The organism is Stenotrophomonas sp. TWI700, from assembly GCF_039673645.1.
In the GTDB taxonomy this organism is placed as follows: domain Bacteria; phylum Pseudomonadota; class Gammaproteobacteria; order Xanthomonadales; family Xanthomonadaceae; genus Stenotrophomonas; species Stenotrophomonas maltophilia_AA.
The window spans coordinates 1-54,429 of record NZ_JBDJMB010000023.1 but is presented as its reverse complement, the minus strand read 5'-3'; the positions used below and the strand labels follow the sequence as shown (position 1 = coordinate 54,429).

Genomic DNA, 54,429 nt, shown 5'->3' with positions numbered 1-54,429 from the left:
CTGGTGCTCAAGCCCCAGACCGAGCCGCTGCGCCTGATCGACATGGACACCATGACCTCGCCCGGCTCGGCCAGCGCGGCCCTGCACGCGGCCGGTGCCGGCGTGGCGGCGGTCGATGCGGTGATGCTGGGCGAGGACCCGGTGGCCTTCTGCGCGGTGCGCCCGCCCGGCCACCACGCCAGCGCCAGCACCGCGATGGGCTTCTGCCTGTTCAACAACATCGCCATCGCCGCCGCCTATGCGCGCGACCGCTATGGGCTGGAGCGGATCGCCATCGTCGATTTCGATGTCCACCACGGCAACGGCACCCAGGACATCTTCATCGCCGATCCCGGCGTGGCCTACTACAGCACCCACCAGGCCGGGCTGTTCCCCAACTCGGGACTGCGCCGCGACCGCGGGGCCGGCAATCTGATGAACATCCTGCTGCCGCCGGGCAGTGGCGGCTTCCGTTTCCGCAACACCTGGGCCGACGAGATGCTGCCGGCCATCGACGATTTCCGGCCCCAGCTGCTGCTGATCTCGGCCGGTTTCGATGCGCACATGCGCGATCCGCAGGCCGATCTGATGCTGGAAACCGAGGATTTCGCCTGGATCACCACCGAGTTGCGCGGGCTGGCCCGCCGCCACGGGGCCGGCCGGATCGTGTCGATGCTGGAGGGCGGATACGACCTGCAGGCCCTTGCGGAATGCAGCGTGGCCCACGTCGGCCAGCTGCGCTGATCCGCGCGGACCGGGCCGACGAATGAACCCGGGCCCCTGCGTGGGCGGGACCTTCATTGCCCCTATGCAAGGGATGGGGCAAGCTACTATCCGTTTTCGCCCGAATCCGATACCGCGTGCGCCGAGCCCTCCGCCTGCTGCCCCTCCCCCTCAGTATCGCCATCTGCCTGCCGGCCCTGGCCGACGACAAGCCGGTGAACTGGGGCCTGTGCCCGGTGACCGACGTGCTGCCCGTGTTCGACGATGCGCCCAAGGCCGACAAAGCCGCGGCCGCGACGCGTGACCAGCAGCCGACGGACATCGAAGGCGACCAACTGACCGGGACCTCCGTGGTGCCCAACTACCAGGGCAACGTCGCGCTCAAGCGCGGCGACCAGTTCCTGGGCACCGACAACCTGAGCTTCGATACCGAAAGCGGCAACTACATCGCCGAGGGCAACGTCCGCTACCAGGACTCCTCGATCCGGATGAAGGCCCGTCGCGCCGAAGGCAACCAGGAAAGCGACACCCACAAGATCAGCGACATCCAGTACCAGCTGGTGTCCCGCCGTGGCAACGGCGGTGCCGAGTCGATCGACCTGCAGGGTGCGGTCGGCCAGATGCACCGCTCCACCTACACCACCTGCGACCCCTCGCAGCCGGTGTGGAAGCTGTCGGCGCCGCAGATCGAGGTCGACAACGACGCCGGCTTCGGTACCGCGCGCAACGCCGTGCTGCGTATCGGCAAGGTGCCGGTGCTGTGGGCGCCGTACTTCAAGTTCCCGATCGATGATCGCCGTCAGACCGGCCTGCTGTACCCGCAGATCGGCCTGTCCGGCCGCAACGGCTTCGACTATACCCAGCCGATCTATCTGAACCTGGCGCCGAACTTCGACGACACCCTGATGCCGCGCTACATGAGCAAGCGCGGTTTCATGCTCGACAACGAATTCCGCTATCTCTACGACGGTGGCCGCGGCGAGCTGCTGACCGCCTACCTGCCCAATGACAAGCTGCGCGACAAGGATCGCGGCCGCGTGGAGTTCAGCGGGTACCACAACATCAACGCCAACTGGCAGGCCCGCGCCAGCCTGGCCTGGGTCAGCGATGAGCGCTATCTGGAGGATTTCTCCAATCGGCTGCTCGGGGTGACCACCTCCAACCTGCAGAGCCAGATCGGCATCTACGGCACCGGCGAGAACTGGACCGGCGGCCTGATGGCCGACTACTGGCAGCTCACCGACTACACCCTGACCGAAGCGGCCCTGCCGTACGCGCGCCAGCCGCGCCTGTTCGTCAACTGGGACAAGCCGCTGCTGCCCTGGCTGGAAACCGGAATCTACGCCGAAGCGGTGAACTTCACGCATCTGGATGTGCACGGCAAGATCATCGATGCCGAAGGCGAATACGTCCGCGACGGCCTGCCGCCGACGCGCATGGACGGTGGCTCGCGCATCGACATCAAGCCCTACGTCTCGATGCCGTTCAGCGGCGCGGCCTGGTACGTCACCCCGACCCTGGCCTACCGCTACACTGGCTATGACCTGGAACGTGGCCTGGCTGACAGCATCCGCCGCAGCCAGATGACCCCGGAACAGCTGGCGGTTGCCACCCCGGACCAGCTGCGCGGCAACACGTCGCCGAGCCGCAGCCTGCCGATCGGCACCATCGACGCCGGGCTGTTCTTCGACCGCGAGACCACCATCGGCGACACCCGCTTCCTGCATACGCTGGAACCGCGCCTGTTCTACCTGCGTACGCCGTACCGCGACCAGAGCGACCTGCCGATCTTCGATACCCGTGACTTCACCTTCAGCTGGGGCCAGCTGTTCCGCGATTCGCGCTACTCCGGCGCCGACCGCCAGAACGACGCCAACCAGCTGACCATGGCGGTGAGCACCCGCTTCATCGACCAGGACACCGGCAAGGAGCGCTTCTCGGGCAGCATCGGCCAGATCCTGTACTTCGATGATTCCCGGGTCACAATCAACAGCAGTGAAACCCCGGTCGAACAGGGCAAGTCGGCCTGGATCGCGGACGCCAACTACGCGATCAACGACCGCTGGAACCTGGGCGCCACCTATCAGTGGGATCCCAAGTACAAGCGTGAGGATCTGGCCAGCGTGCGCGCGCGCTACCTGATGTCCAACGATGGCGTGGTCAACCTGACCTACCGCCACCGCCTGAACCCCAACGGCAGCGAGTTGCTGGAGCAGGCCGACCTGTCCTTCCTCTACCCGCTCAACGAGCGCTGGAGCCTGGTCGGCCGCTACTACTACTCCATCCAGGACCGCGCCCCGCTGGAAATCATCGGCGGCGTGCAGTGGGACAGCTGCTGCCTGGCCGTCCGCGCGATCGCCCGCCGCTACGTGCGCAACCGCGAGGGTGAACTCAACAACTCCTTCCAGATCGAGTTCGTGCTCAAGGGCCTGAGCTCCATCGGCCAGAACACGGACCGCACCTTGCGCCGTGCTATTCTCGGGTACTACCGAGACGACCTCTATCTGGTGCCGCCCAGCAACACCGGTGCAGCCCGCGACGACTACGATCCGAATCAGATCCCATGACCAAGACCCTTCCCGTACTCCTCGCCTCCCTGCTGGCGGTCTCCTCCGCGACGGCCCCGTTGCAGGTGCTGGCCCAGCAGAGTCAGCCGCTGGACCGCATCGCGGCGATCGTCGATGAGGACGTCGTGCTGCAGAGCGAACTGGACCGCGCCGTCCAGAACATCAAGGCCCAGTACGCCGGTCGTGAAAACCAGCTGCCGCCCGATGACGTGCTGAGCCGCCAGGTGCTCGAGCGCCTGGTCCTGGTCAAGCTGCAGGTGGCGCGCGCCGAGAGCAGCGGCATCAAGGTCAGCGACCAGGAACTGAACCAGGCGATCAACGCCATCGCCCAGCAGAACGGCTCCACGCTGGACGCCCTGCGCCAGCGCCTGGCCAGCGATGGCCTGGATTTCAACGATTTCCGCAATTCGGTCCGCGACGAGATCACCGTCCAGCGCCTGCGCCAGAGCTTCGCGCAGAGCCGGATCAGCGTCAGCGAAGGTGAAGTGGATGGCGCGCTCAAGCAGCAGGCGGCGGTCGGTACCCAGTACCACCTGGCCCATATCCTGATCGGCCTGCCCGAAGGTGCCACCGCCGAGCAGATCACCACCGGCCAGAAAAAGGCCGATGGCGTCAAGGCTCTGCTGGACAAGGGCGAGATCGACTTCAACGCGGCCGCCGTCCGTTATTCGGACAGCCCGAACGCGCTGGAAGGCGGCGACCTCGGATGGCGTTCGCTGGATGAAATCCCGAACGCATTCGCGCAGATGATGAAAGACATGAAGTCCGGCGACGTGGTCGGTCCGCTGCGTGGCCCGAGTGGCTTCCAGCTGTTGAAGCTGGTGGAAGTGCGTGATGCCAGCGCCGCCGCCGGCGCTGGTAACACCATCACCGAGTACCACGCCCGTCATATCCTGGTCCGCATCACCGACCAGCAGGACAATGCCGCGGCGAAGGCCAAGATCGATACCCTGCGCGCCCGCATCGCCGGCGGCGCCGAGTTCGACGCGGTCGCCAAGGAATCCTCGGAAGACAACAACAGCAAGGGCCAGGGCGGCGATCTGGGCTGGTTCCCGGCCGACGCGTTCGGCCCGGACTTCGGCAAGCAGGTTGAAGGCGTCGCTGACGGCGGCGTGAGCCAGCCGTTCCGCACCGATGCCGGCTGGCACATCGTCCAGCGCGTCGCCACGCGCCAGACCGATGCCACCACCGACAACCAGCGCGCCCAGATCCGTGAAACGATCGGCCGCCGCAAGCTGGAAGAAGAGTACAACCGCTTCCTGCAGGAACTGCGTGGCGAAGCCTACGTGGACATGCGCGGCTACGCCCCGGGCGGCGCCGCGGCCGCCACCCCGCCGCAGTCCTGATCCATGCTCCCGCAGCTCGCGCTGGTACCGGGCGAGCCGGCGGGGATCGGCCCGGAGCTCTGCCTTCGACTGATCCAGCAGCCGCGCACCGATTGCCGGCTGCTGGCCTTCGCCGACCCGGACACGCTGCAGGCTGCCGCCGCCGCGCTGTCGCTGCCCCTGCAGCTCCTGCCTGAAGACGCCATCGCCCGCCAGCCGGGCGATCTGCCGTTGCGCGCGGTGCGCAATGCCGTCCCCTCGCGCTTCGGCACCCCGGACCCGGCCAATGCCGGCGCGGTGATCGGTGCCCTGCGCCAGGCCGGCCAGGCCTGCCTGTCCGGTGAACTCACCGGCGTGGTCACCGGCCCGGTGCACAAGGCGGTCATCAACGAAGGCGGCATCGCCTACAGCGGCACTACCGAACTGCTGGCCGACCAGGCCCGCACTCCGGTGGTGATGATGCTGGCCAACGCGATCGTGCGGGTCGCCCTGGCGACCACCCACCTGCCGTTGCGGTCGGTGGCCGATGCGATCACCGCCGATGGCCTGGCGCTGACCCTGCAGATCCTCCACGACGCCCTGCAGCGCGATTTCGGCCTCGCTTCGCCGCGTATCGCCGTGCTCGGCCTCAACCCGCACGCCGGCGAAGACGGCCATCTCGGCCGCGAGGAGCTCGACCTGATCATCCCGCTGCTGGAGCGCCTGCGCGCTCGGGGCATGGACCTGGTCGGGCCGCTGCCGGCCGATACCGCGTTCCTGCCGGCCAAGCTGGCCGGCTTCGACACGGTGCTGGCGATGTACCACGACCAGGGCCTGCCGGTGCTCAAGTACAGCGGCTTCGAGCAGGCCGTCAACATCACCCTGGGCCTGCCCTACCCGCGCGTCGCGGTCGACCACGGCACCGCCCTCGATCTGGCCGGCCGCGGCATCGCCGACCCCTCCAGCCTCCTCGCTGCCACCGCGCTGTGTGCCCGGCTGGCGCGCCAACGTACACTGGTGCCATGACTTCTTCGTATTCCTCCTCCGGCGCGCCCGGTTTCTCCGGCCCCGCCAAGAAGCAGCTCGGCCAGCACTTCCTCGCCGACCGCAGCTACATCGACAAGATCGTCCTGGCGGTCAACCCGAAGGACGGCGACCGCCTGGTCGAGATCGGCCCGGGCCAGGGCGCCATCACCCTGCCGCTGCTGCGCCGCCACCCGAAGCTGACCGTGATCGAGTTCGACCGGGATCTGGTCGGGCCGCTGGCCGCCGCCGCCGAACCGCTGGGCGAGATGACCATCATCCACCGCGACGTGCTGCAGGTGGATTTCACCGAACTGGCCGCGGGCAGCCCGATCCGCCTGGTCGGCAATCTCCCCTACAACATCTCCTCGCCGATCCTGTTCCATGCGCTGGACCACGCGGCGGTGATCACCGACATGCACTTCATGCTGCAGAAGGAAGTGGTCGACCGCATGGCCGCCGATCCGGGCAGCAAGGTCTACGGCCGGCTGAGCGTGATGCTGCAGGCCTTCTGCAAGGTGACCTCGCTGTTCGTGGTGCCGCCGGGTGCGTTCCGGCCGCCGCCGAAGGTCGATTCGGCCGTGGTCCGGCTGGTCCCGCGCGATCCGGCCACGGTCGGCATCCTGGACCGCAAGCGCTTCGCCCACGTGGTCAAGGCCGCCTTCGGGCAGCGCCGCAAGACCCTGCGCAACGCGCTGCAGAACGTGTGCACGCCCGAGCAGTTCGACGCCGCCGGCGTGCGCAGCGATGCCCGCGCCGAGCAGCTGGACGTGGCGCAGTTCATCGCGCTGGCGAACGTACCCTGCGCCGACGGTGATGCCGCCCCGCAGGGGTGAGCGCGCCGCCGGCGGCCCTGACCGGCCGCGCGCACGTGGAACCGCCCGACCTTCATGACGGGAGCGCCACCCGGGCGGGCGGCACTCATCTCATCGTGCACAACATTCACTAAACTGCCTGCATGAACGACGCTGCAAACTACGCGATCTCCGTCGAGGTCGCCCCCCGCTTCCTCGATGACCAGTCCACGCCGGAGGACGGCCGCTACGCGTTCGCCTACACGATCCGCATCCTCAACCGGGGCCGCGTCGCGGCACGGCTGGTGGCCCGTCACTGGCGGATCACCGATGCCAACGGCCGCATCGAGCATGTCGACGGGGATGGAGTGATCGGCGAGCAGCCGCGGCTGCGCCCCGGTGAAGACTTCCGTTACACCTCCGGTGTCATGCTGGAGACCGAGCACGGCACGATGCAGGGGCACTACGACATGGTGGCCGACGACGGCACCGAGTTCGCCGCCGCCATCGCGCCGTTCGTCCTGACCGTTCCGCGCACACTGCACTGATGGAGGCGCACGCATGAGTGTCTGGGCCATCGGCGACCTGCAGGGCTGCTACGACGTCACCCAGCGGTTGCTGGAAAAAATCAAGTTCGACCCCGCGGTCGACAAACTCTGGTTCTGCGGCGACCTGGTCAACCGGGGCGGGCAATCGCTGGAAACCCTGCGCCTGGTCCATTCGCTGCGCGAGAGCAGCGTGATCGTGCTGGGCAACCATGACCTGTCCCTGCTTGCCGTCGGTGCCCGCACCGAGGAAGAGCAGCGCAAGGTCAACCCGGATCTGCTGCGGATCGTGCAGGCCGAGGACCGCGATGAGCTGCTGGAGTGGCTGCGCCTGCAGAAGCTGGCCCACGTGGACCGTGAGCTGGGCTGGATGATGATCCACGCCGGGCTGGCCCCGAAGTGGACCACCCAGCTGGCCGAGAAGCACGCCCGCGAGGTCGAGCAGCAGCTGCACGGCAGCGGCTACCGCAAGCTGTTCCGCAACATGTACGGCGACAAGCCGAGCTGGTCACCCGGCCTGGCCGGCTACGACCGCTCGCGCGCGATCATCAATCTGTTCACGCGCATGCGTTACTGCACGCCGCGGGGCCGGATCGGGATCGAGGACAAGGGCACGCCGGGCACCCAGGAACAGGGGCTGTATCCCTGGTTCGAAGTGCCGGGCCGCGCCGAGCGCGATCTGAAGATCGTCTGCGGACACTGGTCCGCGCTGGGCCTCACCATCACCCAGGGCGTGCACGCGATCGATACCGGTGCCGTTTGGGGAGGCAAGCTCACCGCGCTGCAGCTGGATACCGAAGAACTGCGCGTGGTGCAGGTGCCGGGCCGCGATGTGCCCAAGCCGGTCTCCGCGCCGCGTCCGCCGGCACGCCGGCCGGCCGCCGAGGGTGCGCAGCCAAACGGGCGCCCACCGCGTCAGGGTCAAGGCCAGGGCCGTGATCGTGGCCGGGGTGGCCAGGGCCGCCAGGGCGGTGGTGCGAAGCCCGCGCAGAACGCCGAGCAGCAGCCGCAGCAACAGCCGCAGAAAAACGACGTCACCAGCGACGCCGAATGAGCCGCAGGCCGGTCAGTGCGACCGGCCTGCCTGCAGCGCCCGCTCAGGCGCGGCGGTAATCCACGAAATCGAACGCGTACGCGTGCCGCTCGTCGGCCGCGTGGTGTTCGCGCGCCACTTCCACCCACAGCGCCGGATCGACCGGAGGGAAGTGGGTGTCGGCCGCCACCGCCGTATCCACCCAGGTCAGGTGCAGGTCGGTGGCCTGCGCCATGACAAGGCGATAGATTTCGCCACCGCCGATCACACACAACTCGTCCGCGCCGGCATCGGCGGCATACAGCAGTGCCTGCTCGAGCGACGTCGCCGCCTGCATGCCCTCGAACGGGACCTGGCCGCTGCGGGTCAGCACCAAGTTGGGCCGGCCCGGCAGTGCACGGCCGAGCGAGAGCGCGGTCTTGCGCCCCATCAGGATCGGCTTTCCCAGGGTCAACGCCTTGAAATGCTTGAGATCGTCGGGCAGCTTCCACGGCAGATCGTTGTCGCGGCCGATGCCATGGTCGCGGTCCAGGGCGGCGATCAGGGAGAGCTTCATGGGTCTGGATACAGTGAGTCGTAGATTTTAAACGCAGAACGTCGCCCCAACTTCACTATAAAAGCGGCCGCGATGAAGAGCGCGAAAAACAGCGCGACAGTGGACGAATCAACTACTTCGATCAAAGCGACCACATTCAACGGCTCTTGCTTGATGAGCTGTGCGAGCGCCAATCCCATCGGGGCAATGAACACTGCTGACGTCAACGCAACCGCTAGTGCGCCCGACATTGACATCAATGTGTCAGCGAGCTTTTCGCGTGACTTCCTCGATTTTCCAGTAGACATAGCTGGCCTCCTCCAGTTGAGGTATCAGATTGCATCCCAAGCTGGCTGAGCATTCGTGACCACGTGCTCAGCTCAGCAAGTTAGAGTCAACGTCACACCGCCACCGGGGCCTTGATCGCCGGGTGCGGGTCGTAGCCATCAATGCGGATGTCGTCGAACTGGAAGCCGAACAGGTCGGTCACCTCGGGGTTCAACCAGAGTTTCGGCAGCGCGCGCGGCTCACGCGCGAGCTGTTCGCGCGCCTGCTCGAAGTGGTTCGAGTACAGGTGCGCATCGCCGAGGGTATGCACGAAATCGCCCACGCCCAGCCCGGTCGCCTGCGCCACCATGTGGGTGAGCAGCGCGTAGCTGGCGATGTTGAACGGCACGCCCAGGAAGATGTCGCCGCTGCGCTGGTACAGCTGGCAACTGAGCTTGCCGTCCACCACGTAGAACTGGAACAGGTTGTGGCACGGCATCAAGGCCATCTGCGACAGCTCACCCACGTTCCAGGCGCTGACCACCAGCCGCCGCGAATCGGGGTTGCGCTTGATCTCGTCCACCAGCCACTGCATCTGGTCGATCGCGCCGCCATCGGCGGTGGCCCAGCTGCGCCACTGCTTGCCGTAGATCGGGCCGAGGTCGCCGTTCGCATCGGCCCACTCGTCCCAGATCCGCACCTGGTTGTCCTTCAGGTACCCGATGTTGGTATCGCCCTTCAGGAACCACAGCAGCTCGTGGATGATCGAGCGCAGGTGCAGCTTCTTGGTGGTGACCAGCGGGAAGCCGTCGTTGAGGTTGAAGCGCATCTGCCAGCCGAACACGCTGCGCGTGCCGGTGCCGGTGCGATCCGACTTTTCCGTGCCGTGCTCCAGCACATGCGCGAGCAGGTCCAGGTAGGCCTTCATGCCTTGGCTCCGGCAGCGGCGGCCGGCAGCACCGGCTGCAGCACCGGTGCGCGACGCGACAGTGCCAGCAGCACCAGGCCGAAGGCGATCAGCGGCACGCACAGGATCTGGCCCTTGGTCAGCCAGCCGAAGGCGATATAGACGCCATTGTCGGGCATGCGCACGAACTCCACCACGAAGCGGAAGAGGCCGTACATCAGCGCGAACAGGCCGGCGATCACGTAGCGGTGGCGCGGCTTGGCCGACACCGCCCAGAGCACCAAGAACATCACCAGGCCTTCCAGCAGCGCTTCATACAGCTGCGACGGATGGCGGGCGTACTGGTTGAGCGCACCGGTGGCGAACTCGGCCTTGAGGGTGGCCAGGTCCAGCCCGTTCAACGGGGCCGGCAGGCCGCTCGGGAACACGACGCCCCAGCTGCCATCGGTGTACTTGCCCCACAACTCGGCGCCGATGAAGTTGCCGATGCGGCCGAAGCCCAGGCCCAGCGGTACCAGCGGCGACATGAAATCGAGGGTGTCGAACAGATGCAGGCGATGCTTGCGCGACCACCACCACGAGGCGAACAGCACGCCGAGCAGGCCCCCATGGAAGCTCATGCCGCCGTCCCAGACCTTGAACAGCAGCAGCGGGTTGTGCAGGAATTCCGAGGTCGCGTAGAACAGCATGTAACCCACGCGCCCACCGACGACGACCCCGAGCATCGCGTAGAACAGCAGGTCGGAGAAGCCGTTGGCATCGACCCCGGGCAGGCGCCCGGCCGCGATCCGCTTGCGCCCCAGCCACCAGGCGGCAGTGAAGCCGAGCAGGTACATGATGCCGTACCAGTGCACCTTGATCGGCCCGAGCGAGATGGCGATGGGGTCGATATCGTGGAAATAGATCATGAAGGGCGCCTTGCAGGGATGCGGATATTCTAGCGCCGCCCGGGAGCGGCCTCGCGGCGGCCGCGATCGCGCGATTGCCGGGCTTCAGCCCAGAATCTGCGGCGTGTCCGGCAGGCCGTCATCCTGTGACCCCGGAACGGGCGGATAGTGCCCGGCCAGCAGGTCCGAGACCTCTTCGATCGCCAGCAGCACGGCCTCCTGCAGGGCGCCCTCGCGCAGCCGCTGCTGCATGTGCGCGCAGATGGCCCGCCACTGCGCCTCATCGATCCGCCCGCGCAGGCCGCGATCGGCGACCAGCTCGATCGCATGGTCGGCCAGCAGCAGGTAGATCAGGACGCCGTTGTTGTGTTCGGTATCCCAGGTCCGCAACTGGGCGAAGGCCTGCCCGGCGCGCTGCTGTGCGGTGATGCCCTGCCACAACGCGGCCAGCGGCAGATCCGCTTCCACCGCGAACATCACCTGGCCACCGTGGCGGCGCTCGCCGGCCGTGATCGCCTCGGTGATCGCCTGCAGATGTGCCGGTGGGAAGGCGCGCCGCACCGAGGGGGAAAACACGTGCCGGAGCCAGCGCATCACCAGCCTCCCGAGGCGCCACCGCCTCCCGAACGTCCACCACCCCCGCCCCAGCCGCCTCCACCGCCGCCGAAGCCACCCCCGCCGCCACCGAACCCGCCACCGCCCCAGCCACCCCCACCCCAGCCGCCACTGCGCGCGAACACGCCGCCGCGACCGGCCGACGTCAGGCCGACCAGCAGGCCCACCACGGCGGCCGCGCCACTGGCGACCACCAGCGAGGTGAACAGGAACGCGGCCACCCCGGCCCCGGCACCGCTCGCCAGCGCGCGCAGGGGGCGCGGCAGCCAGCCCAGGATGCCGCGCAGGAACAAACCGGCGAACAGGCCGATGCCCAGCGCCATCGTCCAGTTGCCACCCGCCGGGGCGTCCTGGGCGCGATGCGTGCTGACCGGCGCAGGCAGCGCCTCGCCGTCGATCAGTTTGACCAGCGCAGCGCTGGCATCGGTGAGGCCACCGGCGTAGTCGTTGCTGCGGAACCGCGGGGCCAGGTACTCCTGGATCACCCGGTTGGCGATCGCATCCGGGATCGCGCCTTCCAGGCCGTAGCCCGGCTCGATGCGGACCCGGCGATCGTCCTTGGCCACCACCAGCAGCACGCCGTCATCCACGCCCTTGCGGCCGATGGACCACTGCTCGAACACCCGTTGGGTGTACTGCTCGATGGTTTCCGGCGCGGTGCTCGGCACCATCAGGATCTGCAGCTGGCTGCCCTTGCGCTGCTGCAGGGCCAGCGCCTGCGCCTCCAGTGCCTGGATCTGCGCCGCGTCCAGGGTGCCGGTGGTGTCCACCACGGGCGAGGACATCGGCGGGATCTCGGCCTGGCGCTGCGCCCAGGCCGGCAACGCCAGCGCCAGGCAGAGCAGCAGGAGCCAGCGCAGCAGGCGCATGGTCACGGGCTCAGTTAGCCGGCTGCGGCTGCGGCTGCGGCGCGGGCGGCTGCGGTGCGGGCGCCGGAGCCTGGGCCGGGGCCTGCGAGCCGAACTTGACCGCCGGCGGCTGCGAGATCTGCGCTTCGTTCTCCACCGTGAAGTTCGGCTTGGTCGCATAGCCGAACAGCTTGGCGGTGATCACCTGCGGGAACTGGCGGATGTAGGTGTTGTAGTCCTGCACCATCTGGATATAGCGGCCGCGCGCCACAGTGATGCGGTTCTCGGTGCCTTCCAGCTGCGCCTGCAGATCGCGGAAGCCCTGGTCGGACTTCAGGTTCGGGTAGTTCTCGGTGACCACCAGCAGGCGTGACAGCGCACCGCTCAGCTCGCCCTGGGCCTGCTGGAACTGCTTGAGAGAGTCGGCATCGTCGGCGTTGACGTTGACCTGCCCCACGCGCGCACGGGCGTTGGTGACATCGGTCAGGACCTGGCGTTCCTGGTTGGCATAGCCTTCCACGGTCTGCACCAGGTTGGGGATCAGATCGGCGCGGCGCTTGTACTGGTTGAGCACCTCGGCCCAACCGGCCTTGACCTGCTCATCCTTCTGCTGGATGGCGTTGTAGCCACAACCGGACAACAGGGAGGCCAGTACGGCCAGGCACAACATACGGGAGAACGATCGCATGGCCGGCTCCGGATCTCGATGAACGGGATCCGGAGCATGCCACGTCCTGGGTAAAGCGGATGTGGTGCCGGCCAGCGGTCGGCACCTACCCCCTTACCAGTTGCCGGCACCCGGCACGTGGTGGGCCACGGCGCGGCGGCGCATCAGCAGGTTCAGCCATTCCACCAGCACCGAGAAGCCCATCGCGGCGTAGATGTAGGGCTTGGGCACATGCACGTCCAGGCCATCCAGGATCAATACCGCGCCGATCAGCAGGATGAAGGCCAGCGCCAGCATCTTCACGGTCGGGTTGGCGTCGATGAAGCGGCCCAGCGGATTGGCGGCCAGCAGCATGACGGCGACCGAGAGCAGGATCGCGGCGACCATCACCGGCACATGTTCGGCGATGCCGACCGCGGTGATGACCGAGTCCAGCGAGAACACGATGTCGATGATGGCGATCTGCGCGATGACCATGCCGAACACGGCCGACGCCTTGGTGGTGGTCGGATCCTCATCCTCGCCGCCGGTGATCAGCTCGCGGATTTCCATGCCGCCCTTGATGATCAGGAACAGGCCACCGACGATCAGCACCAGGTCGCGGATCGAGATGCCCATCCCGGCCACCGTGAACAGGTTGGCCTGCATGTGCGCCAGGTACGCCAGCGACACCAGCAGCAGGATGCGGGTGATGCAGGCCACGGCGATGCCGAGCTTGCGCGCGAACGGACGACGCGCTTCGGGCAGCTTGCTCACCGCGATCGAGATGAACACCAGGTTGTCGATGCCCAGCACGATTTCCAGTGCGCTCAGGGTCAGCAGGGTCAACCAGACATTGGGGTCGGACAACAACTCAAGAAACATGGACTTCCATCCTTACAGGGGGGATGACGCGGGTGACGCGCCAGAAGTTTTAGGTCAGAGAATCTGCGGCAGCAGGATCAGGGTCCAGCACACCAGTACGTTCATCATCAGCACGAAAACGGCGGCCGAGCCCATGTCCTTGGCGCGCCCGGCGAGCTCGTGGAACTCGGCGCCGTAGCGTTCGATCACCGCCTCGATCGCCGAGTTGGCCAGTTCCATGGCCAGCACCAGCAGCACCGAACCGATCATCAGCGCGCGCTCCACCGGGGTCTGGCCGAGCCAGAGCGCCAGCGGGGCGAGCACGATCAGCAGATACACCTCCAGCCGGAACGAGGACTCGTGCAGCCAGGCCGCACGCAGTCCCTGCCACGACCAGACCGCCGCCTTGAAGATGCGCTTGGGGCCGCGCGGCAGGTGCCCGATTTCATCCGCCATGGGCAGGCACCCCGGTCGACAACGCGGGCCGGAACGGCAGGAACAGCACACGGCAGACGGTCATGGGCATCGCTGAATGGGGCAGGCAATCCCTCATTTTGCCATAAGCCGGTCGGGGCATTGTCGAAGGCGGCCAACGCCCGTCCGTGGTAAAGCGCGGCCCGGCGGCAGCTTCTATGATGAACGCCTACCCGTCCGGGCGCCTTCGGTGCCCCACCACAGGAGTCGTCCATGCTGCACCGCCGTGCCCGCCCCCTTCTGCTCGCCCTTGCCCTGGGCGCCGCCCTGCCCGCACTGGCGCGCACGCCGGCCCCCGCCACGCCGCAGGTACCGACCCAGGTCTCCAACGTGGCCTGGGCCGGCGACATGGCGCAGTTCGCGGCACAGGACGCGGCCAGTCCGCCGCCGCGCGGCGGCATCGAATTCATCGGCAGCTCGTCGATCCGGATGTGGGAGAGCCTGGCCGCCGATTTCCCGGGCCAGCCGGTGTTCAACCGCGGCTTCGGCGGTTCGGAAGTACGCGACAGCACCTGGTATGCCGACCGCATCGTGATCCCGTATGCGCCGTGCAAGGTGTTCTTCTACGCCGGCGACAACGACCTCAACAGCGGCCGCAGCCCGGCGCAGGTCCGCGACGACGTGGTGGCCTTCGTCAACCGCGTGCACCGCGACCTGCCGAAGACCACGGTGGAGATCATCTCGATCAAGCCCAGCCCCTCGCGCGCGCAGCTGCTGCCGGCGGTGGTGGAGGCCAACGGGCTGATCAGGAAGGCGCTGGCCACCCTGCCCAACACCGGCTACACCGATGTCTACACGCCGATGCTCGATGCCGGCGGCCAGCCGCGTGCCGCGCTGTTCCGCGAGGACATGCTGCACATGACGCCCGAAGGCTATGCGATCTGGCGGGCTGCGCTGGCGCCCAAGGTGCAGTGCGACTGAGCGCGGCTCAGCGGTAGTGGATCGTGGCCTGCGTGCCCTGCCCGGGCTCGCTGGCCAGGCCGATCTTCCAGCCGAAGCGGTCACACAGCCGGCGCACGATCGACAGCCCCAGCCCGGTGCCCTGCGGGCGGCTGGGCTCGGCGCGATAGAACGGCTCGAAGGCACGGCCCAGCGCTTCGGCGGACATGCCGATCCCCGTGTCGCGCACGACCACGCGGTCGGCCTCGACGTCGACGTCGATGCGGCCTTCGTCGGTATAGCTGCAGGCGTTGCGCAGCAGGTTGCTGACCACCACCTGCAGCACCCGCGGCGGTGCGTGCAGCATCACCGGGCCGCTGCTGTGCAGATGGATTTCCACGGGCCGCCCGGCGATCAGCTCGCGGGCGTTGTCCACCTCGTAGCGGACGATCTCGTTGACGTCGAACAGCTCGACCTGCGGCTCGACATCGGCCTCGCGGGCGAGGATCAGGAAGGCATCGATCACCGCCTCCATGTCGCGTCCGGCGCGCTGGATGCGCTGCAGGCCGCGGCGCAGGCGCGGGGTCATGTCCTGGTCGCCCAGCGCCATGTCGCTGGCCACGCGGATCACGGTGAGCGGCGTGCGCAGCTCGTGGCTGGCATCGCGGGTGAAGTTGCGCTCGCGCGCGACATGCGCGGTGACCTTGGTCGCCAGCGAGTGCAGCGCGGCCGCCAGCTGGCGGGTCTCGCCCTGCATGTCCGCCGGCAGCTTGGCCGGGGCCAGGTCGGCGGCTTCCGGGTGCCCCGGATCCCAGCGCGAGACGCGCCGGGCCAGCCAGTTGACCGGCGACACCAGGCGTTTGGATGCGCGGTAGGTGATCCACGAGGCGCCATAGACGGCCAACAGCGTCAGCAGCACCGGCACGATGCCGAACCAGAACGCCAGCATCTCCGCGCGCGAACGCAGGAACACCAGGTACAGGCGGCCTTCCGGGCGCGCATCGACCAGCACCAGCTGGTCGTCGTCCTTGAGCTCATGGAAGCCGGGCGTGAGCGTGCGCAGGTTGGCCGGCAGGCTCAGCGGCGACTGACCTGTCTCGAGCAGGTAGCCGCGGATGTTCTGGGTATTGGGCGGCGGCTGCACCGGCGAGGCCTCGTGCAGTTGCCAGTAGTAGCCGGCCTCTTCCTTCAGTGCGCTGCTGACCAGACTGTGCTTGATCACCAGCGATACCAGCCAGGCGCCCAGCAGGATGCCCAGGCTGGCGAGCACGGCTTGGAGGATGAAGACGATACGGATCTTGCGCGGCAGACCGTGCGGCATTACGGGGTCCAGGGCGGTTCGCGGCGATTATAGGAAAGCTTGCCGTGAGTCCATCGTGCAAACCATGACAACGGCCCGGCAAACGCCGGGCCGTCATGCTCCAGAGGGTCCCGGAGGATCGGATCGCTCATGCCGCCCGCAGGCGGCCGAGCGGCGATCGACCGCCCATCAGCTCATCGGCTGGGCGATATCGGCAATACGGTAACCGGCACTCTGCACGGTGTGCAGCAGCGGGCGGTCGAACGGCTTGTCGATGATCTTGCGCAGGTTGTACAGATGGCTGCGCAGGGTGTCCGAGTCCGGCAGGCCATTGCCCCAGATCTCGCGTTCGATTTCCTGGCGGGTCACCACGCGCGGCGATTCGCGCATGAGGATCGTCAGCAGGCGCAGGCCGATCGGCGAGAGCTGCAGTTCGGTCCCGGCACGGGTGGCGCGCATGCTGACCGGATCGAGCACGAGGTCGGCAACCTTGAGCACTTCCGAGCCGACCTGGCGACGCTCGCGGCGGATCAGCGCGCGCAGGCGGGCTTCCAGTTCCTGGATCGCGAACGGCTTGGTCAGGTAGTCATCGGCGCCGAACCCCAGGCCGGTGAGCTTGTCGTCCAGCGTGTCGCGCGCGGTCAGCATCAGCACCGGCGTCGACTTGCGGGCGTCGTTGCGCAGCCGGCGACAGACTTCGATACCGTCCAGACGCGGCAGCATCAGGTCCAGCACGACCACGTCGTAGCTGTTCTCGGCCGCCAGACGATAACCGTCCAGCCCATCCTGGGCGTAGTCGACTTCGAAGCCGCGCCCTTCCAGGTACTCGCCGATCATCTCGGAAATATTACGGTTGTCTTCGACCACCAGCACCAGGCCGGAGGTCTCCTTTGTCTGACGCATGGGATTCCCTCTTTCTTCAGCTTTGTGAAACATGCCGCATCGCCGGTGGACGCGGCGTGAAGTTCACCGCACACCGATCACAGCAGGGGTTTGAGCAGCGGCCAGACGTTCTCCAGCACCTGCGGCTGCGCAGCCGCGGTGGGGTGCAACCCGTCGGCCTGCATCAGGTTCGGCTTCAACGCCACGCCTTCCAGCAGGAACGGCAGCAGCGGCACCTTGTACGCCTTGGCCAGCTCCGCATAGGTCTGGCGCAGGCGCTGGCGGTAGGCCGGGCCGTAGTTGGGCGGCACGTCGATGCCCAGCAGCAGCACCTTCGCGCCCGCCTTCTGGCTGGCCACGATCATCTTTTCCAGGTTGCCGCGCAGTTGCGCCGGGGTCAGCCCGCGCAGGGCATCGTTGCCGCCCAGCTCGATCACCACCACGGACGGCCGGTGCTTCTCCAGCAGCCCGGGCAGGCGGGTCAGCGCGCCGGCGGTGGTCTCGCCGCTGATGCTGGCATTGATGATCGCCGGCGGGGGCGTGATCTGTTGTTTGACCCGCTGCTGAAGCAGGTTTACCCAGCCCGACGCGGCCGGGATATTGTGGGCGGCACTGAGGCTGTCGCCGACCACCAGCACCGCTGCACGGGTGTCCGGACCTTTGGCACAGGCCAGCATCGGCATCAGCAGCAACCATGCCAGCAGCCAGCCCATCGAGGCCGCGCGGCCCCTTCCGTTTGCTTGGTTCATTGGAGAATCCTCATCGACAGCCTGTCCCCCCGCAGCGCGCCCGTCGCCATCGCCGCCCACAACGTGGGCAAGTCCGCACGTGGCCCGGAGGGTGAAGTCCACATACTGGACAACATTGACATGACCGTCCATGAAGGCGAGAGCGTGGCGATCGTCGGCGCTTCAGGTTCGGGCAAGACCACCCTGCTCGGCCTGCTCGCTGGATTGGACCTGCCCAGCCACGGCACGATCGCGCTGGCCGGTGCCGAGCTCAACACGCTCGATGAGGAAGCCCGCGCGCAGCTGCGCGCCCGCGAGGTCGGCTTCGTCTTCCAGAGCTTCCACCTGCTGCCGGCCTTGACCGCCGAAGAGAACATCGCGCTGCCGCTGGAACTGGCCGGCCGCGAGGATGCCGCGCGCGTGCGCGAGGTGTTGGAGCAGGTCGGTCTGGGCCACCGCGCACGTCACTACCCGCGCCAGCTCTCCGGCGGCGAGCAGCAGCGTGTGGCGCTGGCCCGCGCGTTCGTGGCGCGGCCGCGCATCCTGTTCGCCGATGAGCCGACCGGCAGCCTGGACCAGGCCACCGGGCAGCAGATCAGCGACCTGCTGTTCGCGCTCAACGCCACCAGCGATACCACCCTGGTGCTGGTCACCCACGACCTGCGCCTGGCCCAGCGCTGCGAGCGCATCTACCAGCTCGATGGTGGCCGACTGGCCGATACCGTTGCCGGCGCGGGCGCATGAACGTCGTGCGCCACGCGGCGCGTGCGCTGCGCCGCGAGTTCCTCGCCGGTGACCTGCTGACCGTGTTCGCCGCGCTGGTGCTGGGCGTGGCGGTGATGACCGCGGTCGGGACCCTGGTCAACCGGGTCACGCTGGCATTGACCAGCAGCGCGGCGGAAATGCTCGGCGGCGACCTCGGCCTGAGCGGGCGCGAGGATGTTCCGCAGACCTTCGCCGATGCAGCGCGCGAGCGCGGGCTGGCCACGACGCGCATGGTCAGTTTCCCCAGCGTGCTGTTCCACGGCGATGACAGCCAGATGGCCAACATCAAGGCGGTCGCCGACGGCTATCCGCTGCGTGGCGAACTGCGGGTCAGCCGCACCCTGCACGACAGCGCCAGTGAAACCACGGGAACGCCGCCGCCGGGCGAAGCGTATGCCGATCCACGGCTGATGCAGGCGCTTGGCCTGCAGGTGGGCGATGCACTGGAGTTCGGTGCGGGCGCGTTGACCGTGACCCGGGTGCTGCAGGCCGAGCCGGACACCTCCGGTGAGCTGATGCAGCTGTCGCCGCCGCTGCTGGTGAACCGCATCGATGTCGATCGCGCCGGCCTGCTCGGGCCGGGCAGCCGCGCGTCCTATCGCATGATGTTCGCGGGTGACCGGGCGCAGATCGAGGCCTTCCGCGAATGGCTCACACCGCAGGCCAAGGGCTACCGCATTGTCGGCACCGCCGACGCCCAGCGCGGTGTACGCGGCGCGTTCGATCTGGCCGGGCGCTTCCTCTCGCTGGCCGCGTTGCTGGCGGTGTTGCTGGCCGGTGTCGCCACCGCACTGGCGGCCAACCGCTTCGCGATGCGACGCATCGACCAGGTCGCGATCCTGCGCTGCCTGGGCGCGCGCCAGCGCGACATCCTCTCGGCGATGGCGCTGCAGCTGGTGATGCTGGCGGTGCCGGCGTGCCTGGTCGGCATCGGCCTGGGCATGGCCGCACAGGCCGGGCTGGTGCAGGCACTGGGCGGGTTGATTCCGAACCGCCTGCCGTTGCCCCAAGCCACACCGGCGCTGAGTGGTGCCGGCATCGGACTGGTGCTGCTGCTGGGCTTCGGCCTGCCGCCGCTGCTGCGCCTGCGCAGCGTGCCGCCGATGCGCGTGCTCAACCGCAGCTTCGCCGCGCTGCCGCCGAGTTCCATGCTGGTTTATGCCGCCGCGCTGGCCGCGACCGTGGCACTGACCGTGCAGGCCACCGGCGATGTGAAACTGGCGACGTGGGTGCTGGGTGGGCTGGCGGCGCTGGCGGCCCTCGCCGGTGCGCTCGGCGCGCTGCTGCTGTGGCTGCTGCGTGGGCTGCAGCCTCGCCTGCGCGGGCGCTGGAAGCTGGGCCTGGCCTCGTTGACGCGCCGACGCGGACTCGCGGTGATGCAGCTGGTCGGCCTGTCGCTGTCGCTGTGTGCATTGTTGCTGCTGTCGGTGATCGGCCCTGGGCTGCTGGCGCAGTGGCGCGACCGTCTGCCGACCGATACGCCGAACTACTTCCTGATGAACATCCAGCCCGGGCAGCGCGACGCGGTGCTGGCCACCTTGGGTGGGCTCGGGGTGGTCGCGCCGGGCATCGAGCCGTTCAGTACCGGCCGCCTGCTGGCGGTCAACGACCGGCCGCCGCAGCGGCAGGCGCGCGAGGACAACAGCAACGAGGATGACGATGCCAACCGGCCGGTCAACTTCTCGTGGCGGCACGATTTCCCGCCGGCCAATACGCTGCTCAGCGGAACGTTCTGGAAGGCTGGAAGCACGGCCGCCGAGGCCTCGATCGAGCAGGGCTGGGCCGAGCGCTACGGGATGAAGCTGGGCGATACGGTGACGCTGCAGATGGGCGACCAGGAGCGCAGCTTCACGGTCACCAGCATCCGCAAGGCGGACTGGGATTCGTTCCGGGTCAACTTCTTCCTGCTGCTCAACGAAGGCGCGGTGGCCGATGCGCCGTACAACCTGATCACCGCGTTCCATCTGCCGCGCGCGCAGGCGCCGGCACTGGCCGGGCTGACGCGGGAGCATCCGAACATTTCGCTGCTGGATATCGACGGCATCCTGGAGCGGGTGCGCGAAGTGATCAACCGGGTGACGCAGGCGGTGCAGCTGGTGATGGGCTTCAGTCTGCTGGCCGGTCTGCTGGTGTTGCTGGCGGCGTTGCAGGCCACGGCCGGTGAACGGCGCTACGACAGTGCGGTGCTGCGTACGCTGGGGGCGACGCGCCGTCAGCTGCGCGGTGCGGTGCTGGTGGAGTTTGGTGCGCTCGGCCTGTTGTCGGCGTTGTTGGCCGTGGGCACGGCGGCGCTGCTGGGCAGCGTTGTGGCACGGCAGGTGTTCGAGTTGACGCTGAGCCCGCCGTGGGTGCCGTTGCTGGTGGGCGGCGCGCTGGGGGTTGGGTTGAGCATGCTGGCCGGCTGGTGGGGCACGCGGCGGATTCTGCATACGCCGCCGGCGTTGGCGCTTCGGGAGGCGTGAGTTTGGGGCGCCGTTGCACTGAAAGCGAAAGCGACGGCGTCTTGGCGTTCACGGCCTGAAGGCTGGCGGGTAGCGCTACTGCGCGCTTTCTGGTGGTGCTTTTTCCACCCACTGCTGGAAGACGGCGTCGATCTCGGTGTCCACCACTGTCTTGCCGTCCTGGATGTCCTGGGCCTGGGTGAACAGCGGGATGATCATGGCCATGCCGTCGGGTGTGGTCTTCAGGTGCACGCCCGGTGCCTGCCCGAGGAAGCCGTCCCAGCGCTGGCGCACCTTCGCCCAGTAACCCGCTGTGGCCGCCCAGTAATCGTAGGCGGGCTTGAAGTCCACCTCGGTGGTCTTGTTGTACTCGTTGAAGCCGAACTCACGTGCGATCGGTGTCTGCGTGCCGTCGGGGCGCCGCAGGATCTTGGTGTTGAACTGCTCGTGGGTCCACCCGTTCGGTGTGCGCGTGTGCCGGTTGATCACCGCGAGCGCGTTGTAGTCGCTGCGGCGGGTGTATTCGCGGCGTGGCAGCGGGCGCCAGCTGAGATCGCTGGTCCACGCGGGGATACCGTTGTCGTAGGTCCAGGCGCCGGTGCCGCAGTAGCGCGGTGCGTCGCTGACTTCGTAGACGCATTGGGTCCAAGCGCCGCGGGTGAGCGCTGCGGGAATCGGGCGCACCTGCCAGGTCTGGTCGGCGCTGAACTCGAACCGGTGCGGTGCCTGGTACACCCAGTCCTGGCGCCAGTGCTTGGTGACGTGGCCACTCTTGGGTTCGACCAGCAGGTGCTGCAGCACCACCCGCGTCGGAGTGTCTTCGACCACGATCACCACTTCGTTGCCGCCGGTGCGCACGGCCGGCGCGCGTTCGTAGCCGGGTGCGAGCAGGACGGTTTCGTCGAAGGCGAAATCGACGGTGTATTCGCCCTGCATCGCCAGGATGCTGGCGTGGTCGCGCGCAGGGTCGGCCGGTACGGCGTGCGCGCTGGCGGTGAGCGCGAGCAGCAGCCCCGCGAGGGCGAGCGAGTGCGTCATTACAGCTGGATCACCGGCATGCCATCGGCAGTCCACGGTCCGCCGCGGCGGGCGGCGGTGGCGCAGCAGCAGTCATCGACCCACAGCTCGCCTTCGGCACCTTCCACGTTGCCGATCCGGCGTGCGGTGGTGGCGCCCAGGGACGACAACGAGGCCAGGCTGGCGGCGAGTTCGCGGCCTTCGCCCACCTGCAGGCGCAGCGCGCACATGCGCCAGGCGTCGTTGCCCAGGCGCACCGCGAGGCGACGCCAGAGACGTTCGGCGACACCCGCGTCGTTGACTGGTTCGGGCCGCGCGGGGAACGCGGAGACCAGGCGGTCCCAGGCGAGGAAGTCGCTGTCCGGCAGCAGATACAGGCGCCAGCAGCAGCGTCCGCGGGCATCGACGAAGCACAGGCTTTCGCGGATGCCTTCGCTGTCCATGCCCTGGCAGGCATGCGCGGAGACGGCGTGTTTCCAGCCACCGAGTTCACTGCTGTCGGGACGGTACAGGCACAGCACGGTACCCAGCGAGGCAAGCTGCGTGGCCGAGGGTAGACCGGCGATGGGATGGCGGCCCGGTGGGCGGCCGACGGAGAGGGCGCGGCTCATGGCGATCTACCTGCACTCGGCGGTTGCGGAGGAGACCCTCGACCCACGCCGGAGACCGGAGTCGACGGCGGAGTGTCGAGGGGGAGAGAGCTGGGACCATGGCGAGCCGCGGGGGGAGGTGCGGGACCCGCATGGATGTGGACCACGGTCGCTGACTGCTGAAGCAGCCGGCCAGCGGCCGGCACTACCGGAATCGGCCTGCGGCCGGCACTGCCTCAGTCGGCCAGCGGGCCGGCATTACTTGGTCAGAATGAGCTTATCGTTGCTGGTATGGCGCAGGCGATAGAACCGGTCGCCGTGCTGGATCAGGATTTCGCGACGTCCCTTGAGCAGGGCTTCGCTGTCGATCACTTCTTCCGGCGGGACCACGCGGACCGGACGGTCGCGGAGGGTCAGCGTTTCGGGGCGCAGCAGTACAGCAGCTTGAGTGTTCATCGTCTGGACTCGTTGCGAGGGGCGAGTCAAATGATAATGATTCTCAGTTGACAATCAACAACCATTCTCACTTTGATAGATGACATTAATGATCGAACGCCAGCTATCAATAGGCTTTGTCAATCGCAATGGGGAAGCGTGCCGTTTCAGAGAGCTGGGGAGCCGGCCAGCGGCCGGCACTACCGGTCCGGGGGTGGCAGGACATTGAGGTGCCTGCTCCCCCGCACCCAACCCGACCCGATCAACCAAACACCGCATCCACCTGCTGCCAGACGCTCTCATCCAGCTGTTCGAACAGGGCCAGCGCCCCCAGGTTCTCTTCCAGTTGGCTGACCCGGCTGGCGCCGAGGATCACGCTGGACACATTGGGGTTGCGCAGGCACCAGGCGATCGCCAGCTGCGCCGGGGAAACACCGAGCTGCGCGGCCAGTGCGGTATAGCGGCGCACCCGTTCCATGCGGTCGCTGCCGTCGTCGAGCACCTGCGTCCTCAACCAGCCCAGCTGTTCCTGGCCCAGCCGGGACTGCGGGTCGATCCCCGCGTTGTACTTGCCGGTCAGCAGGCCGGAGGCCAGCGGCGACCAGATCGTGGTGCCCAGGCCGGCCTCCGCGTACAGCGGGGCGTACTCGCGCTCGACCCGCTCACGGTGCAGCAGGTTGTACTGCGGCTGCTCCATCGAAGGCGCATGCAGGTTGCGCGCGCGGGCGATGTCCACCGCCTCCTGGATCTGCGCGGCCGACCACTCCGAGGTGCCCCAGTACAGCACCTTGCCCTGGCGGATCAGGGTATCCATCGCCTGCACGGTCTCGGCGATCGGGGTGTCCGGATCCGGGCGATGGCAGTAATAAAGATCCAGGTATTCCACCCGCAGGCGCTTGAGCGCGGCGTGGCAGGCGTCGGTCACGTGCTTGCGCGACAGGCCGTGCTGGGTCGGACGCGGGTCGTCGACCGCACCGAAGAACACCTTGCTGGAGACGCAGAAGCCGTCGCGTGGGAGGCGCAGGTCGGCGATCACATCCCCCATCACCTGCTCGGCGCGACCACGGGCGTAGCCCTCGGCGTTGTCGAAGAAGTTGACCCCGGCATCCCAGGCGGTGGCGATCAGTTTGCGGGCCTCGTCGCGGCCGATCTGATCGCCGAAGGTCACCCAGGCCCCGAAGGACAGGGCCGAGAGCTTCAGGCCGGTGGAGCCAAGACGGCGATAGAGCATGTGGTTCTCCTGCTGCGGGCCCGCGACCGGGCCGGATCGATACCGGTAAGTGTAGAGGGTGGCGCGCAGCGCGCGCAGGCCGGACCCCCTGATCTCACGGGCCATGACACGCTCTGTGGAAATCGAGCCATGCCTTGCCGATACTGGCCCGATCACGACCGATCGGCTCGCGGACGCTGCTTTTCCTTGCCCCGCCCTTGCCGCTGCTCTAGGCTTCCCGTTTTTCGCGGCGCCCCAAAGGGAAGTCTCATGGTCGAAGGTTTGGGCAGGATTGGCTTCGGCCTGTTCGGGTTGGCAGTGCTGATCGGCATTGCCTGGTTGTTCTCGAACAACAAGCGGGCTGTCGACTGGCGCCTGATCGTCACCGGTATCGCCCTGCAGATCGCCTTCGCGGCGGTGGTGCTGTTGGTGCCCGGTGGCCGCGAGGTGTTCGATGCGCTGGGCAAGGGCTTCGTCAAGATCCTCGAGTTCGTCAATGCGGGCTCGATCTTCATCTTCGGCAGCCTGATGGACACCAAGCGGTTCGGCTTCATCTTCGCCTTCCAGGTGCTGCCGACCATCATCTTCTTCTCGGCGCTGATGGGGGTCATGTACCACCTCAACGTGATGCAGGCGATCGTGCGCGCCATGGCCTGGTCGATCACCAAGATCATGCGCGTGTCCGGTGCGGAAACCACCAGCGTCTGTGCCAGCGTTTTCATCGGCCAGACCGAGGCGCCGCTGACCGTGCGCCCGTACATCGCCAAGATGACCCAGTCCGAACTGCTCACCATGATGATCGGCGGCATGGCGCACATCGCGGGCGGCGTGCTGGCCGCCTACGTGGGCATGCTCGGCGGCGACGATCCGGTGCAGAAGGCCTATTTCGCCAAGCACCTGCTGGCCGCCAGCATCATGGCCGCCCCGGCCACCCTGGTGGTGGCCAAGCTGCTGGTGCCTGAAACCGGCACCCCGCTGACCCGCGGCACGGTCAAGATGGAAGTGGAGAAGACCTCCAGCAACATCATCGACGCGGCCGCAGCTGGCGCCGGCGACGGCCTCAAGCTGGCGCTGAACATCGGCGCGATGCTGCTGGCCTTCATCGCGCTGATCGCCCTGGTCAATGCTCCGCTCACCTGGTTGGGCGAGATCAGCGGCCTGCAGGCGATGATCGGTCGCCCGACCGACCTGTCGACCATCTTCGGCTACGTGTTGGCCCCGATCGCCTGGGTGATCGGTACCCCGTGGGTCGATGCCACCACCGTGGGCTCGCTGATCGGCCAGAAGGTCGTCATCAACGAGTTCGTGGCGTACTCGAAGTTGTCGGAAATCGTCAACGGCCGGGTGCCGGGCGTGACCCTGTCCGACGAGGGCCGCCTGATCGCGACCTACGCACTGTGCGGTTTTGCCAACTTCAGTTCCATCGCGATCCAGATCGGTGGTATTGGTGGCCTGGCGCCGGAGCGTCGCCACGATCTGGCCAAGTTCGGCCTGCGCGCGGTGCTCGGCGGTACCATTGCCACCTTCATGACGGCGACCATCGCCGGCGTGCTGACGCATTTCAGCTGATATCCGTTCCTTGAGAAACAGTCTTTATGAGTAGCAGTGTCGTCGTAATCGGTTCCTTCAATGTGGATCATGTCTGGCGTTGTGAGTCGCTCCCGGCCCCGGGTGCGACCATTGCCGGCCGCTACAGCACCGGTCCCGGCGGCAAGGGCTTCAACCAGGCCGTGGCCGCCCGCCGCGCCGGCGCGCCGACCACGTTCCTGTGCGCGCTGGGCGATGACGCCGGCGGTGCGATGGCCCGTGGGCTGGCCGAGCAGGACGGCTTCGCGCTGACCGCCGAGGCCAGCAGCGAGCCGACCGGCACCGGCGGCATCTATGTCGACAGCCGTGGCCGCAACACCATCGTGATCGGCCCGGGTGCCAACGCGGCGCTGAGCCTGGACTTCGTCGAACAGCAGCGCGCGCTGCTGGCCGGCGCCAAGGTGGTGCTGGCACAGCTGGAATCGCCGGTGGAAACCATCGAAGCCGCCCTGGCGATCGCGCGTGAGGCCGGTGCCACCACCGTGCTCAACGTGGCCCCTGCCGATGCGCCGTCCAGCATCGGCCTGCTCAAGCTGGCCGACGTGCTGACCCCGAACGAGACCGAGTTCGCCGCCCTGCTCGGCCGTCATGTCGGCGAGCGCGTGGAGGCCAACGACGTCGCCGCGCTGGATGGCGCCAGCCTGCATGCGCTGTGCCGCAAGCTGGTCGGCAACGGCACCGTGGTGGTGACGCTGGGTTCGGTCGGCGTGTTCGTTTCGCACGCCGAAGAGAACCTGCGTGGCGACACCCAGCCGTACTACCGCGTGGGCGCCGAGCAGGTGCAGGTGCTGGACACCACCGGTGCGGGCGATGCGTTCAACGGCGCCCTGGTCGCTTCGATCGCGCAGGACCCGGAGGCAGCGTTTGCCCGCCACGTGCGTTTCGCCAACCAGTTCGCCGGCCGTTCGACCGAGAAGGAAGGCGCCGCCGCGGCGATGCCGCACTTCACCCCGGCCGACGCCGAAAACAAGTAAGCCTCACCGAGGTGCATACCGAGAGGCCAGCGTTCGCGCTGGCCTTTTTTTTTGTTCTTCACTGTGCGCGGCACGGGTGAAGCGCGCTCTGTGGCTTTCCAGGCGCGGCGGCGGGTGGGTCGAGCGCTGGGGCGCGATGCCCTTGCCGGCGAATGTCCCCCGGCGTCGGCCTGCGGCCGCCCCCTCCTCCTTTATTTCGCCCACAAGGGCATCGCGCCCCACGTGTCCAGACTACTGGCGCTGCATGGAAAGCGCCGGTTTCCCTTCTGCCTGCCGCGAGCCGGAGCCCCGTAGCGGCCGGTAGGCCCCTGGGCAAAATCAAGGAGGAGGCTGTCGCCGCCAGGCGGCGGCCGGGGGACATTTGCCGAGGGGCCTGCCGGTCGCTACGGGGCCCCTGAGCTCGCGGTACGCCCCAGCGACGTCGGCATGCAGCGCGTGATCCACAGTGCCAGCGCACCCACCAGAAGTCCGGCAAGCACGTCCAGCAGATCGTGCTGCCAGGTGGTGAGCGTCGAGAGCAGGATCAGCCCACACGCGCCGTGCCACAGCCAGCGCAGTACCGCCGCATCGGCCTGCAGCCACTGCCGCCATGCCTGCCAGACCACCACCAATACCGCGGCATGCAGCGACGGCGCCATGTTGAACGGCGCCTCGAACGCGCGCAGCTGTGCGAACAACAGCCCGCTCACGCCATCCGGCTGCGGCAAAACACGCACGTTGCCGGTCGGCCAGCACACGAAGGCGAGCATGCAGGCGGCCTGCACCAGCGCGATGGCCAGCGCATGGCGGCGCAGGGCCGATCGGGTCGGGCAGAGGAAGAACGTCAGCGGGTACAGCAGGTTCAGCGCCAGGTAGGGCCAGATCGTCCACGCCCAGAACGGCATCACCTCGTCCCAGCGACCGTGCAGGCTGTACGTCTGCGGCTGGCTGGCGGCCCAGTGGTTGGTCCAGCTGTAGCCGTGGATGAACATCGCGCCGAGCAGCAGCATCCACAGCATGGCCTCGCGCCAGGGCGGCTGGGGGACCGAAGGGTTGGCATGAGGCGGTAGGGGCACGCGCGCACCCTAGCAGAACGTGGCACGCCTGTTTGCCGCTATCCTTGCGCTTTCGCGGATACAGGGACTGTACGCAGTGGCAGCAGCAGGCAGTCAGCAACACGCAGGCCCACACGCGGACGCACTGCGATGGACGCGCAATCCGGCCTGGGCCGTGTTCTCGCAGACCCATGCGCAGCGCCCGCTGCTGCTGGTCTCCGGTGGCGCCGACGAGCTCTACGTGGTCGATGAGGCGGATACGCCGACGGTCGTCGAACGAATCCTCGGCCACTGGCAGGACGACACGCTGGCGATGCTCGAGGACGATCCCGACTGCGGCCCGGCGGTCCGCCAGCTGATACGCCTCGGTGTACTGGTGCCGCTGCAGGCCGTGCGCAACGTGCGCCGCTATGCACTCGATTGGCTCGGCGACCCCCTGCCCGGATTGGCCGACGCCTTCGACCAGCATGCCAGCGCGGATCTGCAGCGCGTGGAGGCCGTCGCCGATGCCGATCTGCTGGTCCTGGTCCGGCATGGGCTCGGCTGGGAACAGGCCCTCACCCGTTACCGCGCACGCATGCCGGCACAGCCGCATCTGCTGCTCGACCTCAGCTATCACCACACGCTCGCGCTCGGGCCGTATGTGGTGCCGGGCCAGAGCGCCTGCGTGTATTGCCTCGGCAACCGGGTGCTGCGCCGGTGGGGCGACGCCATGGTGCCGGCGCTGCCCGCCGTCGCCGCGCAGCCGGCACGGATCGCGGCGCTGGTCGCCCCCTTGCTGGATCAGCCCCAGCTGTTGCTGGGCTATCTCGAACGCAGCGTCTGGCTCGACCTGCATCGCCTGCACGGGGAGCGCGACCGGGTGCTGAGGCTGCCGTGGTGCCCCGCCTGCCAGGGCGGGGAGGCGGCGCTGCCGGCACCGCTGCCGCTGCCTTGGGACGCCGCGCGCCCGTGATAATGTGCCTCCCGCGCCGGGCGTTTCCGCCTCGGTCAAGGGAGTGACCCCATGTATCGCCTGCCGACCCAGTTCGATGCCAGTGCTTCGCGCCAGGACCTTGCCGCCGCAGGCGGCGGCTCGACCTCGACCACCTGCAGTTCCTGCGTCGTCACCCTGCTCGGCACCTCGGTGCTGTCCGCGGTGGTGCTCGGCAGGCTGGACCCCGTTGCGCCCGCCGCCAATAGCAGCGAAGCGCACGCCACGGCAGTTCCCGTCGATACCGGCACCGGTGCTCACGCCCCGCAGCCTCCCCCGCTGCCCGAGTCGCCGCTTGCTGCGGAGCCGGACCGTCCGGAGACGGCATCAGCGTCAGCCACGCCTACAGTGCCGGCGGCAGGGCTGAGCCGCACGAGCCGGGTGCTGCTGGGCCTGTTCGCCTTGCCGCTGGCCGCGATCGGCGGCGGCATTTTCATGAGCACCTCCAACCCGATCTTCGGGCTGTTCGTCGCCGTCGGGCTGTATCTCGGCATCTATGCCCTCGTCTACGAACGCGCGGGGCGTTCGCTCGGGCGCGGCATCGGCATCGCCATCGGGCTGCTGCTGGGCCTGTTCGCGGTCGGCGCGCTCGAGATGATGCTCTGGCTGAGCGTGTTGAAATGAGCCGCGCCGCCGTGCAGGCGGCGGCGGTGGACACGCCAACGTTGTCGTCGCACCTGCTGCATGGCGCGGCGCGTCCGCGCTGCGGTCTGGTGCGCCCGGCCCAGCCGATCGAGGCCAACCCCTGCGATGCCACCGGCCCCTTGTTCGAGGGACGGCGCGTACACAATGCCGCCACCCCGGCCGATCCGGCCAATCCCTGGCAGGGCGTCTCAGGCGCGGTCGCGCTGGAGGCCGATGCGGCCGCCGATGGCGCGGTCGCCGAAGCCCTGGAGCGACTGGCGGCGGCGCAGGCGAGCCTGGAAGTGCGGCGCCGCGATGCGCTGACGCCCGCACAACGCCTGGACGAATCGGCCTTCGCGCTGTTCTCGGCCCGCCAACGTGCAACGCCGGGTTTTCCATGGCCGATGCCCGAACGCGACGACGATCTGTTCGCAGCGGTGCATGCGCTGGATGACAACCGGGTGGCCTGGGTGCCGCAGGAACTGGTCGGACTGGGGCCGCGCAGCGGCCAGGCGCGATTGCCGTCGACGTCCAGTGGCCTGGCGGCCTGGCGGGATGGCCGCGAGGGCGCCTGGCTGGCGCTGCTGCGCGCGGCCCAGGAGCTGCTGGAGCGCGATGCGCTGGCGGTGACCTGGCTCAACGGCGTGGCCGGCCGGAGAATCGCGCTGCCCGCCCAATGGCAGGCATTCGTGGACGCGCGCGGGGGCGAACTGCAGGCCTTCGACCTGACCCAGCACTGGAACCCGCACCCGGTGATCGCGGTCGCGGGCGGCATCCCGTTCGAAGGCCGCGCCCGGCAAGTCCTCGGCATCGCCTGCCGCGCCGATCCGGGTGAGGCGCTGCACAAGGCGCTGCTGGAATGGCAGCAGGCGCTGACCTTTGCCGCGCACCTGTGTGGCCGCGAAAGCGCGCGGCTTCCGCGTGAACCGGCTGCGCTGCGCAGCTTCGACGAACATGCCGCGTTCTACACCCTGCGCCCGGACCTGTGGCCGCAGCTGCCGCTGCTGCGGGAGGCGGGCGACAGCACGTTGCAGCTGCCGCCACCGGGCGGGGTGATGCGTCCCGCTGCGCCGCGCGCCATCACCGAGCTCGATCTGCTGCGGCGCCAGCTGGGCCGTGCCGGCATCGCGCTGTACTACCGCGAGTTGACCACCGCCGATGTGGCCGCGGCCGGCCTGCGGGTGATGCGGGTGCTGTCGCCGCAGCTCAGTGGCCTGCATGCCGACGAGCGTGCGCCGTTCCTCGGCGGCCGTTGCCAGGACGTGGCCTGGCGCTATCCCGGCGTGCCGCACAGCGGCGCGTTTCCGAATCCCTTCCCGCATCCATTGGGCTGATCCCCGAGGACCGCATGCCGTCACCGCCTTCCCCTTGGCAGGATGCCCCGCTGTTCCATCTGTTCTGGCACAACGGCGAGCTGAATCCCGCGCGCGCTGAAGTGATGCGCGCGCGCATCGCCGAGGATGCCGCGCGCGCCTGGTCACCACCGCGGCCCTTGCATGCAGCGGCCGGCGTCGCCCTGCCGGACCCGGTACACCCCGGCGATGCGCTGGCGCAGCGCCACAGTGGCCGTCGTTTCGGTGACGCGCGCTGGGGCGCGCAGGAACTGGGGCGCGTGCTGGCCCCGCTGCGGGCCCGGCCCGGCGACAGTGACACGCGGCGCCTGCCGTCCGGCGGTGCCAAATACCCGATCCAGGCCTATGCCGCGCTGTACGGCACCGATGACGCGATCGCCGCAGCGCCGGTCATCCATTGGTACGACCCGATCGGACATGCACTGGTGCCGGTAGGGCCCTGCCCGGCATGGCCGGCGCTGTCCAGGCTGCTCGGCGTGGACTGGCCGGAGCGGCCGGCGGCCGTGCTGTTCCTGATCGCCGAACCGGCCGGCACGCTGGCCAAGTACGGCGAGCGCGGTGGCCGCTTCGTATTGATCGAGGCAGGGGTCTGGCTGGGCGCACTGGGGCAGGAAGTGGCGGCGATGCATGCCGCCGGCTGCGCGATCGGCTCGTTCGAGGACGCCGCCGTGCTGGCCCTGCTCGGGCTGGACCCGCAGCGTCATCTGGCCGTGCTGGCCTATGCCTGTGGTCCGGCGCCCTGAGCGCGACCGTTGGTCGGTACGTTTTCGCGCGTAACCGCGACCGGTAACCGGCCAGCATCAGCCGCCGCTGGGGGCGGCGGAAGCAATCGTCAAGCATATGCTCATGACCGGAGCGCATCAGACCCTTCCGGATCGGCCTGAACGCGCGTCGGTGTCTGCTTGGTTGCCGGCCAGCGGCCGGCACTACAATGCGCACATGCAGATTGGCCCCTACAACATCCAGCCCAACGTGGTGCTGGCGCCGATGGCCGGTGTCACCGACAAGCCCTTCCGCCTGCTGTGCAAACGGCTGGGCGCGGGTCTGGCTGCCTCGGAGATGACCATCTCCGATCCGCGCTTCTGGAACACCCGCAAATCGCTCCACCGCATGGACCATGCCGGCGAGCCGGACCCGATCAGCGTGCAGATCGCCGGTACCGAGCCGCAGCAGCTGGCGGAGGCGGCGCGCTACAACGTGGACCACGGCGCGCAGATCATCGACATCAACATGGGCTGCCCGGCCAAGAAGGTCTGCAACGCCTGGGCCGGCTCGGCCCTGATGCGCGATGAAGACCTGGTCGCGCGCATCCTCACCGCCGTGGTCAACGCGGTGGACGTGCCGGTCACGCTGAAGATCCGCACCGGCTGGGATTGCGACCACCGCAATGGCCCGCTGATCGCGCGCATCGCCGAAGACAGCGGCATCGCCGCGCTGGCCGTGCATGGCCGTACCCGCGACCAGCACTACACCGGCACCGCCGAGTACGAGACCATTGCTGCGATCAAGGCCGCGCTGCGCATTCCGGTGATCGCCAACGGCGACATCGATTCACCGCAGAAAGCCGCGCAGGTGCTCAAGCAGACCGGCGTGGATGCGGTGATGATCGGGCGTGCCGCCCAGGGGCGCCCGTGGATCTTCCGCGAGGTGGCGCACTACCTGGCCACCGGCGCGCTGCTGGCGCCGCCCTCGATCGCCGAGGTGCGCGACCTGCTGCTGGGGCACCTGCACGCACTGCACGATTTCTACGGCGAGCAGCAGGGCGTGCGCATCGCGCGCAAGCACCTGGGCTGGTACGCCAAGGACCGGCCGGAGAACGCCGCCTTCCGTGCAGTGGTCAACCGCGCCGAAGACGCCGCCAGCCAGGTCGCCCTGACCACCGACTATTTCGATGCCCTCGCTGCCGGCGAGCCGCTGTCGTCCGCTGCCTGAGCCTTCCGCCATGACCCCGCCGATCACTGCACCGACCTACCTCCACGGCTTTTCCGATACCGAGCAGCACCGCCTGGTCACCCAGTCGCGCCTGTTCGAATCGAGCATCTTCAGCGGCATCGATTACAGCGGCGCGCAGCGTCTGCTGGAAGTCGGCAGCGGCGTCGGGGCGCAGACGGACATCCTGCTGCGGCGCTTCCCGGAGCTGCATGTCACCGGCGTGGACCTGAGCGAGGCGCAGCTCGCCACCGCCGCCACCAACCTGGCCAAGACGCCGTGGTGCCGCGAGCGCTACACGCTGCTGCAGGCCGATGCCGGCAACCTGCCGTTCGGCGCCCGCGAGTTCGACGCGGCGTTCCTGTGCTGGGTGCTGGAGCACGTGCCGTCACCGGCGCGGGTGCTCAACGAAGTGCGCCGCGTGCTGGTACCCGGCTCGCCGGTGTATGTCACCGAAGTGATGAACGCCTCGTTCCTGCTCGATCCGTATTCGCCGCACATCTGGCGCTACTGGATGGCCTTCAATGATTTCCAGTACGACCACGGGGGCGATCCGTTCGTCGGCGCCAAGCTCGGCAACCTGCTGCTGGCCGGCGGCTTCCGCGATGTGCACACCGAGATCAAGACCATCCACCTGGACAACCGCGAACCGGCGCGTCGCAAGACCATGATCGCGTTCTGGGAGCAGCTGCTGTTGTCGGCCGCCGATCCCCTGCTGGACGCCGGGCTGGTCGACCAGGAGACGGTGGACGGCATGCGCCGCGAGTTCAGCCTGGTCCAGAACGACCCGAACGCGGTGTTCTTCTTCTCCTTCGTGCAGGCCCGCGCGACCGTGTACTGATCGCGTCGCGGACCTACCGCGTCGCCCAGGCGATCACGGTCACCACGACCGCAGCGGCCAGCAGCAACCAGATACCGAGTCCGCCCCGGTCCCCCGGGGCCACCGTGCTGCCACCGGCGGTGTTGCGGGCGCCTTCGCGCGGCCGCGCGGTCGGCGTGCTGCCCACTTCCAGCGTACCGGTGGCCGGCCGCTGGCTGCGCTCGGTGATCTTGTTCTGCATGCGTCGCGCGCGTTCGGGATCGACCTTGCGCAGCTCGTCCAGCAGCACCTGCTGCTGGCGTTCGCGGTCCGGCTGCGCCTTGGCCTTGCGCATGATCTCGCGCAACGGCACCGCCGGCTGCTCGGCGGACCGGCCCGGGGTGAGCTCCAGCAACAGGGCGCGATACTCCGGCGGCACATCGGCCAGCCGGGTGTAGCGCGTGCCATTGATTTCCATGTCGAACCGCTCGGTCACGGTGCCTCCGTCCATCCTGCCTTGGGTGCGATGACCTCGGCGTTCGTCGGTGCGTGCCAGATGCGTTGCCACATCGCCGCGAACCGGCGTTTCACCATCGCCCTGCCCTGCTCCCCTTCATACGCCGGACGCAGCTGTCGCGGCGTGATCGCCGCCCAGCCTTCGCCATCGGCCCGCGCCACCGCGAAGGTGAAGGTGTAGTCCGGCTCCAGGCCCATGCGCAGGTCGCTGAGCCGCAGCTCGCCATCGACCACCTGCGCACGCATGAAGCCGCGGTTGAACCAGTTCAGTCGTTGCACGGCCGGCAGCGTGGCCGCCTGGCGCAGGGCCTGCACGTTGGAGGGATGGCCCTCGAAGGTCATCGGGCCGCGGTCGGCGATCAGCGAGCGCTCGCCGATCAGGTAGCCGTTGGGCGTCATCGCGACGACCTGCCAGAGCAGCGTGTTGAACGGCATCGCCACCGAGAAGCGCGGGGCATCGCCCAGGCCCATCGCGGCCAGCACACGATCAGCTTCACGATCAACGGTGTGCTTGGCCAGCAGCGACCAGCCCAGGTAGCCACTGCTGAGCACCAGGCCGGCCACCAGTGCCTTCTGCGCCAACGGCCGCGCCCGCGCGAACCACGCCACCGCGCAGGCGAGCAGCAGCCATACCGTGTACAGCGGGTCGATGATGAAGACGCTGGCCCACATCGTGGGGTGCGGGGTGAACGGCCACCACAGCTGGGTACCGTAGACGGTGAAGGCATCCAGCAGCGGATGGGTGATCAGCGCCAGCAGGATCGCCCAGAACCAGCGGCCCGGCGCCTGCGCCACGCGGCCGTGACCAAAGCGTTTGAACAGCCACCAGATCAGCGCGGCGACCCACGGCAGCACCAGCAGCGAGTGGCTGTAACTGCGGTGCTCGACCATCAGCGCCACCGGATCGGCCGCAGTGAAGGCCAGCACCAGCGCGTCCAGGTCCGGCAGGGTGCCGAGTGCGGCACCGGCCAACAGAGCAGCGCGGCGATGGCCGGCCGGGGCGATGGCGGCGGCCACTGCGCCGCCGAGTACGATCTGGGTAAAGGAGTCCATCGGCCGATGCTAGCAGCCGCAAGCGTGCGTGCGCCGGGGGCGTTGCGCTCAGGCGGCTCTGGCCCATGCGGCGTTGCCGGGCAGCGCCACCAGGGTCCGCCCGGTGTGATCCAGCAGTCGCAGGGTGCCGTCCGGATCCTCGGCGAGCACGGTCAGGCTTTCGACCCAGTCGCCGTCGTTGGCATAGATCAGTCCGTCGCGCTCCACCAGCGCCGCGCGGTGGATGTGCCCGCAGACGATGCCATCCAGGCCGCGCCGGCGCACGTCGTCCAGCCCGGCCTGGACGAAGCGCTCGATGTAGCGCTCGGCCGCGCCGCTGCGCTTCTTCAGGAATTCGGACAGGGACCAGTAGCGCTGGCCGAGCCGCCGCCGCGCCGCATTGAGCAGGTGGTTGCCGGTGAGGATGCGGTAATACAGCCAGTCGCCGAACTTCTCCTGCAGGCCGCCGAAGTGGGTGACACCGTCGTAGTCGTCGCCATGCACGACCAGCAGGCGCCGCCCGTCGGCGGTCACGTGGATCGCCCGCCGCCGCACCTGCATGGCCGGCAGCATCAACCCGCAGACCTTGCGCAGCGAGGCATCGTGATTGCCGGGGATGTAGATGATCTCGGTGCCGGCCCGCTGCAGTGCGTGCAGTGCCTGGATCACGTCGCTGTGGGCCGGCCGCCAAGCGGTCCGGCGGTGCGCCATCCACCACAGGTCGATGATGTCGCCCACCAGGTACAGGCGTTCGCAGCGCAGGTCGGCCAGGAACCGGGCCAGCTCGGCGGCGTGGCAGTGGCGAGAGCCGAGGTGGACGTCGGAAAGGAACACGGCCCGCCGATGGGGCGGCAGGGTGGTCACGGGACGCTTGGTGGCCTCCCGCACGTCGCGCTGCTCGAGATCCTGCATGGCGTGCTCCTCATGCCCGGCGGCCGGATGCGCCGAAGCCTGCGCCTGCGGCACGACAGACCGGTGGCGGTTCAACGACAGTGGGATGACGACCGGTCGGGTCCTGCGCCACGCTGCGCGGGCCGTGGGCGCCGGGAGGGCCGGGCTGCGGACCGCTGCTGCCCACTGTCACGCTGGTGGAACACTGGGCGGTGACGCTGGCCCTCAATCCCGTCACACCGGGCCCTGCGACGGGCACGCGGGCTTAACCACGGGCAACCCGTGCTGGCGCACAATGCAAGTGCGCGACTTGCCGTGTATCATTCGCGCCCATCTTTCCATCCGAATCAAAGGATATTACGCCTGATGTCCAGCTACCTGTTCACCTCCGAATCGGTCTCCGAAGGCCATCCGGACAAGATTGCCGACCAGATCTCCGATGCGGTGCTGGACGCGATCCTGACCCAGGACAAGCGTGCGCGCGTGGCCTGCGAAACCATGGTCAAGACTGGCGTGGCGATCGTCGCCGGTGAAATCACCACCAGCGCCTGGATCGACCTGGAAGCCTTGACCCGCAAGGTGATCCTGGACATCGGCTACGACAGCTCCGACGTCGGTTTCGACGGCGCGACCTGCGGCGTGCTGAACCTGATCGGCAAGCAGTCGCCGCACATCGCCCAGGGCGTGGACCGCAAGAAGCCCGAAGAAATGGGCGCTGGCGACCAGGGCCTGATGTTCGGCTATGCCACCAACGAGACCGACAGCTACATGCCGGCCGCGATCCACCTGTCGCACCGCCTGGTCGAGCAGCAGGCCAAGATCCGCAAGAAGAAGAACTCGCCGCTGTCCTGGCTGCGCCCGGACGCCAAGAGCCAGGTCACCCTGCGCTATGAAAACGGCGCCGTCTCGGCCATCGACGCGGTGGTGCTGTCGACCCAGCACGCCCCGGGCGTGAAGCAGAAGGACCTCATCGAGGCCGTCCGCGAAGAGATCATCAAGCCGGTGCTGCCGGCCAAGTGGCTGCACAAGGGCACCAAGTTCCACATCAACCCGACCGGCAAGTTCGAGATCGGCGGCCCGGTGGGCGACTGTGGCCTGACTGGCCGCAAGATCATCGTCGACACCTACGGCGGCTGGGCCCGTCACGGTGGTGGTGCGTTCTCGGGCAAGGATCCGTCCAAGGTCGACCGTTCGGCCGCCTACGCGGCCCGTTACGTCGCCAAGAACGTCGTTGCCGCCGGCCTGGCCGACCGTTGCGAAGTGCAGGTCTCCTACGCCATCGGCGTGGCCGAGCCGACCTCGATCTCGGTCACCACCTTCGGCACCGGCAAGATCAGCGATGACAAGATCGAAAAGCTGATCCGCAAGCATTTCGACCTGCGCCCGTACGGCATCATCCAGATGCTGGACCTGATCCACCCGATGTACCAGCAGACCGCCGCCTACGGCCACTTCGGCCGCAAGGCCAAGGAGTTCAGCTACACCAACGGTGCTGGCGAACAGGTCAACGCGACCGCCTTCTCCTGGGAGAAGACCGATCGCGCCGCCGCCCTGCGCGCGGATGCGAAGCTGAAGTAAGAAACACGAAGGGCCGCGCAAGCGGCCCTTCTCTTTTGCGGTCGTGCCAGCCGCTGGCCGGCAACCTCGTGACGTCCGGCAGGATCTGCCTGGCTGCAGGCCAGCGGCCGGCACTACCGGGCCTCCGATCGGCCGCTACAATCGGCCCATGCCCGAATTCAAATCCAACCAGCTGTCCATGACCGTGCTGATGTCCCCGGACATGGCCAATTTCTCCGGCAAGGTGCACGGCGGTGCGGTGCTGCGCCTGCTCGACCAGGTCGCCTACGCCTGTGCCAGCCGCTATGCCGGCAGCTACGTGGTCACGCTCTCGGTGGACCAGGTGATGTTCCGCCAGCCGATCGCGGTCGGCGAGCTGGTCACCTTCCTGGCCTCGGTGAACTACACCGGCACCTCCTCGATGGAGATCGGGGTCAAGGTGGTGGCCGAGGACATCCTCAAGCGCAGCGTGCGCCATGCCAACAGCTGCTTCTTCACCATGGTCGCGGTGGACGAGGACGGCAAGCCCACGCCGGTACCGCCACTGCAACTGGACACCAGCGACGAACGCCGCCGGCATGCCGCCGCGTTGATCCGCCGCCAGCTTCGCGAGGAGATGGAGCAGCGCCACCTGGAGCTGCTGGCGTCCAATCCGCCTGCGCCGGGCGATGCGCCATGACCAACGGTCATGGCCTACCCGGTAGGTATCGACCGTTGGTCGATGCATGCCAGATGGCGCGGGCTGCCGGCCAGCGGCCGGCACTACCGGTCATGGGTTACCCGGTGTTCTGTACGCCCTGCGAGACGCCATTCACGCAGGCCACCAGCGCACGCAGCACGTCATCGTCTTCGCCCCGGCTGTCGCGCCAGCGCCGCAGCAGGTCCACCTGCAGCACGCTGATCGGATCGATGTAAGGGTTGCGCAGCCGGATCGACAGCGCCAGACGCTGATCGTGCTGGAGCAGCTCGTCCTGCCCGGTCAGCGCGAGGATCCACTTCGAGGTGAGCTCGAGTTCACCCCGGATCTGCGGGAAGAAGCGGCCATGCAATGCACCGGACAGCTGCGAGAACTGCTCGGCGATGGTCAGGTCGCCCTTGGACAGCACCATCGCGATGTCGTCCAGGAAGGTGCTGAAGAACGGCCAGTCGCGCGCCATCTCTTTCAGAATGTCTTCGTGGCCAGCGTCGATCGCCGCCTGCAGGCCACTGCCGACGCCATACCAGCCCGGGATCACCGCACGCGCCTGGCTCCAGGCGAACACCCATGGAATCGCGCGCAGGTTGGTCAGCGCGGCATCCTCGCCCAGACGGCGCGAGGGGCGTGAGCCCAGGGTCATCCGCTCGATCACGTCGATCGGCGTGGCCAGGCGGAAGTACTGCATGAAGTCTTTCTGGCCGACGAAGGCACGGTACGCATCCGCACTCTTCTGCGCGATCAGGTCCATCACCGGGCGCCACTGGTCCTCGCGCGGCTCTGCTGCGCGCGGGCGCAGGCTGGAGCGCAGCACCGCACCGGTGGACTGCTCCAGCGAACGCAGCGCCAACGCGCGGATGCCGTACTTGCGATGGATCACTTCGCCCTGTTCGGTCACGCGCAGGCGGCCGTCGATGCTGCCGCGCGGCGAGGCATCCACAGCGTGCGTGGTCTTGCCGCCACCGCGGCTGATCGAGCCGCCACGGCCGTGGAAGAAGGTCAGCCGGATGTCGTTCTCGGCGGCGACCTCCAGCAGTTCCACCTGGGCGCGCTGCAGGCCCCAGCGCGAGGCCGCGATCCCGCCGTCCTTGCCACTGTCCGAATAGCCGAGCATCACCATCTGCACATCGCCGCGCGAGGCCAGGTGCGTGCGGTAGACCGGATCGGCGAGCAGATCGCGCAGAGTCTCGGTGCCGCGCTTGAGATCGTCCACCGTTTCGAACAGCGGGGCGATGTCGAGCGGCACCGCGCCGGCGTCATCCACCAGGCCACCGCGGCGCGCCAGCGCGAGCACCGCGAGCACGTCGCTGCGGTCATGTGCCATCGAGATGATGTAGCTGCCCAGCGCGTCGGCACCGTGCCGGTGGCGTGCATCGGCCAGGGCCGCGAACACCGCGTCCAGGCGCTCACCGCCTTCTTCACTGCTCGCCGGCAGTGCCTGCTCGCCACTGGCGAACGGGGCCAGGCGCGCCGCGCGGGTGACCGCATCGGCGGCGTCCCAGGCGTCCTGCCCATCCAGCACGCTGGCCAGCGCGCGGCCATGCACGCTGGATTCCTGGCGCACATCCAACCGCGCCAGGTGGAAGCCGAAGGTGCGTACCCGCCACAGCAGGCGACGCACCGCGAAACCGCCGGCGTGGTCGCCCTTGTTGTCGTGCAGGCTGCGCAGGATCAGCTCGATGTCGTCGGTCAGCTCCTGTGGCGATGCATACGCACCGTCCGCATCCTCCATCGTCGCCTGCACGCGCGCACGCATGCGGTCGTTGAGCAGGCGATAGGGCATGTCGGCATGCCGCGGCCGCGAGGTGACCTTGGGCAGCAATGCCTTGTAGTGATCCACGCGCGCCTGCAGCTCATCGCTGACCGCGACCCGTTCGGTGGACTGGCTCAGCAGGCTGGCCAGCTGCAGCAGGTCTTTCTGGTAGCGGCCGAGCACGGCCTGGCGCTGGGCATCGAGCGTGTTGCGGATGGTGCCGGCATCCACGTTCGGATTGCCGTCCATGTCGCCGCCCACCCACGTACCGAAGCGCAGCAGGCGCGGCAGCGGCAGTGTTTCGCCATAGGTATCCAGCAGCGCCTGCTGCAGCGATTCGTACAGCACCGGGATCACCCGGTACAGCACCTGCACCAGATAGAAGCCGACGTGTTCGCGCTCGTCTTCCACGGTCGGGCGCACCGGCGAGGAATCGGTGGTCTGCCACGAGGCGGTCAGCGCCATGCGGAAGCGCGCGGCATCGGCGGCGGCTTCACCCGGCGTGCGCTGGCCGTCGAGGTTGTCGACCAGGCTGGCCACCATCAACTGCTCTTTTTCCAGCAGCGCGCGGCGGACCGCTTCGGTCGGATGCGCGGTGAACACCGGCTCGATGTCGATGCGCGGCAGCCACTCGGCCAGTTCGGCCAGGGTCACGCCCTGCGCCTTGAGGTTGACCAGTGCATCCTGCAGGCCATCCGGCTGCGGCGTAGCAGTACCGGCGCGCTGGTAGTCGCGTCGGCGGCGGATGCGATGCACGCGCTCGGCGATGTTCACCACCTGGAAATAGGTACTGAACGCACGCACCATCGCTTCGGCGCGCGCCGGCGGCAGGCCGGTCAGTGCATCGTTGAGATAGGACAGGGGGGCGTCGCTTTCGCGGCGGGCAATGGCGCGCGTACGCACCTGTTCCACATCATCGAAAAACTGCGTGGAGACCTGCTCGGCGAGCAGGTCGCCGACCAGTGCGCCGAGTCGGCGTACATCGTCACGCAGGGGAATATCGGGAGTGGCAAAAACGATGCTGCTACGGTACTCGTTCATCTGCGACGCACTGGCCTCGGGAACGGAATCCGCTCAAGCCTACCCCACATTGAGGTCGTTGCTGCGTCGCGCAAATAGTTACATCTGGTAGTGCCGGCTGCTGGCCGGCAGGTGCCGATCATTTCTGGTACCGGCCAACGGCCGGTACCTACCCGTCATTTTCCGTGGATGCCAACCGGTCGGCATCCACGATCAAGATCTGCATCGGCTCGTAGCCGGTCCCGCCGCGGCGGGACCGGCTGGGTGTGGTCAGCGCTTCTTCTTGACCGGCTTGCCCTCGCCCACGGTCTGCTCCAGCCAACGCTCGCTTTCCGCCAGCATGGTCATGATCGATTCGCGCGCGCGGTAGCCATGCGATTCGTTCGGCAGCATCACCAGCCGCGAGGTACCGCCCAGCCCCTTCACCGCGGCGAACATGCGCTCGCTCTGGATCGGGAACGTGCCGGAGTTGTTGTCGTCCACGCCGTGGATGAAGAGGATCGGGTCCTTGATCCTGTCGGCGTAGTTGAACGGCGACATCTTCTGGTAGACATCCTGCGCCTGCCAGTAGTTGCGCTCCTCGGCCTGGAAGCCGAACGGGGTCAGTGTGCGGTTGTAGGCACCGCTGCGTGCGATGCCGGCCTTGAACAGGCGGGTATGCGCGAGCAGGTTGGCGGTCATGAACGCACCGTAGGAGTGACCGCCGATCGCGATGTGCTCACGATCGGTCACGCCACGCCGCACCACTTCGTTCACGGCCGCCTCGGCATTGGCGATCAGCTGCGGCAGGTAGGTGTCGTTCGGTTCCTTGTCGCCCTCGCCGATGATCGGCATCGACGGGCTGACCAGCACCGCGTAGCCCTTGGCCAGGAACGCCTGCGGGCCCCAGTAGCTGATCGCGTTGAAGCGGTACGGCGAATCAGTGACCTGGCTGGCGGCTTCCGCCGTCTTGAACTCGCCCGGGTAGGCCCACATCAGCAACGGCAGCGGACCATCCTTCTTCGCGTTGTAGCCCGGCGGCAGCATCAGCGTGGCGGTCAGGTCGACGCCATCGTTGCGCTTGTAGCGGATCTGCTCCTTGCTCACCCCCCGCAGCTGCGGCAGCGGGTGCTGGAAGTGGGTCAACGCCGTTGGCGCCGCGGTGGCATCGGCCAGCGACTGCACGTAGAAGTTGGCCGGCTCATCGGGCGATTCACGGGTCAGCAACAGCGAGGTGCCTTCCTGGTCGAGCAGGGCCACCGGCGCGGCATAGGACGGGGCCTGCGAGTGGAACAGACGCGTGGTCTGCTTGCTGTCCAGATCGAAGCGATCCACGAACGGACGGTCGCCTTCCGGCGAGGCACCCAGCCCGTACAGGAAAATGCTGCGGCCATCGGCACTGACCTGCAGACGCGAGCGACCGTTGACGTCGCGCACCAGGCCGGGGCGGCCCGGGTCGTTGTAGCGGTCCTGCGAGGAACGCGCCGACAGCAGCTCGGCCGCCTTCTCCGGCTGGTCCGGTGCGATCCGCCACTGCTTGACCTCGCGGTTCTTCCACCACGACTCGTTGAGCAGGGCCAGATCGCCACGGCCCCACTGGATGCCTGCATAGCGGCTGCCCAGCTGTGCCAGCGTCACCGGCGGCGTGTCGAAGGGGGCGGCCTGCATCAGCACCGCATCGCGCACCTTGGCCTCGCGGTTCGGGTCGCCGCCGTCCTGCGCTTCGGCCCAGACCAGGGTCGCCGGCGCATCGGCGCGCCAGTCGATCCGGCGCACGCCGGTGGCCACCGCATCGTTGCCGGTCGGCAGGCCTTCCTTCAACGGCAGGTTGGCCACGGTGTGTTCGAGCTTGCCGTCCAGGGCGGACAGCACTTCGATGCGACGCGCGAACGCACTCGCCGGCACCAGGTAGGAGTACGGGCGCACGACGCGCTCGCTCAGCAGGTAGCGGCCATCCGGGGAAAGGGTGACATCCCAGTAGACCCCACCGCTGGACAGCGGCGTGGTCACGCCGTTGAGCGCGACCTTGGCCGGCTGCGCGCTGGCGTAGTAATCGAACAGGCGCGCGTCGGCCTCGTTCTTGAGCATGTCCTGGTAGGTGCGGATCGTGCGGACGCCGGCGTCGGCCTCGGTCTGCTGGATCGCCGGGCCGGTCGGAATGCCGCCGGCGGCCGGTGCCGGACCCTGGCCCTTGAGCTGTTGCATCACCAGCAGGCCGCGGCTGTCGGGCTGCCAGCTGTAGCCATCGCCCATCACCGTGTTCAGGTCACCGACCAGGCGGCGCGCCGAACCGGCCTCGACATCGACGATCCACAGTTCATTGGTCCCGGTGGCGGCGTGCACCTGGTTGAAGGCGATGTACTTCTGGTCCGGCGACCAGGCGAAGGTGGCGATCGACAATGGCTGCGGCAGTCCAGTGATCTGACGCTCTTTGCCGTCGGCCACGCTCATCAGCCACAGCTTGTCGGCGAAGCTGAAGCGGCTGGCCGAATGCGTGGCCGGGTTGATGCGCAGGCCGGCCAGCTTCAATTCGGGCTGGGCGACGTCGTTGATCGACGGCAGCGCAGGGGTCTGCAGCAGCGCGGCCAGGTCACGGCGCGGGGACAGGCTCAGGGTCGGGGCACGCGGCGCATCGACCACGGCCTGCAGGGCCGGCGACGGCAACTGGTAGCCGCCCTGATCGCCCTTGGTGGGGGCCACGGTCTGCGCAGTGGTCTTCGCGGCCGGGGCGGCGGCCAGCGCCATCGGCGGCACCGCCAGCAGGGCCAGCCCGAGGATCAAGGTATGGCGCCACTGGGGAGCGCGTCGACCGGGGGTGCGTGTCATGTTCTGTGCCTGTGCTGATACGAACCCCCGACCTTAACAGCCGGGCGCCGATCGCCCCCCTGCCGATGGTTGGGGGCGGGGACCGATTCATGCCAATGCAGCGGGCCGCGATATAATGGGCGACCCTCCACCGAGGGGCGCTGCGACCGTTCCGGACCTTGTCCGGGGGCGGCCAGGCTCGGTGGCCAGGATTGGTTCCAACGGCGCCCGGCGAACACGAGTATCGACTCGTCATTACACCGGAGCTTTGAATGAACGCTGTTGCCAAGACCTTCTCCACCGAAGGCGATTACAAGATTGCGGATATCTCCCTGGCCGATTGGGGCCGCAAGGAGCTGGACATCGCCGAGCATGAAATGCCGGGCCTGATGTCGATCCGCCGCAAGCACGCCGCCACCCTGCCGCTGAAGGGCGTGCGCGTAACCGGCTCGCTGCACATGACCATCCAGACCGCGGTGCTGATCGAGACCTTGAAGGACATCGGCGCCGACGTGCGCTGGGCCTCGTGCAACATCTTCTCGACCCAGGACCACGCCGCCGCGGCGATCGCCGCGTCCGGTACCCCCGTGTTCGCCTGGAAGGGCGAGTCGCTGGAGGAATACTGGGACTGCACCCTGGACGCGCTGACCTTCACCCTGCCCGACGGCACCCTGACCGGTCCGGAACTGGTGGTGGACGATGGCGGCGACGTGACCCTGCTGATCCACAAGGGCTACGAGCTCGAAAACGGCAGCACCTGGGTCGATGAAAAGGCCGCCTCGCACGAAGAACAGGTCATCAAGAACCTGCTCAAGCGCGTGGCCAAGGAGCGCCCGGGTTACTGGGGCCGCGTGGTCAAGGACTGGAAGGGCGTCTCCGAAGAGACCACCACCGGCGTGCACCGCCTGTACCAGCTGGCCCAGGCCGGCACCCTGCTGATCCCGGCGATCAACGTCAACGACTCGGTCACCAAGAGCAAGTTCGACAACCTGTACGGCTGCCGCGAGTCGCTGGCCGATGGCCTGAAGCGCGCGATGGACGTGATGCTGGCCGGCAAGGTCGCCGTGGTCTGCGGCTACGGTGACGTGGGCAAGGGCTGCGCCGCTTCGCTGCGTGCTTACGGCGCGCGCGTCGTGGTCACCGAGATCGATCCGATCTGTGCCCTGCAGGCTGCGATGGAAGGCTTCGAAGTCAACACGATCGAATCCACCCTGGGCCGTGCCGACCTGTACGTCACCACCACCGGCAACAAGGACATCATCCGCATCGAGCACCTGAGCGCGATGAAGGACCAGGCCATCGTCTGCAACATCGGCCACTTCGACAACGAGATCCAGGTCGATGCGCTGGTCGGCTTCCCGGGCGTGCAGCACGTCAACATCAAGCCGCAGGTGGACAAGTACGTCTTCCCGAACGGCAACGCGATCTTCCTGCTGGCCGAAGGCCGCCTGGTCAACCTGGGCTGCGCCACCGGCCACCCGAGCTTCGTGATGTCCAACTCGTTCGCCAACCAGACGCTCGCGCAGATCGACCTGTGGGCGAACAAGGACAGCTACGAGAAGAAGGTGTACCTGCTGCCGAAGAAGCTGGACGAGGAAGTCGCGCGTCTGCACCTGGAAAAGATCGGCGTGAAGCTGACCACCCTGAGCCAGGAACAGGCCGATTACATCGGCGTGCCGGTGGATGGTCCGTTCAAGCCGGAGCATTACCGCTACTGATCGGCATGCCGGTCCAGTTGCGTTGAAAACAGACGGGCGCCGAAAGGCGCCCGTTTTTGTTGGGTTGAACGCCGTCACGACCAACGGTCGTGACCTACCAGGTGGCGGACATTGACCGTTCGTCGGCGCGCAGAACACGGTAGGTACCGACCGTTGGTCGGTACGGCTGTTCCGATAGCCTGGGTCAAGCCGACATGCCGTACCCCACGCTACGATGCCGCCATGACCCCCGCCATCAATCTATTGAAGAAGTCCGGCATCGCGCACAGCGTGCTGTCCTATCACCATGACGCCGCCGCCGAATCCTACGGTGGCGAGGCAGTGCAGCAGCTCGGGCTGGATCCGGCGCAGGTGTTCAAGACGCTGCTGGCAAGCACCGAGACGCACGAGCTGCTGGTGGCGATCGTACCGGTGAGCGGCACACTGGACCTCAAGGCACTCGCCGCAGCGGCCGGCTGCCGGAAGTGCGGGATGGCCAACGCCGAAGCGGCGCAGCGCGCGACCGGTTACCTGGTCGGCGGCATCAGCCCATTGGGGCAGAAGAAGAGGCACCGCACCTTCCTCGATGCCAGCGCACGGGCGCTGCCAGTGCTGCACTTCAGCGCCGGGCGGCGTGGGCTGGAGGTGGCGCTGGCACCGGCCGATCTGCTGCAGCTCACCGGCGGATGCTATGCCGCCATCGGCAAGGCCCGGTGATGCGCTGGCCTTTCAACCGGGACCCATCCGCCCCCACCGAGGGACCTGGCGCGCAGCACCTGCAGGCGCTGCTGTCGTCAGAGCCTGACCGCATCTACAGCGCGGCCTGCGCCATCGCCCAGCTCCGTGATCCGGCCGAGTTGGACGCGCTTTCGCCGTGGGTCGAACGGATCGAGCGCGCCACCGCGCACATCGCGCTGGGTGGCGCCCTGTTCGCCAATAACCATCACCTGCAGTTCGCGCTGCGCCGGCTGCGCTTCTGGCGGGACCGGGCCGGCTGCCTGTGTGCGCTTTACCCACACTACCCGTTCTTCGATCCGCGTCGGGAAGCCACGCGCGGGCATGTGGTCATCGATGCCGTGGGTGAAGCCGAGGGCGGCTGGGGCGAGGCCCATTCGGTCACCTGCGTGGACTGCGCAACGCACTGGCTGGCCACCGACCGCGAGTATCACTACCCTTGGTGGGAGTGGACACTGACCCTTCCAACCGTTGACGGACACCCATCGCATGCATGACTTCATTGCCGCCGTCATCCACGTCGGCGCGGACGACGGCGTGCTGATGGCCGGCCTGGCCGACCACGCACACGACACCCGCCGCTACCTGCTGCTGCAGAAGGCCGAGCATCCCGATGCGCAGGACATCGCCCTGGGCCAGGATGGCGTGCATGTCTGCCTGCACGCGCAGGCACGCTCGGCCTACGGTGGCATCCACTCTGCGCAGCTCTCGGCGGACGCACTGGCGCTGCACCTGGATGCCATCACCACCGATGCGCTGGGCCTGGCGGCCTCGCCGCTGCGCATCGCACTGGTGGCCGCACCCGAGGAATTGGCCGCATTCGCCGCGATGCTCCGGCGCATGGGCATCAAAGTGGACGCTTCATAGACCTGTAGAGCCACGCCATGCGTGGCTGCGTTTCGCCCCGGTCCGCGTACAGCCACCCATGGGGTGGCTCTACAGGGGAGGCGTGCGTTAGGGACGCCAGTTGGCGTTGCGGTCCCAGAACGTCACCGCGCGCTGATACGCCTCGCGATCCAGCGGCACACCCGAACCGCCCTCTTCCACGCCCAGCGCATTGCGCATCATGGTGATCGGCGCCATCGGCACTTCTTCCGGTTCGGCGGTGTAGATGCAGCCGACGATGCCCCAGTCCGCGTCGATGGGCGAGCCTTCCTTGGCCAACTGCCCGGCGCTGTACAGGATGACGACCAGGTAGTTCGCACGCGGCGATTCCACGCCTTCAAACCAGCGCACCAGCACTGGCAGCTCGTCGCGGTTGCGCGCTTCATACCCGCTGCGCAGCTGGTGGCGGTTGGCCTCGGTGATCGGCACGGTCAGGCAGCGTGTGGAGGTCCAGTTCTCATACACATGCAGCTTGCAGAACGGCGCATAGCCATCGAGCACCTTCAACGGCGCGTGCGTGTTGAGGTGCTGTTCGAACTGCTCGGCACTGCAGTCCTGGATGGTGTTGCCACGCGGGACACGCGGGAACAGGCGGGGACGGGCGAACGCAGTGAGGACGATGGACATGGGCACGGTCAGGCGATGGAAATCCCGCACAGGGTAACGCGTGCGGCACGTGCCCTACAGCGCCAGCCGCTCACGCAGCTCGCGCGCTTGCCGCCGCGAGACCTCGACCTGGCTGCCGTCATCCAGGGTCAGGTCGTAGCCATCGCCCAGGGATGGCTCGATCGCCCGCACGCGACGCAGGTTGACCAGGGTGTTGCGGTTGGCGCGGAAGAACAGCGCCGGCGACAGCCGCGCTTCCAACGTACTGAGGCTGCGTGCCAGCACCGCGTTCTGGTCGCGGAACCACAGCCGTGCATAGTTGCCATCGACCACAACCTTGCGGATCTCGCCGAGCGCCACGAACCAGCAGCGTTCGCCATCGCGCAGGAACACCTGATCGTCGGCACCCAGCGCATCGCGCACGCTGTCCGTCGCAGGGGGGGCGGCCGGTGCCGGGAGGCGCTCCCGACCGCGTTCCAGCGCCGCCTGCAGGCGGCCTGCCTCCACCGGCTTGACCAGGTAGTCGAGTGCGTTGGTTTCGAAGGCGCGCACCGCGTACTGGTCGTAGGCCGTGACGAACACCACCATCGGTACCGTCTCCAGTCCGTCGAGCACATCGAAGCCTTCGCCCGAGGGCATCTGCACATCGAGCAGGACCAGGTCGGGCTGCTCGCGCAGGATCGCCTCGCGTGCCGCGGGCACGTCGTCGGCCTCACCAACACACTCCACCCACGGGATCGCCGCCAGCAGGGTGCGCAGCTCGCGGCGCGCCAACCGCGCATCGTCCACGATCAAGACGCGCAGTGAAGCACTCATTGCTGCACCTCCAACCGGGCCAGCATGCGCTCGCCCTGACGCTCCAGCAGGAACGTGCCCCGACTGGAGGGTGATGGCGTCGCGTCGATGCCGATCTGCGCGCGCAGATACGCCAGCCCGATGCCGTGGCCTTCGCTGCTGGCGTCGTGCGCGACGGGATTGTCCACCTCCACCCGCAGCCGGTCGCCCTCGAGGTGCGCGCGGAGATGCAGCTCTCCACCGCCGGGATGGACCGCGATGCCGTGCTTGATCGCGTTCTCCACCAGCAGCTGCAGCGCCATCGGGGGCAGCCGCGCGGACAGCGCCGCCGGATCGATGTCGGTGTGCACCCGCAGGCGGTCTTCGTAGTGGATCACCTCCACCGCCAGGTAGTCCTGCACCACGCGCCATTCCTCGGCCAAGGTGACCCAGTCACCGTCGGTGTGCACCAGGGCATGGCGCAGCGTGCTGGACAGATGGGTGACCATCGCGCGTGCCCGTGCCGGATCTTCGTTGATCAGCGCGCGCAGGTTGTTGAGGGCATTGAACACGAAGTGGGGATTGAGCCGCGCACGCAGCGCCTGGTGCTCCAGTGTCGCCCGCTGCGCTTCGGCGCGCAGCTGCGCCATCTCGCTGTGCCGCGCACGCTGCAACGCGCGGCGGCCGGTCCACAGCGCGCACCACACGCCCAGCACGATGGCGGTATTGAACCAGTAACCGAAGACCGCGGCCGGGCGATAGTTCGCGCGCTGTCCCGGCAGCTGTACCCAGTCCCAGGCCAACGCGGGCAACAGCGCGGTGGCGGTGAGCAACTGGGTAGCCGCCGCCACGATCACCACCGCGAGCAGCAGCCGCCACGTCAGTCCAAGGAGATCGCGCTGCAACCAGTCATGCCGCAGCGCCCAGCCGCGGATGAACGCGCTGCCCACCCACAGGGAAAGCGACACCATTACAGAGATCAGTACGATGCCGGACCAGTGCCCTCCGTAGGTGAGCCCGAGCAGCAGGCTCACGCCAAGGTAGGCCAACCAGACCGCGCTGTTGCGCCACCAGAAACCGGTATCGCGTGCCGTCCGCTTCTCGCTCATCGTCTCCACGCTGCTACCGGTCAGGGCGCCACAGGCAGATCAAGGAAGCCCCGGATCTGCGTCTGCAGCCAGCGCGGATCATCCCACATCAGGAAGTGGTAGCCGGCGCGGCTCATCTCGATCCGCACGCCGGGCAGCGCGGCGTACTGGGTCGTAAACACCTGCCGCGTGCTGGCTTCGGTCGCACCGAACGGCTGATAGGCCGCCCACGCGCCCAGCACCAGCACCGGCGTGGTGATGCCGGCGATCGGCTCGCGCAGGTCGGTCATCGTCATCGAATACATCGCGTTGGCGGTGGTGGCGCGGTCACTGTCGCGTCCCCATTGCTTCAAGGTCGCGACGTGCCCGGGGGCGTGCGCCATGTTGGCGACCGCGGCATCGGTCTGCGCCGCGTACTGCGTGGCGTCGGCGGCGAGCATGCCGGCCCGCATCTGCTCGGCGATCGGCGTGAGCGTGGCAGGCGTTGCCGCCGGATTCTGGACCGCGCCGAAGTACGGCAGGGCATCGACGATCACCAGTGGTCCGATCTTCCGTGGCGCCGCGATCGCCATCTGCAGCGCCAGTACACCACCGAGGCTGTGGCCGATCACGACCGGATGATCGAGCCTGCGGTCCGCGCTGTAGGCCAGCAGGCGGTCGCGCATGGCGCTTAGGAAATCATCGCTGGCCACGGCGGGCGCGCCGGCAAAGCCCGGCAGCTGGATCAGATGGCATTGCACCTGCGGCTGCAGCGCGGCGCAGGTCTCGCGCCAGACCTCGGCTCCGCTGTTCAGGCCCGGGATCATCAGCACCGGCCGGCCGCTGCCGATCACCTCGACCTGCAGATCCTGGAAGCGCTCGGTGGCCGCATGGGCCGGGCTGACCAGCGTGGCCCATGCGGTGAGGGCAAGCGCGGCCAACGGCGCGAGGGAGTGGATACGGCGGTGGCGGACGGTCGACATGGCAGGCTCCTGCTGGGTGAGCAGGGAGACTGGCGCGGGTCGAGGCGGCGGGGGTAATTACATGAGCAGCGGCCGTGGACAGGCGATGAGCGGTCGCGTGAGGCGGATGAACATCCGCGCCTCAGCGTTCCGGCGCGCCCACGATCGCCTGCAGCGCCTCCGGCAGCGTCGGATACTGGAACGCGAAGCCCTCGGCCAAGGCGTGCACCGGCTGCACGTTCTGTCCGGTCAGCAGCAACCCGGCCATTTCACCGAAGCCCAGCTTCAGCGCGAAGGCCGGGGTGGTCAGCCGCGCGGGGCGGTGCAGCACCTCGCCCAGCGTGGCGGCGAAGGTCCGGTTGGTGACCGTGCCGGGCGCGGTGCCGTTGTAGGCGCCGCGCGCCTGATCGCGGGTCAGCAGCCACAGGATCATCCCGACCAGGTCCTCGCGATGGATCCAGCTCATCCACTGCCGGCCATCGCCCATCGGCCCGCCGAGCCCCATCCGGAACGGTGGCAGCATCTTCTGCAGTGCGCCGCCCTCGCGTTCGAGCACGATGCCGGTCCGCAGCACGCAGGTGCGCACGCCCAGATCCTCGGCCTTGAGCGCCTCGGCTTCCCACTGCCGGCACAGCATCGCCGCGAAGTCATGGCCGGGCGAGGCCGTCTCATCCAGCGGCGTGCTGTCGCGGGGGCCGTACCAGCCGATCGCCGAGCCGGACACCAGCACCCTGGGGCGCTCGGGCAACGCGGTCATCCACGCCAGCAGCGCCTGTGTGGTGCCGATCCGGGACGCGCGCAGCGCCTGCTTGCGTGCATCGGTCCAGCGGCCGTCCATCAATGGCTCGCCCGCCAGATTGACCACGGCCTGGACGGGGCCGACCTCCGCCAGCGCCGCAACGCTGCGTACGCCCGGCTGCGGGTCATGGCCGGGGCGGCGGGTCAGGACGATCGGGTCATGGCCATCGGCCAGCAGACGCGTGCACAGGCGGCGTCCGATGAAGCCGGTGCCACCGGTGACGAGAATCTGCATGGCCGTGCTCCGTTGAAGTTCACGGTCACTGTACCCGGCGCCGTGTGCAGACGACATGCCGCGCACTTCACATTCATCGCGATGAAGAGATATGATTCACCCACACCCGCCGACGCGCCCCGCCCATGACTGCCATCAGCTTCGAGTTCTATCCGCCCAAGACCGACGAGCAGCGTGCCCAGCTGGACCGGACCGCGGCCAGGCTCAAGGTATTCGCGCCGGAATATGTGTCGTGTACGTTCGGTGCCGGCGGCTCGACGCTCAGCTACACCTCCGAGACCGTCCGTCACCTCAAGCAGCACCATGGCTTCGACGCGGCTCCGCACCTGTCCTGTGTCGGTGGCAGCCGCGAGGAGATCCGCGAACTGCTCAAGCTGTACCGCGCGATCGGCTGCCGCCGTATCGTCGCCCTGCGCGGTGACCTGCCCTCGGGCATGGGCCATCCCGGCGACCTGCGCTATGCCTCCGAACTGATCAGCTTCATCCGCGCCGAGCACGGCGATGCGTTCCGGATCGAAGTGGGCGCGTATCCGGAGACCCACCCGCAGGCCAACGACGCGCTGCTGGACCTGAAGCACTTCAAGACCAAGATCGACGCCGGCGCCGATGCGGCGATCACCCAGTACTTCTTCAATGCCGACGCCTACTTCCACTTCGTCGATGCAGTGCGCAAGCTGGGCGTCACCGTGCCGATCGTGCCGGGCATCATGCCGATCTCCAATTTCAGCCAGCTGCGGCGCTTCTCCGAGCAGTGCGGCGCGGAAATCCCGCGCTGGATCGGCAAGCGCATGCAGGCCTACGGTGACGATGCCGAATCGGTGCGCGCGTTCGGTGCCGAAGTGGTGGCCAGCCTGTGCGAACGGCTGGTCGCCGGCGGCGCGCCCGGCCTGCACTTCTACACCCTCAACCTGGCCAAGCCGACCACCCAGGTGCTGAAACTCCTGCGCAGCTGAGCCGGCGACGCATCGCTTGCAGATAACGCGCGCGCCGCTACGCTGCTGCGATGAAACCGCTCGTGTGGCTCCTGCTGTGTGCGCTGTGCCTGCCCTCTCCGCCTGCCCTGGCGCAGGCGCCGCAGCGCGTGAACCGCTGCACCAATGCCCAAGGCGAAACCGTCTTCACCGATCGCCGCTGCGATGCACTGGGTGCCACCTCCCGGATGCCCCCGCGCACCGCGAGCGTGGGCAACACCGGCATCTACCGCGCGGGCTGCGCGCGCCGGCTCAGTGAACTGACCGGGCAGATCCGCGACGCGGTCAGCGCCCAGGACGTGAACCGGCTGTCCTCGATCTACCTCTGGAGCAACGTCTCCAACGCCACCGCGAACCACATCATCGGGCGGCTGGAATCGGTGGTGCAGCGCCCGCTGATCGACATCGCGCCGGTCTATCCGGAAAGCGCGCCTGTGATGGTGGACCCGGCGCTCGCCGCTGCAGGCCCTGTGGAGGCTCCCTCGCGTCCCCGCCCGGTCGGCCTGCGCATTGAACAGACCCTCGGCAACACCGCCACCCCGGCTCGCACCGTGTTCGGCCTGCGCCGTCAGTACGGCTGCTTCTGGATCACGCTGTAGCCGGCCACAGCGACCGGATCGCCGCGATGCCCTGCGCACCGTGGCGGCGCGCCTCCTCGATATCGCCGGGGCCCATTCCGCCCAACGCATACAGCGGCAACGACACCTGCTCGCGCAGCGCCTCGAAGGCCTCCCAGCCCAGCGGCGTGGCGTCCGGATGGCTGGCCGTCGCCTGCACCGGTCCCAGCACCGCGAAAGCACAGCCCAGCCGCTGCGCCGCCTGCAGCTGCGCCAGATCGTGGCAGGACGCCGCCACCAGCTGGCCCGCCGGCAGCGGCCGCGCATCCAGCGCCAGCAACTGCTCACTGCCCAGATGCACCCCGACCCCCAGCCGTCCGGCCAGGTCGATGTCCCGGTTCAGCAGCCACTGGGTGCGCGCTCCATGCTGCTGGATCACGCGTTCGGCCAGCGCCACCCGCGCCGGGCTGGACGGCGTGCGCAGCTGTACCCGGCGCACTCCGCTCTCCAGGGCCTGCGCCAGGCGCCCCAGCCAGGCCTGGTGGACGCTGTCCTCCTCGCCCTCCGGCTCCGGCGTGATCAGATACCGGTCCGGCTGCCGCAACGCCGCGACCACCGGCAGGTCCGCCGGCGGCATCGAATACCGGTGCAGCTTGTCCGGCGCCACCCAGGTGATCGCCTGGCCCTCCCGGCCACGCGGCGAGCCCTTCCAGCCCTGGATCCGGCGCACCTCCAGCCGGAGCCGCTTGTCCGGATAGATCTGCGGCACGTCCATGATCCACTCACCGACCTCGGCCTCGATCCCCAGCTCCTCGCGCAGCTCCCGCACCAGCGCCTCCTCGGAGGTCTCGCCGGGCTCCCGCTTGCCACCCGGGAACTCCCACAGGCCGGCCATATCGCGGTTCTCGGTACGACGGTTGAGCAGGATGCGGCCGCGGGCGTCGGTGATGACGCCGGCCACGACATGGATCGAACGAAGGGGAGATGACATACCCGGAGGATGCCCAAACCGGGGCACGTGACGCAATGCCCGCCGGTTGGTCGTCCAGGCGCGGTGTGGATCGGGTGGCGTCTCCGCTTGGGGCTGCCGCGAGCGTAAGGGCCCCGCAGCGACCCGCAGGCCCCTCGGCAAATGTCCCCCGGCCGCCGCCTGATGGCGACGGCCTCCTCCTTGATTTTGCCCAGGAGCCTGCCGGCCGCTACGGGGCTCGCGCGCGGTAGGAGTGCGGAAAAGCGGACCTTGCTGTTGGGCGCCAGTAGTCTCGATACGTGGGGGGCGGGTGCGGTGTGGGGGAAAAAAAGGAGGCGGGGCCCGCCGCCGGCCCGCCCCCGGGGGCCGTGGCCGCACACCGCCACGCGGCCCCC

At 68.2% G+C, this 54,429-nt stretch carries 54 protein-coding genes and 1 riboswitch (1 of these 55 only partly in view); of the genes, 26 read left to right on the top strand and 28 right to left on the bottom strand.

Going from position 1 to position 54,429, the window contains the following annotated elements; genetic code table 11:
- The 7 genes from ABE473_RS15020 to ABE473_RS14990 form a co-directional block, all read left to right on the top strand.
- On the top strand, nt 1-723 hold the 3' portion of the coding sequence (locus ABE473_RS15020) for a histone deacetylase family protein (protein ID WP_346478257.1). It extends 189 nt beyond the left edge of the window; only the last 723 of its 912 coding nucleotides appear in the window; the start codon falls outside the window, past its left edge; it ends in the stop codon at nt 721-723.
- Nucleotides 724-839: 116 nt separating this feature from the next.
- Nucleotides 840-3,269, top strand: coding sequence for an LPS-assembly protein LptD (lptD, locus tag ABE473_RS15015; RefSeq protein ID WP_346490037.1), 2,430 nt, complete (start codon nt 840-842; stop codon nt 3,267-3,269).
- Complete coding sequence (locus tag ABE473_RS15010; RefSeq protein ID WP_346490036.1) at nt 3,266-4,615, top strand: peptidylprolyl isomerase; 1,350 nt, start codon at nt 3,266-3,268, stop codon at nt 4,613-4,615. Before lptD ends, ABE473_RS15010 begins: the two co-directional genes overlap by 4 nt.
- Nucleotides 4,616-4,618: 3 nt before the next feature.
- A complete protein-coding gene (gene pdxA, locus ABE473_RS15005) occupies nt 4,619-5,599 on the top strand; it encodes a 4-hydroxythreonine-4-phosphate dehydrogenase PdxA (RefSeq protein WP_179460805.1) in 981 nt (326 codons plus the stop codon).
- A complete protein-coding gene (gene rsmA / locus ABE473_RS15000) occupies nt 5,596-6,432 on the top strand; it encodes a 16S rRNA (adenine(1518)-N(6)/adenine(1519)-N(6))-dimethyltransferase RsmA (protein ID WP_179460804.1) in 837 nt (278 codons plus the stop codon). The genes pdxA and rsmA overlap by 4 nt, the downstream gene beginning before the upstream one ends.
- Nucleotides 6,433-6,554: 122 nt before the next feature.
- Nucleotides 6,555-6,938: a Co2+/Mg2+ efflux protein ApaG gene (apaG, locus tag ABE473_RS14995; protein WP_176990348.1), complete on the top strand. Its 384-nt coding sequence runs from the start codon at nt 6,555-6,557 to the stop codon at nt 6,936-6,938.
- A 13-nt stretch (nt 6,939-6,951) separates the two neighbouring features.
- The gene (locus tag ABE473_RS14990) at nt 6,952-7,989 is read left to right on the top strand and encodes a symmetrical bis(5'-nucleosyl)-tetraphosphatase (protein WP_346490035.1); all 1,038 of its coding nucleotides are present in this window, start codon (nt 6,952-6,954) and stop codon (nt 7,987-7,989) included.
- Nucleotides 7,990-8,032: 43 nt separating this feature from the next.
- Here ABE473_RS14990 and ABE473_RS14985 read toward each other — a convergent pair whose 3' ends face one another.
- From ABE473_RS14985 to ABE473_RS14945, 9 genes are all read right to left on the bottom strand, one after another.
- Nucleotides 8,033-8,524: a dihydrofolate reductase gene (locus ABE473_RS14985; RefSeq protein ID WP_346490034.1), complete on the bottom strand. Its 492-nt coding sequence runs from the start codon at nt 8,522-8,524 to the stop codon at nt 8,033-8,035.
- Entirely contained in the window at nt 8,521-8,811 is a 291-nt protein-coding gene (locus tag ABE473_RS14980; protein ID WP_346490033.1) for a hypothetical protein, read from the bottom strand. Before ABE473_RS14980 ends, ABE473_RS14985 begins: the two co-directional genes overlap by 4 nt.
- A gap of 92 nt (nt 8,812-8,903) precedes the next feature.
- Nucleotides 8,904-9,698 (bottom strand): thymidylate synthase, encoded by a 795-nt coding sequence (locus ABE473_RS14975; RefSeq protein WP_176990350.1) that lies wholly within the window; start codon nt 9,696-9,698, stop codon nt 8,904-8,906.
- The gene (gene lgt / locus ABE473_RS14970; RefSeq protein ID WP_346490032.1) at nt 9,695-10,585 is read right to left on the bottom strand and encodes a prolipoprotein diacylglyceryl transferase; all 891 of its coding nucleotides are present in this window, start codon (nt 10,583-10,585) and stop codon (nt 9,695-9,697) included. Before lgt ends, ABE473_RS14975 begins: the two co-directional genes overlap by 4 nt.
- Before the next feature lie 84 nt (nt 10,586-10,669).
- On the bottom strand, nt 10,670-11,158 hold the full coding sequence (locus ABE473_RS14965) for a TPM domain-containing protein (protein ID WP_179460800.1): 489 nt from the start codon (nt 11,156-11,158) through the stop codon (nt 10,670-10,672).
- Nucleotides 11,158-12,054 carry a TPM domain-containing protein gene (locus tag ABE473_RS14960; protein WP_346490031.1) on the bottom strand — a complete coding sequence of 299 codons (897 nt, stop codon included), beginning with the start codon at nt 12,052-12,054 and terminating at the stop codon, nt 11,158-11,160. The genes ABE473_RS14965 and ABE473_RS14960 overlap by 1 nt, the downstream gene beginning before the upstream one ends.
- A gap of 4 nt (nt 12,055-12,058) precedes the next feature.
- Nucleotides 12,059-12,715, bottom strand: coding sequence for a LemA family protein (locus ABE473_RS14955; protein WP_346490030.1), 657 nt, complete (start codon nt 12,713-12,715; stop codon nt 12,059-12,061).
- 93 nt (nt 12,716-12,808) lie between these two features.
- Nucleotides 12,809-13,558, bottom strand: coding sequence for a TerC family protein (locus ABE473_RS14950; RefSeq protein ID WP_123728386.1), 750 nt, complete (start codon nt 13,556-13,558; stop codon nt 12,809-12,811).
- Between the two features lie 54 nt (nt 13,559-13,612).
- The gene (locus tag ABE473_RS14945; protein WP_346490029.1) at nt 13,613-13,993 is read right to left on the bottom strand and encodes a diacylglycerol kinase; all 381 of its coding nucleotides are present in this window, start codon (nt 13,991-13,993) and stop codon (nt 13,613-13,615) included.
- 231 nt (nt 13,994-14,224) lie between these two features.
- Between ABE473_RS14945 and ABE473_RS14940 the strand changes: the two genes are divergently transcribed.
- Nucleotides 14,225-14,932, top strand: a complete 708-nt coding sequence (locus ABE473_RS14940) for an SGNH/GDSL hydrolase family protein (RefSeq protein ID WP_346490028.1) — start codon at nt 14,225-14,227, stop codon at nt 14,930-14,932.
- A 7-nt stretch (nt 14,933-14,939) separates the two neighbouring features.
- Here ABE473_RS14940 and ABE473_RS14935 read toward each other — a convergent pair whose 3' ends face one another.
- From ABE473_RS14935 to ABE473_RS14925, 3 genes are all read right to left on the bottom strand, one after another.
- Nucleotides 14,940-16,211: a HAMP domain-containing sensor histidine kinase gene (locus ABE473_RS14935; protein WP_346478267.1), complete on the bottom strand. Its 1,272-nt coding sequence runs from the start codon at nt 16,209-16,211 to the stop codon at nt 14,940-14,942.
- Between the two features lie 168 nt (nt 16,212-16,379).
- Nucleotides 16,380-17,093 (bottom strand): response regulator transcription factor, encoded by a 714-nt coding sequence (locus ABE473_RS14930; protein WP_019182442.1) that lies wholly within the window; start codon nt 17,091-17,093, stop codon nt 16,380-16,382.
- A 77-nt stretch (nt 17,094-17,170) separates the two neighbouring features.
- On the bottom strand, nt 17,171-17,821 hold the full coding sequence (locus ABE473_RS14925) for an arylesterase (RefSeq protein WP_176990358.1): 651 nt from the start codon (nt 17,819-17,821) through the stop codon (nt 17,171-17,173).
- Nucleotides 17,822-17,941: 120 nt separating this feature from the next.
- Between ABE473_RS14925 and ABE473_RS14920 the strand changes: the two genes are divergently transcribed.
- Both ABE473_RS14920 and ABE473_RS14915 read left to right on the top strand, forming a co-directional pair.
- Entirely contained in the window at nt 17,942-18,544 is a 603-nt protein-coding gene (locus ABE473_RS14920) for an ATP-binding cassette domain-containing protein (RefSeq protein WP_179460794.1), read from the top strand.
- Nucleotides 18,541-21,027: an FtsX-like permease family protein gene (locus ABE473_RS14915; RefSeq protein WP_346490027.1), complete on the top strand. Its 2,487-nt coding sequence runs from the start codon at nt 18,541-18,543 to the stop codon at nt 21,025-21,027. The genes ABE473_RS14920 and ABE473_RS14915 overlap by 4 nt, the downstream gene beginning before the upstream one ends.
- A 75-nt stretch (nt 21,028-21,102) precedes the next feature.
- Here the strand turns inward: ABE473_RS14915 and ABE473_RS14910 are convergent, their stop codons facing one another.
- The 4 genes from ABE473_RS14910 to ABE473_RS14895 all read right to left on the bottom strand — a co-directional run bounded on the left by ABE473_RS14910 (nt 21,103) and on the right by ABE473_RS14895 (nt 24,279).
- On the bottom strand, nt 21,103-22,044 hold the full coding sequence (locus tag ABE473_RS14910; protein ID WP_346490026.1) for a DUF6607 family protein: 942 nt from the start codon (nt 22,042-22,044) through the stop codon (nt 21,103-21,105).
- On the bottom strand, nt 22,044-22,634 hold the full coding sequence (locus ABE473_RS14905; protein WP_176990362.1) for a Hemin transport protein: 591 nt from the start codon (nt 22,632-22,634) through the stop codon (nt 22,044-22,046). The genes ABE473_RS14910 and ABE473_RS14905 overlap by 1 nt, the downstream gene beginning before the upstream one ends.
- 237 nt (nt 22,635-22,871) lie before the next feature.
- Nucleotides 22,872-23,069, bottom strand: a complete 198-nt coding sequence (locus ABE473_RS14900; protein WP_019182448.1) for a hemin uptake protein HemP — start codon at nt 23,067-23,069, stop codon at nt 22,872-22,874.
- 241 nt (nt 23,070-23,310) lie between these two features.
- The gene (locus ABE473_RS14895; protein ID WP_346490047.1) at nt 23,311-24,279 is read right to left on the bottom strand and encodes an aldo/keto reductase; all 969 of its coding nucleotides are present in this window, start codon (nt 24,277-24,279) and stop codon (nt 23,311-23,313) included.
- Nucleotides 24,280-24,528: 249 nt separating this feature from the next.
- Here ABE473_RS14895 and ABE473_RS14890 point away from each other — a divergent pair, with 249 nt between their 5' ends.
- Both ABE473_RS14890 and ABE473_RS14885 read left to right on the top strand, forming a co-directional pair.
- Nucleotides 24,529-25,827: a nucleoside transporter C-terminal domain-containing protein gene (locus tag ABE473_RS14890; protein WP_179460790.1), complete on the top strand. Its 1,299-nt coding sequence runs from the start codon at nt 24,529-24,531 to the stop codon at nt 25,825-25,827.
- Between the two features lie 26 nt (nt 25,828-25,853).
- Nucleotides 25,854-26,819: a ribokinase gene (locus tag ABE473_RS14885; RefSeq protein WP_176990365.1), complete on the top strand. Its 966-nt coding sequence runs from the start codon at nt 25,854-25,856 to the stop codon at nt 26,817-26,819.
- Between the two features lie 383 nt (nt 26,820-27,202).
- Here ABE473_RS14885 and ABE473_RS14880 read toward each other — a convergent pair whose 3' ends face one another.
- Nucleotides 27,203-27,817, bottom strand: coding sequence for a hypothetical protein (locus ABE473_RS14880; RefSeq protein WP_346490025.1), 615 nt, complete (start codon nt 27,815-27,817; stop codon nt 27,203-27,205).
- Nucleotides 27,818-28,028: 211 nt separating this feature from the next.
- Between ABE473_RS14880 and ABE473_RS14875 the strand changes: the two genes are divergently transcribed.
- The 6 genes from ABE473_RS14875 to ABE473_RS14850 all read left to right on the top strand — a co-directional run bounded on the left by ABE473_RS14875 (nt 28,029) and on the right by ABE473_RS14850 (nt 33,572).
- Nucleotides 28,029-28,808, top strand: coding sequence for a hypothetical protein (locus ABE473_RS14875; protein ID WP_346490024.1), 780 nt, complete (start codon nt 28,029-28,031; stop codon nt 28,806-28,808).
- A gap of 51 nt (nt 28,809-28,859) precedes the next feature.
- Entirely contained in the window at nt 28,860-29,450 is a 591-nt protein-coding gene (locus ABE473_RS14870; RefSeq protein WP_346490023.1) for a hypothetical protein, read from the top strand.
- Nucleotides 29,447-30,784 carry a YcaO-like family protein gene (locus ABE473_RS14865; RefSeq protein WP_346490022.1) on the top strand — a complete coding sequence of 446 codons (1,338 nt, stop codon included), beginning with the start codon at nt 29,447-29,449 and terminating at the stop codon, nt 30,782-30,784. The genes ABE473_RS14870 and ABE473_RS14865 overlap by 4 nt, the downstream gene beginning before the upstream one ends.
- Nucleotides 30,785-30,798: 14 nt before the next feature.
- Entirely contained in the window at nt 30,799-31,545 is a 747-nt protein-coding gene (locus tag ABE473_RS14860) for a SagB/ThcOx family dehydrogenase (protein WP_346490021.1), read from the top strand.
- A gap of 196 nt (nt 31,546-31,741) precedes the next feature.
- Entirely contained in the window at nt 31,742-32,734 is a 993-nt protein-coding gene (gene dusB, locus ABE473_RS14855; RefSeq protein ID WP_179460784.1) for a tRNA dihydrouridine synthase DusB, read from the top strand.
- 10 nt (nt 32,735-32,744) lie between these two features.
- The gene (locus tag ABE473_RS14850) at nt 32,745-33,572 is read left to right on the top strand and encodes a methyltransferase domain-containing protein (protein ID WP_346490020.1); all 828 of its coding nucleotides are present in this window, start codon (nt 32,745-32,747) and stop codon (nt 33,570-33,572) included.
- A 13-nt stretch (nt 33,573-33,585) separates the two neighbouring features.
- Here ABE473_RS14850 and ABE473_RS14845 read toward each other — a convergent pair whose 3' ends face one another.
- From ABE473_RS14845 to ABE473_RS14835, 3 genes are read right to left on the bottom strand one after another with little or no spacing between them, the layout of a single operon-like run.
- The gene (locus ABE473_RS14845) at nt 33,586-34,026 is read right to left on the bottom strand and encodes a hypothetical protein (protein ID WP_176990374.1); all 441 of its coding nucleotides are present in this window, start codon (nt 34,024-34,026) and stop codon (nt 33,586-33,588) included.
- The gene (locus ABE473_RS14840) at nt 34,023-35,099 is read right to left on the bottom strand and encodes a metal-dependent hydrolase (protein WP_346490019.1); all 1,077 of its coding nucleotides are present in this window, start codon (nt 35,097-35,099) and stop codon (nt 34,023-34,025) included. The genes ABE473_RS14845 and ABE473_RS14840 overlap by 4 nt, the downstream gene beginning before the upstream one ends.
- A gap of 48 nt (nt 35,100-35,147) precedes the next feature.
- Nucleotides 35,148-35,990, bottom strand: a complete 843-nt coding sequence (locus ABE473_RS14835) for a UDP-2,3-diacylglucosamine diphosphatase (protein ID WP_346490018.1) — start codon at nt 35,988-35,990, stop codon at nt 35,148-35,150.
- A 345-nt stretch (nt 35,991-36,335) separates the two neighbouring features.
- Between ABE473_RS14835 and metK the strand changes: the two genes are divergently transcribed.
- Both metK and ABE473_RS14825 read left to right on the top strand, forming a co-directional pair.
- Nucleotides 36,336-37,547: a methionine adenosyltransferase gene (gene metK, locus ABE473_RS14830; protein ID WP_019182462.1), complete on the top strand. Its 1,212-nt coding sequence runs from the start codon at nt 36,336-36,338 to the stop codon at nt 37,545-37,547.
- A gap of 148 nt (nt 37,548-37,695) precedes the next feature.
- Nucleotides 37,696-38,205 (top strand): acyl-CoA thioesterase, encoded by a 510-nt coding sequence (locus tag ABE473_RS14825; protein ID WP_179460780.1) that lies wholly within the window; start codon nt 37,696-37,698, stop codon nt 38,203-38,205.
- A gap of 97 nt (nt 38,206-38,302) precedes the next feature.
- Here ABE473_RS14825 and ppc read toward each other — a convergent pair whose 3' ends face one another.
- Together ppc and ABE473_RS14815 are read right to left on the bottom strand one after the other, a co-directional pair.
- On the bottom strand, nt 38,303-41,014 hold the full coding sequence (ppc, locus tag ABE473_RS14820) for a phosphoenolpyruvate carboxylase (protein ID WP_346490017.1): 2,712 nt from the start codon (nt 41,012-41,014) through the stop codon (nt 38,303-38,305).
- Nucleotides 41,015-41,263: 249 nt separating this feature from the next.
- Nucleotides 41,264-43,798 carry a prolyl oligopeptidase family serine peptidase gene (locus tag ABE473_RS14815; protein ID WP_346490016.1) on the bottom strand — a complete coding sequence of 845 codons (2,535 nt, stop codon included), beginning with the start codon at nt 43,796-43,798 and terminating at the stop codon, nt 41,264-41,266.
- A gap of 126 nt (nt 43,799-43,924) precedes the next feature.
- A riboswitch (S-adenosyl-L-homocysteine riboswitch) is annotated at nt 43,925-44,014 on the top strand.
- Between the two features lie 35 nt (nt 44,015-44,049).
- Between ABE473_RS14815 and ahcY the strand changes: the two genes are divergently transcribed.
- From ahcY to ABE473_RS14795, 4 genes are all read left to right on the top strand, one after another.
- On the top strand, nt 44,050-45,495 hold the full coding sequence (gene ahcY / locus ABE473_RS14810; protein ID WP_176990380.1) for an adenosylhomocysteinase: 1,446 nt from the start codon (nt 44,050-44,052) through the stop codon (nt 45,493-45,495).
- Between the two features lie 222 nt (nt 45,496-45,717).
- Nucleotides 45,718-46,191 carry a Cys-tRNA(Pro) deacylase gene (ybaK, locus tag ABE473_RS14805; RefSeq protein ID WP_346490015.1) on the top strand — a complete coding sequence of 158 codons (474 nt, stop codon included), beginning with the start codon at nt 45,718-45,720 and terminating at the stop codon, nt 46,189-46,191.
- Nucleotides 46,191-46,706 (top strand): hypothetical protein, encoded by a 516-nt coding sequence (locus ABE473_RS14800; RefSeq protein ID WP_346490014.1) that lies wholly within the window; start codon nt 46,191-46,193, stop codon nt 46,704-46,706. The genes ybaK and ABE473_RS14800 overlap by 1 nt, the downstream gene beginning before the upstream one ends.
- A complete protein-coding gene (locus tag ABE473_RS14795) occupies nt 46,699-47,076 on the top strand; it encodes an Imm10 family immunity protein (RefSeq protein ID WP_319213114.1) in 378 nt (125 codons plus the stop codon). The genes ABE473_RS14800 and ABE473_RS14795 overlap by 8 nt, the downstream gene beginning before the upstream one ends.
- Nucleotides 47,077-47,163: 87 nt before the next feature.
- Here ABE473_RS14795 and ABE473_RS14790 read toward each other — a convergent pair whose 3' ends face one another.
- The 5 genes from ABE473_RS14790 to ABE473_RS14770 all read right to left on the bottom strand — a co-directional run bounded on the left by ABE473_RS14790 (nt 47,164) and on the right by ABE473_RS14770 (nt 51,536).
- Entirely contained in the window at nt 47,164-47,721 is a 558-nt protein-coding gene (locus tag ABE473_RS14790; RefSeq protein WP_346490013.1) for a DUF3228 family protein, read from the bottom strand.
- Between the two features lie 54 nt (nt 47,722-47,775).
- On the bottom strand, nt 47,776-48,516 hold the full coding sequence (locus ABE473_RS14785; protein ID WP_346490012.1) for a LytTR family DNA-binding domain-containing protein: 741 nt from the start codon (nt 48,514-48,516) through the stop codon (nt 47,776-47,778).
- Complete coding sequence (locus ABE473_RS14780; protein ID WP_346490011.1) at nt 48,513-49,583, bottom strand: histidine kinase; 1,071 nt, start codon at nt 49,581-49,583, stop codon at nt 48,513-48,515. The genes ABE473_RS14785 and ABE473_RS14780 overlap by 4 nt, the downstream gene beginning before the upstream one ends.
- 20 nt (nt 49,584-49,603) lie before the next feature.
- On the bottom strand, nt 49,604-50,524 hold the full coding sequence (locus tag ABE473_RS14775) for an alpha/beta hydrolase (protein WP_346490010.1): 921 nt from the start codon (nt 50,522-50,524) through the stop codon (nt 49,604-49,606).
- Nucleotides 50,525-50,645: 121 nt separating this feature from the next.
- Nucleotides 50,646-51,536, bottom strand: a complete 891-nt coding sequence (locus ABE473_RS14770) for a TIGR01777 family oxidoreductase (protein ID WP_346490009.1) — start codon at nt 51,534-51,536, stop codon at nt 50,646-50,648.
- 125 nt (nt 51,537-51,661) lie between these two features.
- On the opposite strand from ABE473_RS14770, the gene metF reads away from it, so the two are divergent.
- On the top strand, nt 51,662-52,489 hold the full coding sequence (gene metF, locus ABE473_RS14765) for a methylenetetrahydrofolate reductase [NAD(P)H] (RefSeq protein ID WP_179460769.1): 828 nt from the start codon (nt 51,662-51,664) through the stop codon (nt 52,487-52,489).
- Nucleotides 52,490-52,539: 50 nt separating this feature from the next.
- Nucleotides 52,540-53,106, top strand: a complete 567-nt coding sequence (locus ABE473_RS14760; RefSeq protein ID WP_346490008.1) for a hypothetical protein — start codon at nt 52,540-52,542, stop codon at nt 53,104-53,106.
- Here the strand turns inward: ABE473_RS14760 and ABE473_RS14755 are convergent.
- Nucleotides 53,096-54,055 carry a Nudix family hydrolase gene (locus ABE473_RS14755; protein WP_346490007.1) on the bottom strand — a complete coding sequence of 320 codons (960 nt, stop codon included), beginning with the start codon at nt 54,053-54,055 and terminating at the stop codon, nt 53,096-53,098. The two genes, ABE473_RS14760 and ABE473_RS14755, sit on opposite strands and share 11 nt — an antisense overlap.
- Between the last annotated feature and the right edge of the window lie 374 nt (nt 54,056-54,429).

What these genes read in the sequence shown, in the direction of transcription:
- metF (WP_179460769.1), top strand. Translation starts at nt 51,662, where the DNA reads ATGACTGCCATCAGCTTCGAGTTCTATCCGCCCAAGACCGACGAGCAG.
- ppc (WP_346490017.1), bottom strand. Translation starts at nt 41,014, where the DNA reads ATGAACGAGTACCGTAGCAGCATCGTTTTTGCCACTCCCGATATTCCC.
- ABE473_RS14880 (WP_346490025.1), bottom strand. Translation starts at nt 27,817, where the DNA reads ATGCTGTGGATGCTGCTGCTCGGCGCGATGTTCATCCACGGCTACAGC.
- ABE473_RS14955 (WP_346490030.1), bottom strand. Translation starts at nt 12,715, where the DNA reads ATGCGATCGTTCTCCCGTATGTTGTGCCTGGCCGTACTGGCCTCCCTG.
- ABE473_RS14925 (WP_176990358.1), bottom strand. Translation starts at nt 17,821, where the DNA reads ATGAACCAAGCAAACGGAAGGGGCCGCGCGGCCTCGATGGGCTGGCTG.
- ABE473_RS14790 (WP_346490013.1), bottom strand. Translation starts at nt 47,721, where the DNA reads ATGTCCATCGTCCTCACTGCGTTCGCCCGTCCCCGCCTGTTCCCGCGT.
- ABE473_RS14780 (WP_346490011.1), bottom strand. Translation starts at nt 49,583, where the DNA reads ATGAGCGAGAAGCGGACGGCACGCGATACCGGTTTCTGGTGGCGCAAC.
- ABE473_RS14895 (WP_346490047.1), bottom strand. Translation starts at nt 24,279, where the DNA reads ATGCTCTATCGCCGTCTTGGCTCCACCGGCCTGAAGCTCTCGGCCCTG.
- ABE473_RS14915 (WP_346490027.1), top strand. Translation starts at nt 18,541, where the DNA reads ATGAACGTCGTGCGCCACGCGGCGCGTGCGCTGCGCCGCGAGTTCCTC.
- ABE473_RS14985 (WP_346490034.1), bottom strand. Translation starts at nt 8,524, where the DNA reads ATGAAGCTCTCCCTGATCGCCGCCCTGGACCGCGACCATGGCATCGGC.
- rsmA (WP_179460804.1), top strand. Translation starts at nt 5,596, where the DNA reads ATGACTTCTTCGTATTCCTCCTCCGGCGCGCCCGGTTTCTCCGGCCCC.
- ABE473_RS14800 (WP_346490014.1), top strand. Translation starts at nt 46,191, where the DNA reads ATGCGCTGGCCTTTCAACCGGGACCCATCCGCCCCCACCGAGGGACCT.
- ybaK (WP_346490015.1), top strand. Translation starts at nt 45,718, where the DNA reads ATGACCCCCGCCATCAATCTATTGAAGAAGTCCGGCATCGCGCACAGC.
- ABE473_RS14965 (WP_179460800.1), bottom strand. Translation starts at nt 11,158, where the DNA reads ATGCGCTGGCTCCGGCACGTGTTTTCCCCCTCGGTGCGGCGCGCCTTC.
- metK (WP_019182462.1), top strand. Translation starts at nt 36,336, where the DNA reads ATGTCCAGCTACCTGTTCACCTCCGAATCGGTCTCCGAAGGCCATCCG.
- ABE473_RS14860 (WP_346490021.1), top strand. Translation starts at nt 30,799, where the DNA reads ATGCCGTCACCGCCTTCCCCTTGGCAGGATGCCCCGCTGTTCCATCTG.
- ABE473_RS14940 (WP_346490028.1), top strand. Translation starts at nt 14,225, where the DNA reads ATGCTGCACCGCCGTGCCCGCCCCCTTCTGCTCGCCCTTGCCCTGGGC.
- ABE473_RS14815 (WP_346490016.1), bottom strand. Translation starts at nt 43,798, where the DNA reads ATGACACGCACCCCCGGTCGACGCGCTCCCCAGTGGCGCCATACCTTG.
- ABE473_RS14885 (WP_176990365.1), top strand. Translation starts at nt 25,854, where the DNA reads ATGAGTAGCAGTGTCGTCGTAATCGGTTCCTTCAATGTGGATCATGTC.
- ABE473_RS14975 (WP_176990350.1), bottom strand. Translation starts at nt 9,698, where the DNA reads ATGAAGGCCTACCTGGACCTGCTCGCGCATGTGCTGGAGCACGGCACG.
- ABE473_RS14910 (WP_346490026.1), bottom strand. Translation starts at nt 22,044, where the DNA reads ATGACGCACTCGCTCGCCCTCGCGGGGCTGCTGCTCGCGCTCACCGCC.
- ABE473_RS14825 (WP_179460780.1), top strand. Translation starts at nt 37,696, where the DNA reads ATGCCCGAATTCAAATCCAACCAGCTGTCCATGACCGTGCTGATGTCC.
- ABE473_RS14900 (WP_019182448.1), bottom strand. Translation starts at nt 23,069, where the DNA reads ATGAACACTCAAGCTGCTGTACTGCTGCGCCCCGAAACGCTGACCCTC.
- ABE473_RS14840 (WP_346490019.1), bottom strand. Translation starts at nt 35,099, where the DNA reads ATGGACTCCTTTACCCAGATCGTACTCGGCGGCGCAGTGGCCGCCGCC.
- ABE473_RS14920 (WP_179460794.1), top strand. Translation starts at nt 17,942, where the DNA reads ATGACCGTCCATGAAGGCGAGAGCGTGGCGATCGTCGGCGCTTCAGGT.
- dusB (WP_179460784.1), top strand. Translation starts at nt 31,742, where the DNA reads ATGCAGATTGGCCCCTACAACATCCAGCCCAACGTGGTGCTGGCGCCG.
- ABE473_RS14930 (WP_019182442.1), bottom strand. Translation starts at nt 17,093, where the DNA reads ATGCGTCAGACAAAGGAGACCTCCGGCCTGGTGCTGGTGGTCGAAGAC.
- ABE473_RS14775 (WP_346490010.1), bottom strand. Translation starts at nt 50,524, where the DNA reads ATGTCGACCGTCCGCCACCGCCGTATCCACTCCCTCGCGCCGTTGGCC.
- ABE473_RS14850 (WP_346490020.1), top strand. Translation starts at nt 32,745, where the DNA reads ATGACCCCGCCGATCACTGCACCGACCTACCTCCACGGCTTTTCCGAT.
- ABE473_RS15010 (WP_346490036.1), top strand. Translation starts at nt 3,266, where the DNA reads ATGACCAAGACCCTTCCCGTACTCCTCGCCTCCCTGCTGGCGGTCTCC.
- ABE473_RS14935 (WP_346478267.1), bottom strand. Translation starts at nt 16,211, where the DNA reads ATGCCGCACGGTCTGCCGCGCAAGATCCGTATCGTCTTCATCCTCCAA.
- ABE473_RS14770 (WP_346490009.1), bottom strand. Translation starts at nt 51,536, where the DNA reads ATGCAGATTCTCGTCACCGGTGGCACCGGCTTCATCGGACGCCGCCTG.
- apaG (WP_176990348.1), top strand. Translation starts at nt 6,555, where the DNA reads ATGAACGACGCTGCAAACTACGCGATCTCCGTCGAGGTCGCCCCCCGC.
- ABE473_RS14865 (WP_346490022.1), top strand. Translation starts at nt 29,447, where the DNA reads ATGAGCCGCGCCGCCGTGCAGGCGGCGGCGGTGGACACGCCAACGTTG.
- ABE473_RS14890 (WP_179460790.1), top strand. Translation starts at nt 24,529, where the DNA reads ATGGTCGAAGGTTTGGGCAGGATTGGCTTCGGCCTGTTCGGGTTGGCA.
- pdxA (WP_179460805.1), top strand. Translation starts at nt 4,619, where the DNA reads ATGCTCCCGCAGCTCGCGCTGGTACCGGGCGAGCCGGCGGGGATCGGC.
- ABE473_RS14990 (WP_346490035.1), top strand. Translation starts at nt 6,952, where the DNA reads ATGAGTGTCTGGGCCATCGGCGACCTGCAGGGCTGCTACGACGTCACC.
- lgt (WP_346490032.1), bottom strand. Translation starts at nt 10,585, where the DNA reads ATGATCTATTTCCACGATATCGACCCCATCGCCATCTCGCTCGGGCCG.
- ahcY (WP_176990380.1), top strand. Translation starts at nt 44,050, where the DNA reads ATGAACGCTGTTGCCAAGACCTTCTCCACCGAAGGCGATTACAAGATT.
- ABE473_RS14980 (WP_346490033.1), bottom strand. Translation starts at nt 8,811, where the DNA reads ATGTCTACTGGAAAATCGAGGAAGTCACGCGAAAAGCTCGCTGACACA.
- ABE473_RS14870 (WP_346490023.1), top strand. Translation starts at nt 28,860, where the DNA reads ATGTATCGCCTGCCGACCCAGTTCGATGCCAGTGCTTCGCGCCAGGAC.
- ABE473_RS14835 (WP_346490018.1), bottom strand. Translation starts at nt 35,990, where the DNA reads ATGCAGGATCTCGAGCAGCGCGACGTGCGGGAGGCCACCAAGCGTCCC.
- ABE473_RS14755 (WP_346490007.1), bottom strand. Translation starts at nt 54,055, where the DNA reads ATGTCATCTCCCCTTCGTTCGATCCATGTCGTGGCCGGCGTCATCACC.
- ABE473_RS14945 (WP_346490029.1), bottom strand. Translation starts at nt 13,993, where the DNA reads ATGGCGGATGAAATCGGGCACCTGCCGCGCGGCCCCAAGCGCATCTTC.
- ABE473_RS14950 (WP_123728386.1), bottom strand. Translation starts at nt 13,558, where the DNA reads ATGTTTCTTGAGTTGTTGTCCGACCCCAATGTCTGGTTGACCCTGCTG.
- ABE473_RS14785 (WP_346490012.1), bottom strand. Translation starts at nt 48,516, where the DNA reads ATGAGTGCTTCACTGCGCGTCTTGATCGTGGACGATGCGCGGTTGGCG.
- ABE473_RS14905 (WP_176990362.1), bottom strand. Translation starts at nt 22,634, where the DNA reads ATGAGCCGCGCCCTCTCCGTCGGCCGCCCACCGGGCCGCCATCCCATC.
- ABE473_RS14795 (WP_319213114.1), top strand. Translation starts at nt 46,699, where the DNA reads ATGCATGACTTCATTGCCGCCGTCATCCACGTCGGCGCGGACGACGGC.
- ABE473_RS14760 (WP_346490008.1), top strand. Translation starts at nt 52,540, where the DNA reads ATGAAACCGCTCGTGTGGCTCCTGCTGTGTGCGCTGTGCCTGCCCTCT.